The sequence below is a fragment of the Sphingomonas hengshuiensis genome, assembly GCF_000935025.1.
Classification (GTDB): domain Bacteria; phylum Pseudomonadota; class Alphaproteobacteria; order Sphingomonadales; family Sphingomonadaceae; genus Sphingomonas; species Sphingomonas hengshuiensis.
Window position 1 is genome coordinate 2,107,365 of record NZ_CP010836.1, and the last position, 53,932, is coordinate 2,161,296.

Annotated in this window: 59 protein-coding genes, 1 other RNA gene and 2 pseudogenes (2 of these 62 only partly in view); 26 read left to right on the top strand and 36 right to left on the bottom strand. The window is 66.7% G+C overall.

What is annotated here, in order from left to right; genetic code table 11:
* The 3 genes in view from TS85_RS09255 to TS85_RS09265 are tightly spaced (each overlapping or abutting the next) and all read left to right on the top strand, a layout consistent with a single transcriptional unit that may run on beyond the window.
* On the top strand, positions 1 to 493 hold the 3' portion of the coding sequence (locus tag TS85_RS09255) for a nitrite/sulfite reductase (RefSeq protein WP_044331778.1). Its footprint begins 1,139 nt before the window's first position; the window shows 493 of its 1,632 coding nt (coding positions 1,140-1,632); the start codon falls outside the window, past its left edge; it ends in the stop codon at positions 491 to 493.
* Positions 486 to 911, top strand: a complete 426-nt coding sequence (locus TS85_RS09260) for a DUF934 domain-containing protein (protein ID WP_044331779.1) — start codon at positions 486 to 488, stop codon at positions 909 to 911. The genes TS85_RS09255 and TS85_RS09260 overlap by 8 nt, the downstream gene beginning before the upstream one ends.
* Complete coding sequence (locus tag TS85_RS09265) at positions 904 to 1,680, top strand: phosphoadenylyl-sulfate reductase (RefSeq protein ID WP_044331780.1); 777 nt, start codon at positions 904 to 906, stop codon at positions 1,678 to 1,680. The genes TS85_RS09260 and TS85_RS09265 overlap by 8 nt, the downstream gene beginning before the upstream one ends.
* Positions 1,681 to 1,697: 17 nt before the next feature.
* Here the strand turns inward: TS85_RS09265 and TS85_RS24055 are convergent, their stop codons facing one another.
* The 3 genes from TS85_RS24055 to TS85_RS09280 all read right to left on the bottom strand — a co-directional run bounded on the left by TS85_RS24055 (position 1,698) and on the right by TS85_RS09280 (position 7,104).
* Positions 1,698 to 4,052, bottom strand: coding sequence for an IPT/TIG domain-containing protein (locus TS85_RS24055; RefSeq protein ID WP_052507821.1), 2,355 nt, complete (start codon positions 4,050 to 4,052; stop codon positions 1,698 to 1,700).
* 194 nt (positions 4,053 to 4,246) lie between these two features.
* A complete protein-coding gene (locus TS85_RS09275; protein ID WP_044331782.1) occupies positions 4,247 to 5,533 on the bottom strand; it encodes an Hsp70 family protein in 1,287 nt (428 codons plus the stop codon).
* A gap of 74 nt (positions 5,534 to 5,607) precedes the next feature.
* On the bottom strand, positions 5,608 to 7,104 hold the full coding sequence (locus TS85_RS09280) for a replicative DNA helicase (RefSeq protein WP_044331783.1): 1,497 nt from the start codon (positions 7,102 to 7,104) through the stop codon (positions 5,608 to 5,610).
* Positions 7,105 to 7,187: 83 nt separating this feature from the next.
* Between TS85_RS09280 and TS85_RS09285 the strand changes: the two genes are divergently transcribed.
* Positions 7,188 to 7,670: a UPF0262 family protein gene (locus TS85_RS09285; RefSeq protein WP_044331784.1), complete on the top strand. Its 483-nt coding sequence runs from the start codon at positions 7,188 to 7,190 to the stop codon at positions 7,668 to 7,670.
* A gap of 5 nt (positions 7,671 to 7,675) precedes the next feature.
* Positions 7,676 to 8,125: a cytidine deaminase gene (locus tag TS85_RS09290; RefSeq protein ID WP_044336100.1), complete on the top strand. Its 450-nt coding sequence runs from the start codon at positions 7,676 to 7,678 to the stop codon at positions 8,123 to 8,125.
* 119 nt (positions 8,126 to 8,244) lie between these two features.
* Here the strand turns inward: TS85_RS09290 and TS85_RS09295 are convergent, their stop codons facing one another.
* Positions 8,245 to 10,074, bottom strand: a complete 1,830-nt coding sequence (locus TS85_RS09295; protein ID WP_044331785.1) for a M2 family metallopeptidase — start codon at positions 10,072 to 10,074, stop codon at positions 8,245 to 8,247.
* Positions 10,075 to 10,147: 73 nt separating this feature from the next.
* The gene (locus TS85_RS09300) at positions 10,148 to 10,909 is read right to left on the bottom strand and encodes an alpha/beta fold hydrolase (RefSeq protein WP_044331786.1); all 762 of its coding nucleotides are present in this window, start codon (positions 10,907 to 10,909) and stop codon (positions 10,148 to 10,150) included.
* A gap of 227 nt (positions 10,910 to 11,136) precedes the next feature.
* Here TS85_RS09300 and TS85_RS09305 point away from each other — a divergent pair, with 227 nt between their 5' ends.
* The 3 genes from TS85_RS09305 to TS85_RS09315 are packed head-to-tail and all read left to right on the top strand — an operon-like array spanning position 11,137 to position 14,287.
* Positions 11,137 to 11,583 carry a MarR family winged helix-turn-helix transcriptional regulator gene (locus TS85_RS09305; protein WP_044331788.1) on the top strand — a complete coding sequence of 149 codons (447 nt, stop codon included), beginning with the start codon at positions 11,137 to 11,139 and terminating at the stop codon, positions 11,581 to 11,583.
* Positions 11,576 to 12,661 (top strand): HlyD family secretion protein, encoded by a 1,086-nt coding sequence (locus tag TS85_RS09310; protein ID WP_044331789.1) that lies wholly within the window; start codon positions 11,576 to 11,578, stop codon positions 12,659 to 12,661. The genes TS85_RS09305 and TS85_RS09310 overlap by 8 nt, the downstream gene beginning before the upstream one ends.
* A 48-nt stretch (positions 12,662 to 12,709) precedes the next feature.
* Positions 12,710 to 14,287: a DHA2 family efflux MFS transporter permease subunit gene (locus TS85_RS09315; protein ID WP_044331790.1), complete on the top strand. Its 1,578-nt coding sequence runs from the start codon at positions 12,710 to 12,712 to the stop codon at positions 14,285 to 14,287.
* 197 nt (positions 14,288 to 14,484) lie between these two features.
* Here TS85_RS09315 and TS85_RS09320 read toward each other — a convergent pair whose 3' ends face one another.
* The 3 genes from TS85_RS09320 to TS85_RS09330 all read right to left on the bottom strand — a co-directional run bounded on the left by TS85_RS09320 (position 14,485) and on the right by TS85_RS09330 (position 19,983).
* Positions 14,485 to 15,510, bottom strand: coding sequence for an aspartate-semialdehyde dehydrogenase (locus TS85_RS09320; RefSeq protein WP_044331792.1), 1,026 nt, complete (start codon positions 15,508 to 15,510; stop codon positions 14,485 to 14,487).
* Between the two features lie 300 nt (positions 15,511 to 15,810).
* Positions 15,811 to 17,667 (bottom strand): HAMP domain-containing methyl-accepting chemotaxis protein, encoded by a 1,857-nt coding sequence (locus tag TS85_RS09325; RefSeq protein ID WP_044336101.1) that lies wholly within the window; start codon positions 17,665 to 17,667, stop codon positions 15,811 to 15,813.
* Between the two features lie 141 nt (positions 17,668 to 17,808).
* The gene (locus TS85_RS09330; protein ID WP_227698735.1) at positions 17,809 to 19,983 is read right to left on the bottom strand and encodes a S9 family peptidase; all 2,175 of its coding nucleotides are present in this window, start codon (positions 19,981 to 19,983) and stop codon (positions 17,809 to 17,811) included.
* A gap of 207 nt (positions 19,984 to 20,190) precedes the next feature.
* On the opposite strand from TS85_RS09330, the gene TS85_RS09335 reads away from it, so the two are divergent.
* Positions 20,191 to 20,484, top strand: coding sequence for a PA2169 family four-helix-bundle protein (locus TS85_RS09335; protein WP_052507822.1), 294 nt, complete (start codon positions 20,191 to 20,193; stop codon positions 20,482 to 20,484).
* Here the strand turns inward: TS85_RS09335 and TS85_RS24580 are convergent.
* A pseudogene (locus TS85_RS24580) lies at positions 20,475 to 21,116 on the bottom strand (IS30 family transposase); the annotation flags it as partial. The gene TS85_RS09335 and the pseudogene TS85_RS24580 overlap by 10 nt on opposite strands.
* A gap of 58 nt (positions 21,117 to 21,174) precedes the next feature.
* Here TS85_RS24580 and TS85_RS09345 point away from each other — a divergent pair.
* Positions 21,175 to 22,398 carry an IS256 family transposase gene (locus TS85_RS09345; protein ID WP_044329672.1) on the top strand — a complete coding sequence of 408 codons (1,224 nt, stop codon included), beginning with the start codon at positions 21,175 to 21,177 and terminating at the stop codon, positions 22,396 to 22,398.
* Between the two features lie 40 nt (positions 22,399 to 22,438).
* Here the strand turns inward: TS85_RS09345 and TS85_RS24585 are convergent.
* From TS85_RS24585 to TS85_RS09365, 5 genes and pseudogenes are all read right to left on the bottom strand, one after another.
* Positions 22,439 to 22,807: pseudogene (locus TS85_RS24585) on the bottom strand (transposase); the annotation flags it as partial.
* Positions 22,808 to 23,010: 203 nt separating this feature from the next.
* The gene (gene rplS / locus TS85_RS09350) at positions 23,011 to 23,400 is read right to left on the bottom strand and encodes a 50S ribosomal protein L19 (protein ID WP_044331798.1); all 390 of its coding nucleotides are present in this window, start codon (positions 23,398 to 23,400) and stop codon (positions 23,011 to 23,013) included.
* 1 nt (position 23,401) lies between these two features.
* Positions 23,402 to 24,133, bottom strand: a complete 732-nt coding sequence (gene trmD, locus TS85_RS09355) for a tRNA (guanosine(37)-N1)-methyltransferase TrmD (RefSeq protein ID WP_044331799.1) — start codon at positions 24,131 to 24,133, stop codon at positions 23,402 to 23,404.
* Positions 24,130 to 24,513 carry a type II toxin-antitoxin system VapC family toxin gene (locus tag TS85_RS09360; protein WP_044331800.1) on the bottom strand — a complete coding sequence of 128 codons (384 nt, stop codon included), beginning with the start codon at positions 24,511 to 24,513 and terminating at the stop codon, positions 24,130 to 24,132. Before TS85_RS09360 ends, trmD begins: the two co-directional genes overlap by 4 nt.
* Positions 24,506 to 24,778 carry an AbrB/MazE/SpoVT family DNA-binding domain-containing protein gene (locus TS85_RS09365; RefSeq protein ID WP_044331801.1) on the bottom strand — a complete coding sequence of 91 codons (273 nt, stop codon included), beginning with the start codon at positions 24,776 to 24,778 and terminating at the stop codon, positions 24,506 to 24,508. Before TS85_RS09365 ends, TS85_RS09360 begins: the two co-directional genes overlap by 8 nt.
* An 83-nt stretch (positions 24,779 to 24,861) precedes the next feature.
* On the opposite strand from TS85_RS09365, the gene TS85_RS09370 reads away from it, so the two are divergent.
* Complete coding sequence (locus TS85_RS09370) at positions 24,862 to 25,767, top strand: NAD(P)/FAD-dependent oxidoreductase (protein WP_044331802.1); 906 nt, start codon at positions 24,862 to 24,864, stop codon at positions 25,765 to 25,767.
* Here the strand turns inward: TS85_RS09370 and TS85_RS09375 are convergent.
* The 5 genes from TS85_RS09375 to ffh form a co-directional block, all read right to left on the bottom strand.
* A complete protein-coding gene (locus TS85_RS09375; RefSeq protein ID WP_044331803.1) occupies positions 25,764 to 26,264 on the bottom strand; it encodes an SRPBCC family protein in 501 nt (166 codons plus the stop codon). The two genes, TS85_RS09370 and TS85_RS09375, sit on opposite strands and share 4 nt — an antisense overlap.
* Positions 26,257 to 26,592, bottom strand: coding sequence for an ArsR/SmtB family transcription factor (locus TS85_RS09380; RefSeq protein ID WP_044331804.1), 336 nt, complete (start codon positions 26,590 to 26,592; stop codon positions 26,257 to 26,259). Before TS85_RS09380 ends, TS85_RS09375 begins: the two co-directional genes overlap by 8 nt.
* A 40-nt stretch (positions 26,593 to 26,632) precedes the next feature.
* Positions 26,633 to 27,226, bottom strand: a complete 594-nt coding sequence (gene rimM / locus TS85_RS09385; protein WP_077228537.1) for a ribosome maturation factor RimM — start codon at positions 27,224 to 27,226, stop codon at positions 26,633 to 26,635.
* A gap of 96 nt (positions 27,227 to 27,322) precedes the next feature.
* On the bottom strand, positions 27,323 to 27,808 hold the full coding sequence (gene rpsP, locus TS85_RS09390; RefSeq protein ID WP_044331806.1) for a 30S ribosomal protein S16: 486 nt from the start codon (positions 27,806 to 27,808) through the stop codon (positions 27,323 to 27,325).
* 34 nt (positions 27,809 to 27,842) lie between these two features.
* Positions 27,843 to 29,306 carry a signal recognition particle protein gene (gene ffh, locus TS85_RS09395; protein WP_044331807.1) on the bottom strand — a complete coding sequence of 488 codons (1,464 nt, stop codon included), beginning with the start codon at positions 29,304 to 29,306 and terminating at the stop codon, positions 27,843 to 27,845.
* A 263-nt stretch (positions 29,307 to 29,569) separates the two neighbouring features.
* Here ffh and TS85_RS09400 point away from each other — a divergent pair, with 263 nt between their 5' ends.
* Positions 29,570 to 31,201: a putative bifunctional diguanylate cyclase/phosphodiesterase gene (locus tag TS85_RS09400; RefSeq protein WP_044331808.1), complete on the top strand. Its 1,632-nt coding sequence runs from the start codon at positions 29,570 to 29,572 to the stop codon at positions 31,199 to 31,201.
* Here the strand turns inward: TS85_RS09400 and TS85_RS09405 are convergent.
* Complete coding sequence (locus tag TS85_RS09405) at positions 31,176 to 31,760, bottom strand: DUF924 family protein (protein ID WP_044336103.1); 585 nt, start codon at positions 31,758 to 31,760, stop codon at positions 31,176 to 31,178. The genes TS85_RS09400 and TS85_RS09405 overlap by 26 nt on opposite strands.
* Between TS85_RS09405 and mtaB the strand changes: the two genes are divergently transcribed.
* From mtaB to TS85_RS25330, 4 genes are read left to right on the top strand one after another with little or no spacing between them, the layout of a single operon-like run.
* A complete protein-coding gene (gene mtaB, locus TS85_RS09410) occupies positions 31,754 to 32,977 on the top strand; it encodes a tRNA (N(6)-L-threonylcarbamoyladenosine(37)-C(2))-methylthiotransferase MtaB (RefSeq protein WP_044331809.1) in 1,224 nt (407 codons plus the stop codon). The two genes, TS85_RS09405 and mtaB, sit on opposite strands and share 7 nt — an antisense overlap.
* Positions 32,974 to 33,906, top strand: coding sequence for a signal recognition particle-docking protein FtsY (gene ftsY / locus TS85_RS09415; RefSeq protein WP_044331810.1), 933 nt, complete (start codon positions 32,974 to 32,976; stop codon positions 33,904 to 33,906). The genes mtaB and ftsY overlap by 4 nt, the downstream gene beginning before the upstream one ends.
* A complete protein-coding gene (locus TS85_RS09420; protein WP_044331811.1) occupies positions 33,899 to 34,516 on the top strand; it encodes a septation protein A in 618 nt (205 codons plus the stop codon). The genes ftsY and TS85_RS09420 overlap by 8 nt, the downstream gene beginning before the upstream one ends.
* Before the next feature lie 40 nt (positions 34,517 to 34,556).
* Positions 34,557 to 36,251 carry a hypothetical protein gene (locus TS85_RS25330; protein ID WP_227698739.1) on the top strand — a complete coding sequence of 565 codons (1,695 nt, stop codon included), beginning with the start codon at positions 34,557 to 34,559 and terminating at the stop codon, positions 36,249 to 36,251.
* Positions 36,252 to 36,308: 57 nt separating this feature from the next.
* Here the strand turns inward: TS85_RS25330 and TS85_RS09430 are convergent, their stop codons facing one another.
* From TS85_RS09430 to pspF, 5 genes are all read right to left on the bottom strand, one after another.
* Positions 36,309 to 36,929, bottom strand: coding sequence for a superoxide dismutase (locus TS85_RS09430; protein WP_044331812.1), 621 nt, complete (start codon positions 36,927 to 36,929; stop codon positions 36,309 to 36,311).
* Between the two features lie 104 nt (positions 36,930 to 37,033).
* Entirely contained in the window at positions 37,034 to 38,293 is a 1,260-nt protein-coding gene (locus TS85_RS09435) for an adenosylmethionine--8-amino-7-oxononanoate transaminase (RefSeq protein ID WP_044331814.1), read from the bottom strand.
* Positions 38,290 to 38,907 (bottom strand): dethiobiotin synthase, encoded by a 618-nt coding sequence (gene bioD / locus TS85_RS09440; RefSeq protein ID WP_044331816.1) that lies wholly within the window; start codon positions 38,905 to 38,907, stop codon positions 38,290 to 38,292. Before bioD ends, TS85_RS09435 begins: the two co-directional genes overlap by 4 nt.
* Entirely contained in the window at positions 38,904 to 40,058 is a 1,155-nt protein-coding gene (locus TS85_RS09445; RefSeq protein WP_044331818.1) for an 8-amino-7-oxononanoate synthase, read from the bottom strand. Before TS85_RS09445 ends, bioD begins: the two co-directional genes overlap by 4 nt.
* A 61-nt stretch (positions 40,059 to 40,119) precedes the next feature.
* Entirely contained in the window at positions 40,120 to 41,157 is a 1,038-nt protein-coding gene (gene pspF, locus TS85_RS09450) for a phage shock protein operon transcriptional activator (RefSeq protein ID WP_044331821.1), read from the bottom strand.
* A gap of 5 nt (positions 41,158 to 41,162) precedes the next feature.
* Here pspF and TS85_RS25335 point away from each other — a divergent pair, with 5 nt between their 5' ends.
* The 9 genes from TS85_RS25335 to TS85_RS09490 all read left to right on the top strand — a co-directional run bounded on the left by TS85_RS25335 (position 41,163) and on the right by TS85_RS09490 (position 44,797).
* Complete coding sequence (locus TS85_RS25335; RefSeq protein WP_155006354.1) at positions 41,163 to 41,453, top strand: hypothetical protein; 291 nt, start codon at positions 41,163 to 41,165, stop codon at positions 41,451 to 41,453.
* 98 nt (positions 41,454 to 41,551) lie between these two features.
* Positions 41,552 to 42,220, top strand: a complete 669-nt coding sequence (pspA, locus tag TS85_RS09455) for a phage shock protein PspA (RefSeq protein WP_044331825.1) — start codon at positions 41,552 to 41,554, stop codon at positions 42,218 to 42,220.
* Positions 42,221 to 42,223: 3 nt separating this feature from the next.
* Complete coding sequence (gene pspB, locus TS85_RS09460; protein ID WP_044331828.1) at positions 42,224 to 42,490, top strand: envelope stress response membrane protein PspB; 267 nt, start codon at positions 42,224 to 42,226, stop codon at positions 42,488 to 42,490.
* A 1-nt stretch (position 42,491) separates the two neighbouring features.
* Positions 42,492 to 42,872: an envelope stress response membrane protein PspC gene (gene pspC / locus TS85_RS09465; RefSeq protein WP_044331830.1), complete on the top strand. Its 381-nt coding sequence runs from the start codon at positions 42,492 to 42,494 to the stop codon at positions 42,870 to 42,872.
* Positions 42,873 to 42,904: 32 nt separating this feature from the next.
* Complete coding sequence (locus TS85_RS09470; RefSeq protein WP_044331832.1) at positions 42,905 to 43,195, top strand: hypothetical protein; 291 nt, start codon at positions 42,905 to 42,907, stop codon at positions 43,193 to 43,195.
* Between the two features lie 25 nt (positions 43,196 to 43,220).
* On the top strand, positions 43,221 to 43,487 hold the full coding sequence (locus TS85_RS09475) for a hypothetical protein (protein WP_173426222.1): 267 nt from the start codon (positions 43,221 to 43,223) through the stop codon (positions 43,485 to 43,487).
* 165 nt (positions 43,488 to 43,652) lie between these two features.
* Positions 43,653 to 43,934 carry a hypothetical protein gene (locus tag TS85_RS09480; RefSeq protein WP_044331833.1) on the top strand — a complete coding sequence of 94 codons (282 nt, stop codon included), beginning with the start codon at positions 43,653 to 43,655 and terminating at the stop codon, positions 43,932 to 43,934.
* Positions 43,935 to 44,017: 83 nt separating this feature from the next.
* Positions 44,018 to 44,215 (top strand): hypothetical protein, encoded by a 198-nt coding sequence (locus TS85_RS09485; protein WP_044336108.1) that lies wholly within the window; start codon positions 44,018 to 44,020, stop codon positions 44,213 to 44,215.
* Positions 44,216 to 44,386: 171 nt separating this feature from the next.
* A complete protein-coding gene (locus TS85_RS09490) occupies positions 44,387 to 44,797 on the top strand; it encodes a SufE family protein (RefSeq protein WP_044331835.1) in 411 nt (136 codons plus the stop codon).
* 10 nt (positions 44,798 to 44,807) lie between these two features.
* Here the strand turns inward: TS85_RS09490 and TS85_RS24060 are convergent, their stop codons facing one another.
* The 11 genes from TS85_RS24060 to TS85_RS09540 form a co-directional block, all read right to left on the bottom strand.
* Complete coding sequence (locus TS85_RS24060; protein ID WP_052507824.1) at positions 44,808 to 45,230, bottom strand: hypothetical protein; 423 nt, start codon at positions 45,228 to 45,230, stop codon at positions 44,808 to 44,810.
* 80 nt (positions 45,231 to 45,310) lie between these two features.
* Positions 45,311 to 45,619, bottom strand: coding sequence for a (2Fe-2S) ferredoxin domain-containing protein (locus tag TS85_RS09500; protein WP_044331836.1), 309 nt, complete (start codon positions 45,617 to 45,619; stop codon positions 45,311 to 45,313).
* Entirely contained in the window at positions 45,616 to 46,152 is a 537-nt protein-coding gene (locus TS85_RS09505) for a J domain-containing protein (protein ID WP_044336110.1), read from the bottom strand. Before TS85_RS09505 ends, TS85_RS09500 begins: the two co-directional genes overlap by 4 nt.
* Before the next feature lie 67 nt (positions 46,153 to 46,219).
* Positions 46,220 to 46,602, bottom strand: an RNA gene (rnpB, locus tag TS85_RS24355) — RNase P RNA component class A.
* A gap of 39 nt (positions 46,603 to 46,641) precedes the next feature.
* The gene (locus TS85_RS09510; protein ID WP_155006355.1) at positions 46,642 to 46,920 is read right to left on the bottom strand and encodes a hypothetical protein; all 279 of its coding nucleotides are present in this window, start codon (positions 46,918 to 46,920) and stop codon (positions 46,642 to 46,644) included.
* A gap of 190 nt (positions 46,921 to 47,110) precedes the next feature.
* Positions 47,111 to 47,812, bottom strand: a complete 702-nt coding sequence (locus tag TS85_RS09515; RefSeq protein WP_077228539.1) for an N-acetylmuramoyl-L-alanine amidase — start codon at positions 47,810 to 47,812, stop codon at positions 47,111 to 47,113.
* Between the two features lie 42 nt (positions 47,813 to 47,854).
* On the bottom strand, positions 47,855 to 48,679 hold the full coding sequence (locus TS85_RS09520) for a CheR family methyltransferase (RefSeq protein ID WP_044331837.1): 825 nt from the start codon (positions 48,677 to 48,679) through the stop codon (positions 47,855 to 47,857).
* Positions 48,680 to 48,714: 35 nt separating this feature from the next.
* Entirely contained in the window at positions 48,715 to 49,773 is a 1,059-nt protein-coding gene (locus TS85_RS09525) for a chemotaxis protein CheB (RefSeq protein WP_227698740.1), read from the bottom strand.
* Positions 49,774 to 49,795: 22 nt separating this feature from the next.
* Positions 49,796 to 50,161, bottom strand: a complete 366-nt coding sequence (locus tag TS85_RS09530) for a response regulator (protein ID WP_044331838.1) — start codon at positions 50,159 to 50,161, stop codon at positions 49,796 to 49,798.
* 81 nt (positions 50,162 to 50,242) lie between these two features.
* The gene (locus TS85_RS09535) at positions 50,243 to 50,668 is read right to left on the bottom strand and encodes a chemotaxis protein CheW (protein ID WP_044331839.1); all 426 of its coding nucleotides are present in this window, start codon (positions 50,666 to 50,668) and stop codon (positions 50,243 to 50,245) included.
* A complete protein-coding gene (locus TS85_RS09540) occupies positions 50,668 to 52,986 on the bottom strand; it encodes a chemotaxis protein CheA (RefSeq protein WP_044331840.1) in 2,319 nt (772 codons plus the stop codon). The genes TS85_RS09535 and TS85_RS09540 overlap by 1 nt, the downstream gene beginning before the upstream one ends.
* Before the next feature lie 106 nt (positions 52,987 to 53,092).
* On the opposite strand from TS85_RS09540, the gene TS85_RS09545 reads away from it, so the two are divergent.
* Positions 53,093 to 53,932, top strand: partial view of a cobaltochelatase CobT-related protein gene (locus TS85_RS09545; RefSeq protein ID WP_052507826.1) — the 5' portion only. The gene runs 75 nt beyond the window's last position; 840 of the gene's 915 nt are visible here — the first part of the coding sequence; it begins with the start codon at positions 53,093 to 53,095; the stop codon falls past the right edge of the window.

Here is a 53,932-nt window from a genome sequence, read left to right on the forward strand (position 1 = left end):
GGGCGACCTTCGCCACGTTTGGACCGCCTTGGTCGAGGCGGGGCTCGCCGAGCCCAATCTCGACCTGATCAGCGACATCATCGCCTGCCCCGGCCTCGATTATTGCAGCCTCGCCAATGCCCGCTCGATTCCCGTGGCGCAGAAGATCGCGACCCGCTTCGCCGATCTGGGCCGCCAGCGCGAGCTGGGCGAACTGAAGCTCAAGATCAGCGGCTGCATCAACGCCTGCGGCCACCACCATGCCGGCCATATCGGCATATTGGGCGTCGATCGTAAGGGCACCGAGAATTACCAGCTCCTGCTGGGCGGATCGGGTGCCGAGGACGTCAGCCTCGCCAAGATCACCGGCCCCGGCTTTTCGGAGGACGGGATCGTCGACGCGGTCGAAAAGGCCACCAACGTCTATCTGGCGCAGCGCACCGACGGCGAGCGCTTCGTCGACACTTATCGCCGTATCGGCATGGAGCCGTTCAAGGAGGCGCTTTATGGCTGATTCCCTTCGGTATCGCACCGACGACGCGCATGACGAACCGGCGGTGACGCTCGACAGCTTTCTCGGCCAGTCGAACGCGACCGCGGTGCGGATCGAGGCGGGCGAGGACGCTGCCGTGCTCCTGCCGCATCTCGATCGGCTGGCGCTGGTCGAAGTCAGCTTCCCCAAATTCCGCGACGGGCGCGGCTATTCGACCGGGCGCATCCTGCGCGAGGCCGGCTATACCGGCGAGCTGCGCGCGCAGGGGGACGTGCTGGTCGACCAGATCCCGCTGATGCGCCGCTGCGGCTTCGACAGCTTCGCGCCCGAGGCGCCGGTGGACGAAACGGTGCTCGCCGCCGCGCTGGCCCGCTACGACCATGTCTATCAGGCCGCGGCGGACGACGGCGTGCCGGTGTGGAAGCTGCGGCATGGCTGAGGTCGCGCGCAGCATCGACCGGCTGGACCTCGCCCCGCGCTTTACCGAGCATGAGGCGATCCGGCTCAACAACATGTTCCGGGGCACGGGGACGCAGGACATGCTGCGCACCGTGCTGGGCGAGCATATGCTGGGCGATGTTGCGATCGTGTCCTCGTTCGGCGCGGAGTCGGCGGCGTTGCTCCATTTGATCGCCTCGGTCGATCCGTCGGTGCCGGTGCTGTTCCTCGATACCGGGCGGCATTTCCCCGAGACTTTGGCGTATCGCGACCAGATCGGCGCGCTGCTCGGCCTGCGCGACCTGCGCTCGCTCCAGCCCGACGCCGAAGTGATCGCCAAGCGCGATGCCAGCGAATTGCGCTGGTCGTTCGACCCCGATGGCTGCTGCGAAATCCGCAAGGTGGTGCCGCTGGCGAAGGGGATCGCCGGGTTCGACGCGACGATCACCGGGCGCAAGGCGTTCCAGGCGAGCACCCGCAACGCGCTGCCCCGCTTCGAGCTGGACACGTCGGACGCTATGGGGCGGATCAAGTTCAACCCGCTGGCCGACTGGACCAAGGACGACATCGCCGCCTATTTCACCGCGCACGACCTGCCCCACCACCCGCTGGAGGCGCAGGGCTATCTCTCGATCGGCTGCGCGCCCTGCACCAGCATCGTCAAACCAGGCGAAGACCCGCGCGCAGGCCGCTGGCGCGGATGGGACAAGACCGAGTGCGGGATCCATACCCCGGTGGACGACAACGACCCGAATTTGCCGGTGTTCTGACGCGCGCCTCGTCCGGGTCAACTCGGCGCGGCGACCGCATACGCGCCGGGAAGCAGCTTGATCTCGACAAATATCTCGCTGGACTGCTCGAAAAACATGTCCGGGTCGCTCCCGCCCTGCAGCCGGTCGGTGAACGCCATGTTGTAGCAGTTGGTGAGCGCCTGGAAGTCGTTGGAATAGCGATTGTACCAGGTTGGCTGTTCGGGCTGGATCGCCGCGCCATACCATTGCGAAAGGTCCGCCGTGCTCGGCTGGAGCGAGAGCAGGTAGAAGAACTGGCCCGTGCTGAGCTGCCCGATCGGCGTGTTGGCAAGCGCGCCCTCGGTCACGTCAAACACCGTGCCTGCCAGGTTCGCCGCCAGCTTGTTCACGGCAGCCTGCGCCGCCACGGTGGTGTCGCAACCGGCCCAGCCGAAATTGAACCCGGCAAGCAGATCGCCGACGATGCGCCCGGCCAGGTCGTTCTCGATCTGCCCCTCGCTGAACGGCGCGGGTCCGCTCGGGTCGCCCGTCCAGTCGACAATATAGGGTGGGTTGGCGCCATAGATGCCGGTCTGGGCGCCAAGCGCAGCATCGGTGATGTAGATGTCAAACGTGCCGACGATCGCGCCCTGGCCCGACATCTGGATTCCCGGCACGCCCTTTAACGTGGGGATCCGCAGGTTCGCCCCGTTGGGGTTGAGGTCGGCCACCGCCTGCGCGGTAAGCGTATAGCTCTGCGCCTCGCTCCACTGGAGGGCGATATTCGATGTCGTCGTGCTGCCGGCAAAGCCGAACAGCGTGCCGGACGGCACCGTCGCGGTATCGTCCACCGTCGTGTAGCTCGCGATCTGGAGCCCCGTCGGTGCAGTACGCAGTGCGGCGATCAGCGATCCGGGGCCGGTCCAGGCCGGATATGGCTCGCCACCGGTGAACTGCGTCGGATCATAGAGCGAGGGCGACAGGATGCGCGCGGTGCCGGTGATCGTCACCGAATCCGTGCCCGAGCCGGAGACATAGGTGTTGCCCGATGCCGCGACCACGGCGTTGGCGGGCACCTTCGTGTCGCTGGTCAGCGCATCGAAGATCGCGGTGCCCGCGCTGGTCGTCAGCGGATTGTTGGCCGGCGGCTGGACCACCGCGCCGGTTGCGCAGCTGCGCACCGACACCTCGAACGGGATGCCGACGAAATCGACATAGGACGCATCGATATTGCTGTTGCCGGCCGCCACCGTCGGGAAGATCGAGGGTTCGACATAGCCATAGACGGTATTGAAATCGGGATCGCTCGGCAACTGCGCGGCCGGAATCGTAATCGATGCCAGCGACGCGCCCAGGCTGAAGTAGATGCGCCCGCCGGCATAATCGTTGATCGCGAAGGTCGGAACCGACGTTGTCGTCGGCGCCCCTGCGATCGGCGCCAGCATGTCGGCCAGCGTATAGGATTGCGTAGACGTGGCCGCGCCGGTCGCCAGCGCGGTGCCGGCGCCATAGGTCTGCGTCGGGGCGCCGGTAGCCGTCCCGATCTGCGCCCCAAGAAATTTCACGAAGACGAGATCGTCGGGCACCCCGGTCTTGTTGTTCACCACGAACGTCGCGTTGCAGGGCGTGGGCGCGACATAGGTGAAGGTCGCGGCGGGGGTCACGGCGGTGGTGCCGGTCGGCACATCGACGAGCACCGAGACCTGGCCGGCCGTCAGCGCAACGGGAGTAACGACGGTAAGCTCGGTGTCACTCACCACGGTCGGTGTGGCTCCGACCTGGCCGAACTGCACCGCCGTCGCGCCGGTCAGCAGCGTGCCGTTGATGGTCACCGTCGTATTGCCCGTGGTCGGCCCGCTCGCGGGCGATATCGCAGTAACGGCAGGCGCGATGAAGTTCAGCGTACCCGCTTCCACCGACGAACCATCGGCGAAATTCACCGTGACGGAAACACTGCCCGCCTGGGAAGTCACGCCGGTGAGAGCGGTCAACTCCGTATCGCTTGTGGACGCGATGTTGACGGTGCTCGTCCCGAAGGCAATCGTCTTCGCGCTGCTGAGCAACGTGCCCGTGATCGTAACGGTCGTTCCGCCGGTGTTCGGAGCAATGTCCGGCGACATGCTCGTTACCGTCGGCCCGTCGAAGGTGAATGTGGGGCCCGGCACATTGACCCCGGACACGATGAGCGTAACCTGGGTCGTACCGGGCGCGCACGCGGGGGTGGTAACCGTCACGCTCGTATCGGTCACCTTCGTCGGAACGGCGCCCAACTGAATGCCGCCCGCATCCGTGAACAGCACGTTCTGCGTCCCGCTCAAATCGTCGCCCGTAAAGACTATGACGGTTCCGCCCGCGGAGGTGCCGGACGCTGGAGAAACGCCGGTTACGGTCGCCACATCGGTCACGTCCATGACATTCCCTCCTTGCGATGGGTCACGATACGCACCGCGCCCGATCTTACTTTGCAAGAAGCTATATTGTTATCGCCATCGATGGACAAAATTGGCGCCGAAATTGAGATACTGACGCTTCTACGGCACCATTTCCGGAAAAAAGCTGCAATTATAAGCGCCATCGATTGTCCGAAACGGACGCAGTTTCAGCATCAACTCGCCCAGGCGGCGACGTCTTCTTCCTGCGCCACCAGCGCCAGCCCATGCGCAATCGACGTCAGCTCGCCCCCCGTCGCGATGCGGTCCGCGCCGAAGCGGGCGTCGAACAGGCGGCGGACGGCGGGGATCAGCGATGTGCCGCCGGTCAGGAACACGCGGTCGATCGCCTTGCCCTCCACGCCCGATACCGCCAGCGACCGGTCGATCGTCGCTTCGATCCGCTCCAGATCGGGCGCGATCCAACTTTCGAACTCCGCGCGCGTCACGTCCGCCGCGATGTCCACGCCGCCGCCGGTAAAGGCAAACGTCGCGCTGTCCTGCGACGACAGCGCGCGCTTGAGCCGGCCCACCGCGTCATAGAGCGGGAAGCCCAGCTCATTCTCGATGATCGCGATCATCCGCCCGATCGCCTCCGGCTCGACGGCATTGTGCTGGAGCTTGTGCAGCGCCTCCAGCGTGCGGCGGTTGCGCATCAGCGCGAGCCGCGACCAGTCGCCGAAGTCCGCGAAATAGCCGCGCGGAATCTCCAGCAGCTTGTCGAACGAGCGATACTGCGTCCCCTGCCCCAGCATCGGCAGCACCAGCTTGTCGATGATCCGGTAATCGAAGCGGTCGCCCGCAATCCCGATGCCGGCATGGCCCAGCGGCACGCAACGCCGCGCATCGCCCGGCGCGCCGATGCGGACCACCGAGAAATCGCTGGTGCCGCCGCCGAAATCGGCGACCAGGATCGTCGCGGGTTCGCTCAGCCGCCGCGCATAGCTGAACGCCGCGCCGATCGGTTCATAGACATAATGGACCTCGGCGCCGAACCCCGCGAACATCGCGTCGTAGCGCGCCCGCGCCACCGCCTCGTCGGGGCGGCTACCGGCATATTCGATCGGACGGCCGACGACGATCCGGCGCGGGCGATCCTTCAGCACCCCGCCCGAATGCGCGACCATCTTGTCGAGGAACGCCTTGCCCAGCTCCTCGAACCGCAGCCGCTTGGTGAAGATCGATGCGTGCTCGAACGAGGCGCTCGCCGCGACCGACTTGAACGACTGGATGAAGCGGCTGCCCTGCGGATATTCGAGATACTCGGCGATCGCCCAGGGCCCCGCCTCGACATTCACGCCGCCGCGAACCTCGTCATCCTCCCAGAAGCAGAGCGCAGAACGGAACACCGCGCTCGCCCCGCCGGGGGCTGCGAATTCGAGCATCTCGGCGCCGCCATCGCCGCCCAGCGCGACGACGCTGTTGGTCGTGCCGAAATCGAGCCCGAGGGCATGGGTCGTCACGGTATCTGCCGCCTGTCGTGCTGAGGAATCGGGCTGGCGCCTATGGCCCGATGCGACCGCCGCCGCAACCGGGATCAATAGGCCTCCGGCGCCAGGTCGCTGAACTTGGTGAACTGGCGGTCGAACCGCATATGCACCGAGCCCGTCGCGCCGTGGCGCTGCTTGGCGATGATCACCGTTGCCTTGTTCGCGACTTCGAGCTGTTTCGCCTGCCAGTTTTCATAGGCGACGCGCTCCTCCATCGTCTCGGTGCCGTCGGGGACCTTGGTCGGCGCCTTGAAATCATGGTAATATTCGTCGCGATACACGAACAGCACGATATCGGCGTCCTGCTCGATCGATCCCGATTCGCGAAGGTCCGATAGCTGCGGGCGCTTGTCCTCGCGGCTTTCCACCGCGCGGCTGAGCTGGGAGAGCGCGAGCACAGGCACGTTCAGTTCCTTGGCCAGCGTCTTCAATCCGCGCGAAATCTCCGAGATTTCCTGCACGCGCCCGTCGCCCGACGCCTTGGCGCTGCCCGACAGGAGCTGGAGGTAATCGACGATGACCATGCCGATCTTGTGCTGGCGCTTCATCCGCCGCGCGCGGGTGCGCAGCGCCGCGATGGTCAGGCCGGGGGTGTCGTCGATGAACAGCGGCAATCGCTCCAGATCGCCCGCCGCGCGCGCGAATTTCTGGAACTCGGCGGTGCTGATCTGGCCGGTGCGCAGTTTCTCGGAAACCACCTCCGCCTGCTCGGACAGGATACGCATCGCAAGCTGGTCGGCGGACATTTCGAGGCTGAAGAACGCGACCGGCGATCCGATCGACTTTTCCTCGGGGATGCCCGCTTCAAGGTCGTCGGCCCAGCGCTTCGCCGCGTTGAACGCGATGTTGGTCGCGAGCGAGGTCTTGCCCATGCCCGGTCGCCCGGCGAGGATCAGCAGGTCGGATCGGTTGAACCCGCCGGTCGAGGCATTGAGATCGGTCAGCCCGGTGGTGACCCCCGAAATGCCGCCGCCCGAATTCATTGCCTTTTCGGCCTGGCGCACCGCCATCGTCGCGGCGCGGGTGAAGGATTTGAGGCCCGCTTCGGTATCGCCCTTCTCGGCGACTTCGTAGAGCTTCATTTCGGCCTGCTCGATCTGCTTGGCCGGGTTGATGTCCTGGCTGGTGTCGAGCGCACCGTCGACCAGATCGCGGCCCACCGTCACCAGCGCGCGCAGCATCGCCAGGTCGTAAATCTGGTCGGCGAACGAGCGCGCCCCGATCAGGCTGGCCGGGTTGCCGGTGAGCTGTGCCAGATAGGCGGGGCCGCCCAGTTCCTTCATCGCCGGATCGGCGGCGAATAGCGGGCGCAGCGTCACCGGAGTCGCGAGCTGGTTGTTGCCGACCATCGTCGCGATCGCATCATAGATGCGCCCGTGCAGCGGCTCGAAGAAATGCTCGGGACGCAGCTTTTGCAGCACATCCTCCGCGACTCGGTTGTCGATCATCATCGCGCCGAGCAGCGCGGCTTCCGCCTCGATATTGGCGGGCAGGCTGATGCCTTCGGGAATCTCGGGGGCGGGAAAGGGAATTGGTTGGGCCATCGGCGCCTTGTCGCGGATCGCAGCGGCGGCTTCAACCTCGATGGGTTGTGGAAAGCGGTGATTGGCCGCAAAGCATCGCCGCTATGGCCGATCCGCGGATCATCGATGTTACCCTGGACGAGCGCACCATCCTGTGGCGCTCGGCCGATGTCGAGCAGGAACGGCGAATCGCGATCTTCGACTTGCTCGAGGATAATCATTTCGCGCCCCAGCGGCAGCATGCGGACGGCTATGCCGGGCCGTACAAGCTGCACTTGCGCGTCGAGGAAGGGCGGCTCGCGCTGGAAATCCGCCGCGCCGACGGGGCGCCGCTGGAGACGCTGGTGCTGAGCCTGGCGCGCTTCCGCCGCCCGATCCGCGACTATTTCGCGATCTGCGACAGCTATTACCAGGCGATCCGCAACGCGACTCCGCAACAGATCGAGACGGTCGACATGGCCCGGCGCGGCATCCACAACGACGCCGCGACGCTGCTGCGCGAACGGCTGGAGGGCAAGATCGACGTGGATTTCGACACCGCACGGCGGCTGTTCACGCTGATCTGCGTGCTGCACATCAAGGGTTGAAGACGATGAGCGACGACACCGCAAAGGCACTGGTAGCCGCAGCCCGCCGCGCAGCGCGCAACGCCCATGCGCCCTATTCGAACTTCGGCGTGGGCGCCGCGGTGCTGCTGACCGATGGCAGCATCGTCACCGGCGCCAATTTCGAGAATGCGAGCTACGGCCTGTCGCTCTGCGCCGAGACGGTCGCGCTGGCGACGGTGAGCGCGCAGGGCCGTCTGCGCGACGTGGCGGCGATCGGCGTGATCGGCGGCCCGATCGGGCCGGACGGCCCCACCGGCACCGATCCGGTCAGCCCGTGCGGCCGCTGTCGCCAAGTCATCAACGAGGCGGCGCAGATGGGCGGGCGCGACCTGCCGGTGCATTGCGGCGCGGCGGAGGGCGAGGCGATCGCGACCTATCGCCTGTCCGAGCTTCTGCCGCACGCCTTTGGGCCTGCGGATTTGGGGATTGGGTGAAGGGCTCCTCACCCTCACGCTTCCCACCGCCGTTGGCGGCGGGCCCCTTCCCTCTCCCAATGGGAGAGGGAGGGAGGCGCGAAGCGCCGGAAGGGTGAGGGCGACGAAACGTCTGGGTCTCACCACCCCTGCGGCTGGCCCTTGTTCTGCGCGTCGAGCCACTTCTTGAGCGGCGCGAAATACTCCACCATCGCCTTGCCCGAAATCTCGCGGGTGCCGGTGAACGCCTCCAGCGCATCGGGCCAGGGCTTGGATGCGCCCATCTCCAGCATCGCGTTCAGCTTCGCGCCGACCTTCTTGTCGCCGAAGAACGAGCAGCGATGGAGCGGCCCCTTCCACCCCGCCTGGTCGCACGCCGCCTTGTAGAATTGGAACTGAAGCAGCCGCGCGAGGAAATAGCGGGTGTAGGGTACGCTGCCCGGGATATGGTATTTCGCGCCCGGATCGAAGCGCGTCTCGTCGCGCGCTACGGGAGCGACGATGCCCTGATATTGCCGCCGCAGCCGGTCCCATCCGGCCTGATAGCCGCTCGCGGGAATCGTGCCGTCGAACACCTGCCAGCGATATTTGTCGACCAGCAGCCCGAACGGCAGGAACGCGACCTTGTCCATCGCCTGGCGCAGCAACAGCCCGATATCCTTGTCGGCGCTGGGCACCTTCGCCGAGTCGAGCAGGCCGATCTGGACCAGATATTCGGGCGTGATCGACAGCGCGACGAAATCGCCGATTGCCTCGTGGAAGCCGTCATTGGCGCCGTTGCGGTACAGCGCGGGCTTGGCCTGATAGGCGCGCTGGTAGTAATTATGGCCCAGCTCATGGTGGATCGTGACGAAATCGTCGGCGTTGACCTTGATGCACATCTTGATCCGCACATCGTCCTTCTCGTCGAGGTCCCAGGCCGAGGCGTGGCACAGGACTTCGCGATCGGCGGGCTTCACGAACAGCGAGCGCTCCCAGAAGGTCTGCGGCAGCGGCGTGAAGCCGAGCGAGGAGTAGAAGCCCTCGCCGGTCTGGACCATCTTCTTCCAGTCATAGGATTTGGCGGTGAGCAATTGGGTCACGTCATAGCCCACGTCGCCGGCGCCTGCGGGAGCGACCACGTCATAGATGTTGCCCCATTCCTGCGCCCACATATTGCCGAGCAGGTCGGCGCGGATCGGCCCGGTCTTGGCCTGCACCGCATCGCCATATTTCTGGTTCAGCTTGGCCCGGACATAGGTGTGGAGCGCGACGTAGAGCGGCTTCACCTCGTCCCACAATTTGTCGGTCATCGCGGCGAACTCGGCCGGGGGCATGTCATAGCCCGATCGCCACATCGTGCCGACATCGAGAAAGCCCAGCTCCGCTGCGCCCTGGTTCGCGATGCCGTTCATCTTCGCATAATCGGTCCGCATCGGTGCGCCGACATTGTCGTGCCAGCTTACCCACATTTCCTTCAGCGCGGCGGGATCGCGGCTCTCGCCCATCGCCGCCTCGATATCGCTGCCGTTGATCGGCTTGCCGTTCAGCGTGCCCTTGCCCTTGGCATAAAGCGAGCCGAGCCGCGTCGAGATGTCGCTGAGCGTCGTCGCGGCGCCCGGCGTGGTCGGCGCGGGAAGCGTGATCGCGCTGCGCAGCATGGTGAGCTGGCGCTGCTGTTCCGCCGACAGCCCCTTCGCCTTCTGGAACCGCGCCGCATCGATCGCGAAGCGCACCGCCATCTCGGTCCCGCGCGCGCCATAGTCGGAGGCGAGCGCGTCGGTGTCGTCGGTGATGTAGGTGGCGTTGATCCAGGCGACACGCGACGCGACGAGGTTGAACGCGGTATATTCCTGCTGGACGCGGTCGAGAAACGCCTGCGCGTCCGCCGCCGTCGGGGCAGCCTCGGCAGGGGTCGGGGCGGTCTGGGCATGCGCAGCGACGGGCAGCATCGCCGCCAGGGCGAGCATCGAAATTCCGGTGCGGATCATGGGGGAAGTCCTTGGGGAAGCTATGGATGGCGCGACACTCGCCCGCCACCCCGCCCCCGTCAACCCGCCCACGTCAACCCGCCAGGAAGGCCGCCATCGCGTCGCCCAGCTCGGGCTTGGTCACAGCGCTCATATGGGTGCCCGGCACTTCGCGGAAAATTCCGTGCGGGAGCAGCGCCGCGACGTCCTGCGCCGATCCATTGTCATAATCCTCGTCCCCGGCGATCACCACCGTCGGCTGCGCGATCGCTGCAATCGCCTCGCGCGGGGTGTCGACAAAGGTCTGGAGGATGAGCAGCAGCGCCTCCGGATCGCCCTTGGTCGTCTTCAGGAACGCCTCGGTCAGCCATTCCGAACTGCCGCGCTCGAAGCTGCCCAGATTGGTCAGCACGCGCCGGAAATATTCGCCGCGCCCCTCGGTCTCCATCAAACCCGTAAGGCCCATCCCCGACAGGATCACCCGCCCCGGCGCAGCGCCATTGGCGAGCATCCGCACCACCGTCCGCGCCCCGAGCGAATAGCCGCCCAGCGCATAATCGGTCAGCCCCAGATGCGCGACCAGCGCCAGCCCGTCGTGCATCAGCACGTCGCGCGGATAGGCGGCGGGATCGTGCGGCTTGGCGCTGAGCCCATGCGCGCGCAGATCGGGCATGATCACGCGACACCCCTGCGCCGCCACTTTCGCGGCATGGCCGAACTTGATCCAATTGACCTCGGCGGTCGAGAAATAGCCGTGGATCAGCACCACGGGCCGCCCCTCGCCCATCTCGGTCCAGGCGAGCTCGGTGCCGTCGAAACTGGCGAAGCGATGCGTCTCAATCGGGAAGTCGGCCACGTTTTTTCCATCCAGCGTTTGACGACGTTCGGGTTATCCTCCGTCCGGTATCGGGGCAGCGCAGTCGTGTCGAGCCACTGTTCGTGGGTGCACCGGCGCATAATGATGGATCGGCGGGGCGCGTCGAGGCTCCCCATCGTCCGGTTCACGCGCCCGGTCGTGCTGCACGGCAACATTAGGTAACATTCCGTGTTGAATTTACTAAGCCTGCTTATTATCTGCGCGCTATGACCGACAGTCTTGGCTTTCTCATCTCCGATGTCGCGCGCCTGATGCGCCGTCGCTTCGACGAACGGGCCCGCAATAGCGGGTCGAGCGTGACGCAGTGGCGCACGCTCAAGGTCGTGGCGCGCAACGAAGGCATAAACCAGGGAAAGCTCGCCGAGTTGCTCGAAATCGAACCGATCACGGCCTGCCGGATGATCGATCGGCTGGAGGAAGGCGGCTTTGTCGAGCGCCGCCGCGACCCCGCCGATCGCCGGGCGTGGCGCATTCACCTCACCGACAAGGCCGGGCCGGTGCTCGACGCGTTCCACCTGCTCGCCGCCGACATGTTCGAAGAAGCGCTGCAGGGGCTCAACCAGCAGCAGCGCGAGGAACTGTCCGCATCGCTGAGCGTGGTGCGATCCAACCTGTCTACCGCGAATGAGAGCAAAGAGGCCGCCAATGGCTGATGCCGACCCCAAGGTCCCGACCGCCGGGGCGGAAGCGATCACGATGACCCCGGTCGAGCCGGAGATCGAGCCGCGCCGCAAGCGCCGGCTGCTCCGCCCGCTGCTGATGTTCGGGGTGCCCGCGCTCCTGCTCGCCATCGTCGCCATTTTCTGGCTGACTTCGGGACGCACCGTGTCGACCGACAACGCCTATGTCCAGCAGGACAAGGTATCGGTGTCCGCCGATGTCGCCGGGCGCATCGTCACTGTCGCCGTGCGCGAGAACCAGCGCGTCAAGAAGGGCGACCTGTTGTTCGAGATCGATCCCGATCCCTATCGCATCGCGCTCGCCTCCGCCGACGCCGCGATCGCCGGCGCGCAGGTCCAGTATCAGACGCTCCAGACCAGCTATGCCGGCACCGGTGCCGATATCGAGGCCGCGCGCGACACGATCCAGGCCGCGCAGGAGGATTATGCCCGCCAGGCCGAGCTGATGCGGCGCGGCTTCACCACGCGCGCCCGGCTGGAACAGTCGCAGCATGCGCTGGAGCAGGCGCGCGCGACGATGGCCAGCGCCCAGGCCGACGCCGCCGAGGCGCGGTCGAAACTCGCCACGGGATCGGCGGGCGAGAACCCCCAGCTCGCGGCGGCGCGCGTCCAGCGCGAAAAGGCGCTGCTCGATCTCAACCGCACCAAAGTCTATGCCCCCGCCGACGGCGTCGTCAGCCAGGCCAGCCGGCTCCAGGTCGGGCAGATGATGATGACCGGGCTTCCCGCCGTGACGATCGTGACCAGCGATCGTTCGTGGATCGAGGCGAATTTCAAGGAAACCGATCTCAACCAGATGCGCGTCGGCCAATGCGCAGAGGTCAGCTTCGATGCGTATAAGGGGCTCAAGCTCAAGGCGCATGTCGCGTCGATCGGCGCAGGCACCGGCTCCGAATTCGCCGTGCTTCCGGCGCAGAACGCCAATGGCAATTGGGTCAAGGTGACGCAGCGCGTGCCGGTGCGGCTGTTCATCGACGAGCCCAGCCCGCGCCCGCTGATCGCCGGGCTGTCGTCCGACGTGAGCGTCGATCTCAACGCGAAGTGCAAGTGACCCTCGCCCCTGTCCGCCGCGCGACGGGCGGCGCTTAGAAAGCCCCTAATGGCAACCGCCGCCCGCCCCTCCGCGCCCGTTGCCCCGCCGCCGGGAGTCGCGTCGCTGCCCGTGTCGCATCGCGGGCTGCTCACGCTGGGCGTGATGCTGGCGACGATCATGCAGATCCTCGACACCACGATCGCCAACGTCGCGCTGCCGCACATGCAGACAGCGCTGGGCGCGACCGCGGATACCGTGACCTGGGTGCTGACCAGCTATATCGTCGCATCGGCGATCGCGATTCCGATCACCGGATGGCTGTCCGACCGGATCGGGTCGCGCAACCTGTTCCTGGTCTCGACGATCGGCTTCATCCTCGCATCGGCATTGTGCGGCATGGCGCAGAGCCTGCCGCAAATGGTGGCGTTCCGTATCCTCCAGGGCATATCGGCGGCGTTCATGAACCCGCTGAGCCAGACGGTGCTGCTCGACATCAACCCGCCCGAACGCCAGGCCAAGGCCATGTCGATCTGGGGCATGGGGATCATGGTCGGGCCGATCATGGGCCCGGTGATCGGCGGCTGGCTGACCGATAATTTCGACTGGCGCTGGGTATTCTACGTCAATCTGCCGCTGGGCGTGATCTGCGTCGCGATCCTGTGGTGGCTCCTGCCCTCGCGCCCGATCCGCAAGCGACCGTTCGACCTTTTCGGCTTCGCGCTGCTGTCGCTCGGCATCTCCGCGCTCCAGCTCATGCTCGATCGCGGCCAGGGCGAGGATTGGCTGGGGTCGACCGAAATCTGGGTCGAGATGCTGCTCGCGGTCATCGCGCTGTGGATGTTCGCGGTGCACATGGCGACGGCGAAGAACCCGATGTTCGAGCGCGACCTGTGGCGCAATCGCAACCTCGTCACCGCGATCTTCTTCATGCTCGTCATCGGCGTGGTGATGATGGCGACGATGGCGCTGCTCCCGCCGATGCTCCAGTCGCTCTATGGCCATTCGGTGTTCGATACCGGCGTGCTGCTGATGCCGCGCGGGCTGGGCGTGGTGCTGACCATGGCGATTTCGGCGCAACTGACCCAGCGCGGCGTCGATCCGCGCTGGCTGGTCGGGCTGGGGATGACGCTGGCGGCCTATTCGCTGTGGCAGATGATGCACTGGTCGCTGGAAATGGGCAGCACGCCGATCATCATATCGGGCTTCCTCCAGGGGCTCGGCATGGGGCTGGTGTTCATGCCGCTCAACGGCATCGCCTTCGCCACGCTCCCGCCGCAGCAGCGCACCGAGGGATCGTCGCTGATGAACCTGTCGCGCAGCATCGGCGCGTCGGTGGGCATCTCGATCGTCACGACGCTGCTCGCGCGCTCGATCCAGGTGAGCCACGCCGCGCTGGTGCCCAACATCACCGCCGACAGACTGGCGACGCTGGACCCCAATCTGCTCCAGATCCTGGGCGGATCGGGCGAGGCGGTGCTGGCGATGGCGGATGCCGAGATCAATCGCCAGGCGATGATGATCGGCTATCTCAACGACTTCTGGGCGATGGCGGTCATCACCGCAGCGTCGGTGCCGCTGGTGCTGTTCCTGCGCCGCCCCAAGGGGCCGGTCGCCAAGCCCGATCCGGCGGCGGCGGGGCACTGAACCCCGCCGGCCGGTCGGTAGGAAATCGCCTTTGGATTCGGGCAACCCATAGACACCGTCATCCCAGCGCAGTCTGGGATCCATTCAGCCGCTGCGCTGGTTGAAAAAGCGCAGACGGAGCCCCGAATGGATCCTGACTTTCGTCAGGATGACGAGGTGTTGTCTGATATGCGATTCCCTTCCGCCGGGCGGCACCCTTACCCCTTCTTCAAATGCCGGCGCCCCAGCAGCTCGGCGATCTGCACGGCGTTCAGCGCCGCGCCCTTGCGCAGATTGTCGCTGACGCACCACAGGTTCAGCCCGTTCTCCAGCGTCGAATCCTCGCGGACGCGGCTGATGAAGGTCGCGAACTCGCCGACGCACTCGATCGGCGTGATATAGCCGCCATCCTCGCGCTTATCGATCAGCATGACCCCCGGCGCCTCGCGCAGAATGTCCTGCGCTTCCTCGGCGGAAATCTCGTTCTCGAACTCGATGTTGATCGATTCCGAATGGCCGACGAACACGGGGACGCGGACACAGGTCGCGGTCACCTTGATCTTGGGATCGAGGATCTTCTTGGTCTCGACCACCATCTTCCACTCTTCCTTGGTCGAGCCGTCGTCGAGGAAGCTGTCGATGTGCGGGATCACGTTGAACGCGATCTGCTTGGTGAACTTGCTCGCCACCGCCGGATCGCCGACGAAGATGTTGCGGCTCTGCTCGAACAGCTCGTCCATCCCCGCCTTGCCCGCGCCGGACACCGACTGATAGGTCGACACGACGACGCGCTTGATCTTCGCGGCGTCGTGCAGCGGCTTGAGCGCGACCACCATCTGCGCGGTCGAGCAATTGGGGTTCGCGATGATGTTGCGCTTCTTATAGCCATCGATCGCGTCGGGGTTCACTTCGGGGACGATCAGCGGAATGTCCGGGTCCATCCGGTAGAGCGAGGCATTGTCGATCACGACACAGCCCGCCGCCGCGAATTTGGGCGCATAGGTCGCCGAACCGTCCGAACCGATCGCGAACAGCGCGATGTCCCATCCGGCGGGGTCGAAATGCTCGATATTCTGGACCTTATATTGTTTCCCGGTCTCGCCGAAATCGACCATATCGCCGACCGAGCGCGACGAGGCGAGGACCGCCAGTTCGTCGATCGGGAATTCCCGCTCGGCCAGGATGTTCAGCATTTCACGCCCGACATTGCCGGTCGCGCCAGCGACCACGACACGGTAGCCCATAAGTACCTCTTTCAACCCGCCCGCCCGGAACGGGCGGCAAGGGTGCCTTTAGTTGGAGTTTGGGGTGGAATGCGAGTGCATTCCCCTGCTTCGCGCCAAAGCGCGGCTTTCGCGCCCGTCAGGGGCGCGGGCTAATTCGCGTAGCGGAGAGCCGTTTTCGAAGCATGGCGCGCCGCTAGCAGAAACAATCCTGCGTTGCGAGCCCGTTTCGCGAAAAAAATGCAAAGTATCCGGACGCGACGATGCCCCCCGCCGGGTGCGGCGGGGGGCACGTCGTTCACGAGGGAAGCGGAGCGTCGGTTAGAAGCTCGCCCATTCGTCGCTATGCTGGCCCAGCTTGACCGCGGCGACGGTGCCGGCGGACGACGCCTTGGGCATCACGCTGACCGGCGCGGCGACGCGGCGGACGGGTGCCGGGGCATCGTGGCCGGTGCGGAAGCGCCCGGCGCGTTCGGAGAGCGCGGCGACTTCGGTGTTGAGGTTGCGCGCCGCCGCCGAGGTTTCCTCGACCATCGCCGCATTCTGCTGCGTCGTCTGGTCGATCGCGCCGACCGCAGTCGAAACCTCGGTCACCGCCGCCGACTGGACCTGGTTGTCGCGCGCCATCGTCTCGAGCAGCGCATGGACTTCGTTGACGTCGCCGACGATGTCGCCCAGCGCGGTATCGACCCGGCGGACCATGTCGACTGCCGCGACGATGTCGGTCTGCGTCGCGGTAAGCTGGTCACGCGCGCGGCCCGCCTCTTCCTCGGCGCGCATTGCCAGCGCAGAGACCAGGTCGGCGACGACCGCAAACCCGCGGCCCGCCTCACCCGCGCGGCCCGCTTCGACCGCGGCGTTCATCGCGAGGACGCGAGTCTGGAACGCGATCTTGTCGAGACCCTCGATCACGCTGTCGATGCCCTTGGCGCTGTCCGACACGCGGCCCATCGCCTGCACCGCTTCGTCGGCGATCGAGCGGCCCGAATCGACCACCGCGATCGCCCCGTTGGCGCGCTCGACCGTCTGGGTCGATGCCTGCGCCGTGCTCTTCAGCCGCGTTGCCATCTGGGTCACCGCAGCGGAGGTTTCCTCCAGGCTGGCGGCGCTGCCCTCGGTCCGGCGGGCGAGATCCTCCGATGCCGATGCGATTTCGCGGGCGCCGGTGGAGATCGCCTCCGCGCTGTCCTTGACCGCGCCGATCAGGTCGCGGAGCGCAGCCACGGCCGAATTGAAGTTGGTCTTCAGCCCCGCATATTCGGGCGCCAGGTTGATGCTGATCGACGCCGAGAGATCGCCATCAGCGAGTTGCGAGAGCTGCGCCTCGAGCGTGTCGAGCGCCAGTTTCTGTTCGCCATCGGCGACGGCTTTGGCTGCCTCGACGCGCTTCAGCTCGCGCGCCGCGTCGCGGAACACCAGCACCGAATGCGCCATGCCGCCGATTTCGTCGCCGCGGTCAGTACCCGGAATGTCGAGGTCGCTATTGCCGTCGGCAAGCGTGCGCATCGAATCCTGCAGCCGGGCGATCGGCTTCGAAATCTGCGCCTGGGCGACCCACGCCGCCACGCCCATTGCCGCCGCGAGCGCGGCCAGGCTGACGCCGATCATCATCATCCCGGCCTGCGCCGACGCCGCGGAAAGCTCGCCGGACAGCTTCTTGCCTGCCGCGATCCGCTCGTCAGCATAAGCGACGCCCGCCTTGCTGAATTCCTTCATCGCCACGTCGGCTTTGGCTAGGTCCGCGCGCGCTTCGTCGTTGCGGTTCTGGCTCCCCAGCTTGACCGCCTCGCCCGTCAGCTTGTGCAGCGCATCGATCCGGGCGCGCAGGTCGTCGATCCGCGTCGCCTCCTCGGGCTCGGCCTTCCGAAGGTCAGACAGGATCGTTACTGCAGCATCATAGGCCTTGGCCTCATTCTCGACCGCTTCCTGCCCCTCGCGCGAGGCGCCGTCATAGACAAGCGCCTGATAGCCCGAATAAACCATCTCGACGGTCTTGCGATTCGCGCGGGCGATCTGGATCGTGTCGGGCAGTTTAACGTCGGTGAGCGTCGAGTAATTGTTGTCGATGCCCCCGATCGTCTTCATGCCGTAAATGCCGACACCGATCATCGCGATGCCCAGCATCGCCAGGAGCAACAATATCTTCACGGAAATCTTGAGATTCGACAGGATTTGCATCGTCAGGACGCCCTTTCGTGCGCCGCGCCAACGGAAGTCGGGCAGCAATGGGTTTCCCGTCATTTTAGGACGAACCGGGCGCCGCCTGACTTTTGCGCCCGATAATTTGGTTCGGGCTCCGTATCGTTACGGACCCCGCGCCTATTTCGCGCCTCCGTTGCGCGCGAGGAACGTCAGGATGGTGTTCCACAGATGCTGGCTCACCCCCGGCCCGCCGACGCGGTGGGTGTGGCCCGGATACAGCATCATCTCGAACGGCACCGCGCCCTGCTGGAGCGTGGCGGCCATCGCCGTCGTGTTCTCCAGCACGACATTGTCGTCGGCCATGCCGTGGACGATCAGCAGCGGATCGGCGATCTTCGCGGCATCGGCGATCGTGCCCGATGCCTTATACGCCTCCGGCACCTTGGTCGGATCGCCCATATAGCGCTCGGTATAATGGGTGTCGTACAGGTCCCATTTCGTCACCGGCGCGCCCGCCACGCCCGCCGCGAACACGCCGGGTGCCGCCTCCAGCATCTTCAGCGTCATATAGCCGCCATAGGACCAGCCATAAGTGACGATCCCCTTCGGATCGACGAAGTCCAGCGTCTTGAGATAGTTCGCACCGGCCAGCTGGTCCGCGACCTCGACCGATCCCATCGCCTGCCAGATCGCGCTTTCGAACTTCACGCCGCGATTGGCCGACCCCCGATTGTCGAGCTGGAACCAGATATAGCCGCGATCGACGAGATACTGTTGGAGCGACCCGCCCCAGGCGCGGCTGACCGTCTGCGAATGCGGGCCGCCATAATGCTGGAAGAACACCGGGTAGCGCTTGCCCGGCTCCAGCTTGGGCGTGATCATCTCCCAGTGGAGAATCGTCCCGTCCTCGGCCTTGACCGTGCCGAAGCTGCGGGTGCGATGGCTGGCGAGATAGGGGTTATAGGGGTGGTCGGCGGCGGTCACTGCATTCTCGTTGACCCAGGCGAGCCGCTTGCCCGATGCGTCGGCCAGATAGACCTGCGCCGGCTGGTCGGGGTTCGACCGCGACACGATCATCCGCCGGGCCGACGCATCCATCGTCGCGCTGTTCCACCACCCCGCCTCGGTCAGCCGCGTCACCGCGCCGGGCTTGCGATAATCGACTGCATAGACGTGGCGCTCCAGCACATCGTCCTTGTTCGCCAGGAAGAAGACGCGGCCCGTCGCCTCGTCCACGCCCGCCACGTCGGGAGTCACTTCCCAGTCGCCCTTGGTCAGCTGGGTCCATTTGCCCGCCTTGAAGCGATACAGATGCCCGTGCCCGTCGCGTTCGGACCACCAGATCAGGCTACCGTCCGCCAGCGGCGTCAGCGCCTTCGACAAATTGATCCAGCTCTTCGCCGCTGCTTTCTCGGTGAAGACGACGCTGGACTTGCCGGTCGCCGGATCGACCGCGAGCAGGTCGAGCACCGTCTGCGCACGGTTCTGGCGCTGGACATACAGCGTCTTGCCGTCCTGCGACCAATCGACGCGCGCGAGATAGATGTCGGTGTCGGTACCCAGATCGACCTTCACCCGGCCCTGCCCCGCCGCGTCCATCACATAGAGTTCGACCAGCGCATTGGGCGTCCCCGCCTTGGGATAGCGCTGCTGGAAGATGTCGGTCCGCTCGGCGCCGATCGCGGCGCGCGTGACGATCCCCACCCGCGCCTCGTCGAAGCGCTCGACGGCGACATAGCGGTCGCCGGGGGACCACCAATAGCCGGAGAAGCGATCCATTTCCTCCTGCGCGACGAATTCGGCCTCGCCCCAATGGACCGTGCCTTTGCCATCGTCGGTGATCCGCTTCGGCGCGCCGGTGCTCAGGTCCATCACGATCAGGTTCTGGTCCTGGACATAGCTGGCGAAGCGGCCTGCGGGGCTGACCGCCGCGTTGAGCTTCGGCCCCGCCCCGGCGGGGAGCTTGCGAACCGTTCCGTCCAGCGAGGCGAGGTACAACTCGCCCTCCAGCGGCACCAGGATCGTCTTGCCGTCGGGCGACCAGTCATAGGCGACGATGCCCTTGCTCCCGCCGATCCGCGCGCGCTCGCGCTGCATCTTCTCGGCTTCGGACAGTTCTGCGCCGCTGCCGACCTTCTTGGAATCGACCAGCATCCGCCATTCGCCGGTGGTCGTATCCATCGCCCACAGGTCAAACCGCTCCTTCTCGTCGGGGCGGTTGCGCAGCAGCGTGAGGTATTTGCCGTCGGGCGAGAGGCGCGCCGCGCGGGGCTGCGGGCCGTTCAGGTCGGGGCTGGCGAACACGCGCTCGAGCGGAAGGTCGCGGGTCTGGGCGATCGCGTTATCGGCCATCAACGGCGTCCCTACCATAGCCAGGCCCAGCAACCATCCGCGCATTCCAATCCTCCGACACGCCGGGGTGCCCGGCGCGTGCGTTATTGCGGCGGACGCGGCGCGGGTAAAGGGGCGCGTTAAGCCGCTAACCCTCATTCGCCCGCTACGCGCCGCAACCTTTGCACCCGGCCCCGGTTCTGGATCGCAAAGCCACGGGAGAGCGCCATGTCCACCAACACCGATATATCGAAGCTCGACGACCTGATCGTCACCACGATCGACAGCATTCGCGGCTATGAACAGGCCGCCGAGCACGCCGACGCCGCGCGCTTCGCCGAATTCTTCGCCGACATGGCCGCCGAACGCCGCCGTGTCGTCGACGCGCTCTCGGAAAAAAGCCGCGAGCTAGGCGGCACCCCCGCCGATTACGGCTCGGCAGCCGCGACGATCCACCGCCGCTGGGAGGATTTGCGCCGCGTGCTGGGCGGCGGCGACAAGGCGATGTGGACTCACGGTTGAAGTGCACCGGTTGAGATTTTGGAGAATGCCTCGGCGGGTGTGAGGAAGCCAAGGCATTTTCTGGGGATGTTGTTGAGCCGGTCGGCACAGGCACGGAGTTGTCTGTGGCTGACGGTGTCGAGGTCGGTTTTGCGAGGCAGGCTTCGGCGCAGTCGGCCGATGGTGTTTTCGACACCGCCCTTTTGCCATGGGGCTCGGACATCGCAGAAGAAGGTCTGGATGCCGAGGCTGTCGTGAAGGCGGTGATGTTCGGCGAACTCGGTGCCGTTGTCGAAGCTGATGGTCCTGCGCAGATCCTGGGGGATATGGCGCAGTCTGCGTGTGATCCGGCGTGCGGTCAGCTCGGCTCTGCGGTGGGGTGGCTTGTCGAGGATGGTGTAGCGTGTGTGGCGCTCGTGCAGGACGAGGACATTGTGCCCATATCGGGCGAACAGCATATAGTCGGCTTCCCAATGGCCCGGCTGTGCGCGATCCCGGGCTTCGAGGGGGCGTTCGCCGATCGGCCTGCGCTGTTTGATGAAGCTGGCCGGGCTTCCGCCCTGGCGGCCATAGCGGCCGCGCCTTGCCTTGCAGCGGGGCAGAAGGCGGTGCCAGTAGTCCTTCTGGGCCGAGCGATGATAGACGTATCGATAGGGCAGTGTCAGGAATTTCGTGTGCGGGCGGGCATAGTGGGTAAGAAGGAGACCCGATATGGCCCGACGCAAAGAACCAACGATACCAGATGAAGTGCTGGACCAATTGCTGGCCGGCGGGGATGCGGCAGCGGCGCTGCAACACGGCGGCTTGCTGGATGCGCTGAAGAAGGCGCTGGCCGAGCGCGCGTTGAACGCGGAGATGGATCACCACCTCGCCGGCGAGGACGGTGCCGGCAACACGCGCAACGGCTATGGCCGCAAGACCGTGATAACCGACACCGGCAGCCTTTCGATTGCGGTGCCGCGCGACCGTCAGTCGAGCTTCGATCCGCAGTTGATCGCCAAGTACCAGCGCCGGTTTCCCGGCTTCGATGAGAAGATCGTGTCGATGTATGCGCGGGGCATGAGCACGCGGGAAATCGCCGGCCATCTCCAGGAGTTGTACGGCATCGACGCTTCGCCGGACCTGATCAGCACGGTGACCGACGCGGTGCTCGACGAGGTCGCCAGCTGGCAGCAGCGGCCGCTGGATCCGGTCTATCCGCTTGTCTTTTTCGACGCGATCCGGGTGAAGATCCGCGATGAAGGCATGGTGCGCAACAAGGCGATCCACATCGCGCTGGGCGTCCGCGCCGATGGCGCGAAGGAAGTGCTCGGCCTGTGGCTGGAGCAGAATGAAGGTGCCAAATTCTGGCTGCGGGTGATGAACGAGCTCAGGAACCGCGGCACCGAAGATATCCTGCTGGCCGTGGTCGATGGGCTGAAAGGCTTTCCCGAGGCGATCACCGCCGTATTCCCCGACGCGGTCGTGCAGACGTGCATCGTCCATCTGCTGCGAAACTCGATGGATTTCGTCTCCTGGAAGGACCGCAAGGGCCTGGCGACGGCGCTCAAGGAAATCTACCGCGCCCCCAGCGCCGAGGCCGCCGAACAGGCGCTGACGGCGTTCGAGGCAGGGCCTTGGGGCACCCGCTATCCCGCCATCGGCCAAAGCTGGCGGCGCGCATGGGCCGAGGTGATCCCATTCTTCGCCTTCCCCGACGAGGTCCGCCGGATCGTCTATACGACCAATGCGATCGAGGCCTTGAACTCGAAGCTGAGACGGGCCGTCCGCGCCAGGGGGCACTTCCCCAGCGACGAGGCCGCCACCAAGCTGCTCTACCTGATCTTGAACCGGTCGGAAAAAGAGTGGAAAATGCCACCACGGGAATGGTCCATGGCCAAGGCACAGTTCGCCGTTATCTTCGGTGAGCGGTTCATCAGAGCCATGGCGGCATAATGTTCAATCCGCCCACCCGCACACGAAATTCCTGACACTGCCATCGATAGATTGACTCGTGGCTGACCATGGTGCGACCGTGCTCAAGCGCCAGTCGGCCGGCGATCTGTTCGGGAGAGCATCCCATCGCAAGGCCGTTCTTCACGATATCTCGCAGGTCCGGCTGGCGCGCCAGCTTGAAACGGCAGTCCCATCGTCGTCGTCTGATCGCGAGCCTATGGGCACGCCCGGGCGCATAGCCGCCGGGCCAGACCTTGGTCGGCTTGCTATTGCGCCTGAGTTCCCGACCGACCGTCGTGTGATCACGCCCGATCGCGGTGGCAATCTGTCGGCAAGATATACCGCCTTCATGAAGGCGGCATATCTCGATCCGCTCGTCGAGGCTGAGCTGCCTGTAATGTCGTCCCATCGCGCAATCACCTTAGCAGGTGGTGCACTTGTTCCGTGAGTCCGGGGGACCCATTCGCCCCTCCGCTCAAGGCAAACCCCCTTCCGTTGCCCCGAATGGATCCTGACCTCCGTCAGGATGACGAACGCCCGGGAAACCCCAAACGAAACGGGGCGCGGTAGCTATCGCCACCGCGCCCCGCGCTACCTCGAAAAGCGAACCGCTTACTCGGCGGCGTCAGCCTTGGCCGGACGATTGTCGCGGCGCTCGGCGATACGCGCCGACTTGCCGGTGCGGCCACGCAGATAATAGAGCTTCGCGCGACGCACGACGCCGCGGCGCACGACTTCGATCGAATCGATGTTCGGCGAATAAAGCGGGAAGACGCGCTCGACGCCTTCGCCGAACGAAATCTTGCGAACTGTGAAGTTCGAACCCATGCCCTTGTTCGAACGCGCGATGCACACGCCTTCGAAATTCTGGACGCGGGTGCGCTCGCCTTCGACGACCTTCACGCCGACCTTCAGCGTATCGCCGGGGCGGAAAACGGGGATGGTCTTGGTGCCAAGAAACTTGGCGATCTGCTCTGCTTCGAGCGTCTGGATGACGTTCATGTCATTCGTCCCTAGTTCGTCGCTGCGCGCCAGAGGGAGACTGAACCCGAGCGCCCTCATGGCGCTCCCAAAGGTCCGGCCTCCTTAGCCGTGTATCGGTCTCCGCCTGGCGTCGCCGCCATGCCTCGATCCGCGCATGATCCCCCGATCGCAGCACTTCGGGGATCGTGCGCCCCTCCCATTCGACAGGTCGGGTATATTGCGGATATTCGAGCAGCCCCGTTTCGAAGCTCTCGTCCATGCCGCTGGAAGGCGCGCCCATTACGCCGGGAACGAGCCGAATGCAAGCGTCGAGCAGCACCAGCGCGCCCATCTCGCCGCCAGACAGGATATAGTCGCCGATCGACACCTCCTCGATCTCGCGCGCCTCGAAGATGCGCTCGTCAAATCCCTCGAACCGGCCGCACAGCACCACCGCCCCCGGCCCCGCCGCCAGTGCGCGCACCCGCGCCTGGGTCAGCGGCGCCCCGCGCGGCGTCATCGCCAGCACCGGACGGCCCGGCCCCACGCTATCCAGCGCCGCCGCCAGCACATCGGCGCGCAGCACCATCCCCGCACCGCCGCCTGCGGGCGTGTCGTCGACGGTACGGTGCCTGTCGATCGCGAAGTCGCGGATCTGGACGGTATCGAGGCTCCACCGCCCCTCGCGCAGCGCGCGGCCCGCCAGCGATATGCCAAGCGGGCCGGGAAACATCTCCGGATAGAGCGTAACGATGGTGGCGGCGAAAGTCACAGCGTCCAGTTCTCGACGCGAAGGCCGGGAATGTCGGCGAAATCGCGTTCGTTGTTGGTGATGAGGGTAAGGCCCAGCGAAAGCGCGTGCGCGGCGATCAGGCTATCGTAGCGCGCGCGGCGGAACGGCACGCTTGCATAGCGCGCGCCGGCCGCTGCATCGAAAGGAAGGACGGGCACCGACTTGAACATCGCCGCAGCCGCGGCCTGCGCAGATGCGTCCGTCTGCGGCAATCCCCGCTGCACTTCCGCAAAGACGATCGCAGACGTCACCACTGTCCCTTCGGACTGTGCCGCGAGCCGTTGCGCCGCAGCGCCCGCGGAATCTGCAAGAACATAGATACAGATGTTCGAATCGAGCAGGTACAGCGGATCAGTCACGCTTCAGGCGCTTTCCATCCCAGTCAAGTTCACGCTCCTCGATCAGGCGATCTTCGGGCGGTATAGGCTTGAGCCACGGAATCTTGCCCGCGAAACCGCTGACGTCGATTTTCTTTGGCAGGGCCGGCACCACCTCGACCTTGAACCCCTGCGCTTCCTCGCGGAGCACCACGTCCTCGCCTTCCTTCACGCCCAGCCCCTTGGGCAGCCGGAGCGCCACCGAGTTGCCCGATTTGAATGTCCTGGCGCGATATTCCTTCGTCATGGTCGCCTCCGTATATACGCGATGTATATACGGCCCCTGACGCCGTCAAGGAACCTCCCCCGCCCCCGCGCGTCCCGCAACCCATGGACGATTGCATCATCATCGGCGCAGGTCCGGCGGGGCTGACCGCCGCGATCTATCTCGCGCGCTTCCATCTCTCGATCCGGCTGTTCGATTGCGGGTCGAGCCGCGCGGCGCTGATCCCCTGCACCCACAACCATGCCGGCTATCCCGAGGGGATTTCCGGCAAGGACCTGCTCGCGCGCATGCTCGAACAGGCCGAGAAATATGGCGCCGTCCGCGAACAGGCCGAAGTGACAGGCCTACGCGCCACCGACACCGGCTTTGCCGTGCTGATCGGAGAGCGCGAGCTGGAGGCGCGATCGGTGCTGCTCGCCACGGGCGTCGTCAACCACCGCCCGAACATGCCCGACGCGCTCCACGACGAGGCACTCGCACGCGGGCTGCTGCGCTATTGCCCGATCTGCGACGGCTATGAAGTCACCGACAAGCGTGTCGGCGTGATCGGCACCGGCGATCACGGGATGCGCGAGGCACTGTTCCTGCGCGGCTTCACCGCCGATGTGACGCTGATCGCACCCGATGCCGAACATGACCTCGACGATAGCTGCGCGCGGGCGCTCGACGACGCAGGGATTGCGCGAGTCGATGGCCCGTGCGACGGCTATGCGATCGAGCGCGAGACGTTGGCGCTCGACACCGCGCAGGGGCGGATGGCGTTCGACAGCATCTATCCTGCACTAGGCTCGCGCATCCGCTCGCACCTCGCGGTACAGGCGGGCGCTCGGGCCAGCGAGGACGGGTGCCTGGAGGTCGACGACCACCAGCGCACCTCGATCCCCGGGCTGTTCGCGGCGGGCGACGTCGCCAAGGGGCTCGACCAGATCAGCCACGCCATGGGCGAAGCCGGGGTGGCCGCCACCACGATCCGCAACATGCTGGCCGGGCAGCGCCCGATCCGGCGCTAACCCGCCAGGAACGCGTCGAGCTTGTCGAAGCTGCCGCTCCAGCCGCCGGTCATCGACTCCATCACGCTCGCGAACATCGCTTCCTCGTCGGGCGTGGCGTCGACCGGGGTCCAGCGCAGCGTGAGGCGCGTGCCGCCCTCGTCCTCGGCAAGATCGACCTCGGTGCGCATCACGCGCGGCCAGACGTCGAAGAACGGCGCCTTGACGATAGCGCCCTCGGCGTCGGCGAAGCTCTGGTCATAGACCAGCCGATCCGGGCGGCTGACCTCGTGATAGCGGACCAGCGTGTGCATCTCCTGCCCCTCGGCGCTGACCGAGCGCGCGTGCAGCGTCTCGCCCGCCGCGATGCCGCCGCGCAAGACGGTGACCTGCGAGCCCGTAGGGCCCGACCATTTCTCCATCTGGACGGGGTCCGCCCATGCATCGAACACGCGCTCGATCGGCGCGGCGAACCGGCGCTGGATCATGAAAACGGGCACAGTACGGGCGTCAGTCATGCGTCTCTCCCTCATTCAACGTCGAAAGATAGGCGTTGAGGCGATCAAACTTCGCGTCCCAATCGCCCCCCAGCATCTCCAGCCATTTGGCGGGGGCGGCGATCGCCTCGCGCTTCAACCGGCGCGGGCGCGACTTGGCCGCCTGCCCGGCCTCGATCAGCCCCGCGGTTTCGAGAACCTTGAGATGTTTTGAGATGGCCGGCTGGCTCATCGCAAAGGGCGCGGCCAAATCGGCAACCGACGCCTCGCCCTGCGCCAGCCGCGCCAGGATCGCGCGACGGGTGGGATCGGCCAGGGCAGCAAATTTTCGGTCGAGCGACTCATCCATAACCCGACGGTTATGATAACCATCCGGTTATGTCAAACGCCTATTCGACGAACTCGACGGAAATCACCAGCCGATCGGCATCCCATTCGGGCACCGCCTCGGGGCGCATCGGCACCATGAAGCGCTTGCCCGCCTTGCCGTCGTCGCCGCCCGGGCGTTCGATCTCCAGCACGTCCCCCGCGCCGAAATTGTCGATCGCCACGACCACCCCCAGCGCCTCGCCCTCGGACGAGACTGCGGGGAGCCCCAGCAAGTCGACATGATAATATTCGCCGTCGCCCAGCGGCGGCAGCGACGCGCGCGGCACCGTCAGCGCGGTGCCGCGCATCGCCTCTGCGGCGTTGCGGTCGGCGATCTCCGCGAACCGCGCGATCGCCCCGTTCGATCCGGGGCGCAGCGACTTGAGCGTCAACGCGCCGTCGTTGAACGACGCATAGCTCGACAGATCGTCGGCGAAGACCTTCAACCGGACTTCGCCGCCAATCCCGTGCGCGCCGATCACCGCGGCGAGCGTGACCGCGCGATCAGCCTTGCGGCGATCCGGGCTGCTCGCCGGGGGTGTCGTCGGCGCCTTCCGCGGGGGCGTCGGTGCTGACGCCGCCGGGGTTGGTGCTGGTGCTTCCCGGTTCTTCACGATCCTGGGTGTCCGGTCCGGTTTCGGGTTTGCTGGCCATCGTGCAGTCCTTTCATGGGGTTACCCCCTCGAAACGCACGATGGCCCGCAAATGGCTCAACCTTCGGTCGGCGGAGTCTGCTCGGCAGTCGCCTCGGCGACCTGCTCGGCTTCCGGGGTCGACGTCTCGGTCGCGGCTTCGACTTCGGCGGCAACCACGGCTTCGGCTTCGGCCTGCGATGCAGCGGCAGCGGCTTCCTCGGCGGCCTTCAGCTTCTCGGCGCGCTCTTCGGCACGCTCGACGGCCTTCTCGCCCGGCTTGCCCTTGTTCGGGTTGGCGCGTGCAGCACGCTCCTTCAGCCCGGCGGCATCGAGGAAGCGGGCGACGCGGTCGGTCGGCTGCGCACCGACGCTCAGCCAATGCGTGGCGCGCTCGCCGTCGAGCACGATGCGCTTCTCGTCGTCCTTGGCGAGCAGCGGGTTATAGGTGCCGATCTTTTCGATGAACTTGCCGTCGCGGGGGCTGCGGGCATCGGCGATCACGATCCGGTAATAGGGACGCTTCTTCGAACCACCGCGCGAGAGACGCATAGAGAGAGCCATTAATCTTCCTTCTGAACTATTGGTTTTTAAGAGGTTATTTCTTTTTCTTCACAAAGTTTTCGAAGCCGGGGGGCAGGTTCGGCCCGCCCAGCTTGCCCATCATGTCGCCCATGTCGGCGCCGCCCAGCGCATTGCCGAGCCCCGCCATGCCGCCCGCGGGACCGCCCTTGCCGAGCATCCCCAGCACGCCCTTCAATCCGCCCATCTTCTTCAGCCGCTTCATCGCGGTCTGCATTTCCTGGTGCATCTTGAGCAGCTTGTTGACGTCCTGCACGGTCGTTCCGCTGCCCTTGGCGACGCGGATCTTGCGCTTGGCGTTGATCAGCTCGGGCTTGGCGCGCTCCTTGGGCGTCATCGACGTGATCATCGCGTCCATGCGCAGCAGGATCTTTTCGTCCACCGCGCCGCCCGCCATCGCGGCCTGTGCCTTCTTCATGCCGGGGATCATCCCGGCCAGCGCGCCCAGCCCGCCCATGCGGCGCATCTGCTGCAACTGGCTGCGCAGGTCGTTCATGTCGAACTGGCCCTTGGCGAGCCGGCTCGCCATGCGCTCGGCGTCTTCCTCCTGGATCGCCTCGGCGGCGCGCTCGACCAGGCTGACGACGTCGCCCATGCCCAGGATGCGGCTGGCGACGCGCTTCGGGTGGAACGGCTCAATCTGGTCGAGCTTCTCGCCCATGCCCGCAAACTTGATCGGCTTGCCGGTGACCGCGCGCATCGACAGCGCAGCGCCGCCGCGTGCATCGCCGTCCATCCGCGTCAGGATCACGCCGGTCAGCGGCACCTGTTCGGAGAAGTTCGACGCGACGTTGACCGCGTCCTGGCCGGTGAGCGAGTCGACGACGAGCAGGATTTCGGCCGGGTTGGCGATGTCCGCCACCGCCTTCATCTCGTCCATCAGCGCCTGATCGACGTGCAGACGGCCCGCCGTATCGAGCATCAGCACGTCGAAACCCTGGAGCTTCGCCGATTGCATCGCGCGGCGGGCGATATCGACCGGGGTCTGGCCGGCCACGATCGGCAGCGTTATGACTTCGGTCTGGGTGCCCAGCACCGCAAGCTGTTCCTGCGCGGCGGGACGATTGACGTCGAGCGACGCCATCATCACCTTCTTGCCCTGCTTCTTCAGCAATTTGGCAAGCTTCGCGGTCGTCGTGGTCTTGCCCGAGCCCTGAAGCCCGACCAGCATGATCACCGCGGGCGGCGTGACCGCAATCTCAAGCTCGGCGGTGTCCGAGCCGAGCATCTCGACCAGCGCGTCGCTGACGATCTTGACGACCTGCTGCCCCGGCGTGATCGAGCGCAGCACCTGGTGGCCGACCGCCAGCTCGGTGACCTTCTCGACGAAATCGCGCGCCACCGGCAAGGCGACATCCGCCTCCAGCAGCGCGATCCGCACTTCGCGCATCGCGGTGCGGACATCCGCCTCGGTCAGCGCGCCACGGCCGCGCAGGCGATCGAAAACGCCGCCTAACCGATCGCTCAGACTTTCGAACATGACGTCCTGATCACTCCACTTCGCAACGCACCTCCGAAACGCAAAACGCGCCGGCGGACGAAACCTCGTCGGCCGGCGTCACCACGCGGGGCGTCGCTTTACGTCCCTTTCGGAACGGTTGGAGGCGCGCATAGCGAGATGCGGCGCAGAATGCAACCGGGCGCGCGCGCTGCGAATGTTGCCGAAATGCTTCCGCACTTAACCCGATCTACACTCTCCGGGCGCAAAAGCAGGACATGATTTCGCGGGGAGCGCTGCCGGCAATGCTGCTGGAACGGGACGAGGACGGGGACACGCACGCCATCTCGCCACGCGCGAACCTGTTGACCGGGGCGATCAGCGTCGCCGCGATCCTGCTGTTCATCGGCACGGGCAGCTCGGTGCTGTCGACGACGCTCCAGCATTATCTGCAGGGCGGTGCGCCCGCGGATCGCACGCTGGTCATCGCGCTGCTGCTCAACGTCGCGCTGATCCTGTTCGGCTGGCGTCGCCATGCCGCGCTGAGCGAGGAAATCAACATCCGCGCCGCCGCCGAGGAACGCGCGCACCAGCTCGCGTCGCGCGATCCGCTGACCGGCTTCCTCAATCGCCGCAGCCTGGCGGAGGAAGGCGCCGCGATGTTCGTCCGCGCGAACCGGCGCCGCAAGGCGATGGCGCTGTTCATGCTCGACCTCGATCATTTCAAGACGATCAACGACATGCACGGCCACGCCATCGGCGACGCGCTGCTGCGCGCGGTGGCGAGCGAGATCGCGTCGATGATGCCGCCGGTCGCGCTCACCGCGCGGCTGGGCGGGGACGAATTCTCGTGCGGCTTCCTGTTCGACGCCGCCGAGCCGGGCACCGTCGAGCGGATCGCCGAGAAGCTGGTGAACCGCATGGCACAGCCGTTCGAGGCGGAGGGGCTGCGGCTGCACATTTCCTGCTCGCTCGGCATTGCGCGCTCGGATTTCGATTGCTCGAGCATCGACGCGCTGATCCGCTCCGCCGACATCGCGATGTACGCCGCGAAGAAATCGGGGCGCAATCGCTTCGCCTGGTTCGATCACTCGATGGAGCGCGAGCTTCAGGTCCGCAACGAACTGGAAAGCGGGTTGCGGCTGGCGATCCCGCGGCACGAGATCGTGCCCTATTTCGAACAGCAGATCGATTTGTCGACCGGGCGGCTGCACGGGTTCGAAGTGCTGGCGCGGTGGGAACATCCGACGCGCGGGCTGATCAGCCCCGAATTGTTTATCCCGATCGCCGAGGAAACCGGGATGATCGCCGAGCTGTCGCTGTCGATCATGCGCCAGTCGTTCGTGGCGGCGCGCGACTGGGACCCGTCGCTGACGCTGTCGATCAACATCTCGCCCTGGCAGTTACGCGACGCATGGCTGGCGCAGAAGATCATCAAGGTGCTGACCGAAACGGGCTTTCCCCCGAACAGGCTCGAAGTCGAAATCACCGAAAGCGCGCTGTTCGACAATCTGGCGCTGGCGCAATCGATCGTCGGCAGCCTGAAGAACCAGGGCGTCCGGCTGGCGCTCGACGATTTCGGCACCGGCTATTCGAGCCTTGCGCATCTGCGCGCGCTGCCGTTCGACCGGATCAAGATCGACAAGAGCTTCATCCTGTCGCTCAACCACAGCGCCGATTCGGCGGCGATCGTCCATGCGATCATCAGCCTGGGCGAAAGCCTGAAGCTGCCGATCACCGCCGAGGGGGTCGAGGATGCCGCGATCGAGGAACGGCTGCGCGCGCTCGGTTGTGCCAAGGCGCAGGGCTGGCATTATGGCCGCCCGCTATCCGCCAACGGCGCGCGTCGGCTGCTCGCCGAACGCCGCCTGCTGCTTCAGCCCAGCCGCAGCGAAGCCGGACCGGCGACGCCTACCAGTCAACGTCTGGCCGGCTGAGATATTCCCGCTCGGCAGGTGTCGATTCGCGGCCCAGCGCGGCGTTGCGCCCGGGGAACCGGCCATGATCGGCGATCACCTCCGCATGCTGCCGGGCAAACTCGAGCGGTGAGTCGAGCCCCAGCGCCGTAAAGCACCGCACGCTCTCGGCCTGCACCGCCGGGTCCTCGGCGTGCATCAACGGCATATAGAGGAACATGCGCTGCTCCGGCGGCAGCGCCGCATCCCAATCGCGATCGATCGCGCCCTCGGCCAACTCCAGCGCCAGCGGATCGGCGGCAAACGCCTCCGCATCGTCGCGGAACAGGTTGCGTGAGAATTGGTCGAGCACGATCACCGCGGCCAACAGGCTCTGGGGATCGTCGCGCCACCCCTCCGCGCGCGTCGCGAGCAGCTCTTCGCGCAGCGCGCCGAAATGCTCGCGAATGGCCGTATCGACCGAATCCGACCGAGTGAAATGCTGTTCGGGGCTCAGCGCCTCGAACCAGAAGGACAGCACGGTGCGCGCCTTCGGTTGGACTTCCGGGCTCCCGGTCCCTAGATCGCTCGCCAATGCCATCCTTCGCTCCGCATATTGTGAATCTGGGCTGTCGCCTCAACCTCGCAGAGGGGGAGTCGATCCGCGCGCTGCTGGCCGGACGCGATACAGTGGTGGTAAATAGCTGTGCAGTGACCAACGAAGCCGTCAAGCAGACGCGCCAGGCGATCCGCCGCGCGCGCCGCGAGCGCCCCGGCGCCGAGCTGGTCGTCACCGGATGCGCCGCCCAGATCGATCCCGCCGCCTTTGCCGCGATGCCCGAAGTCGATCGCGTGATCGGCAATGCCGAAAAGCTGCTCCCCGCCGCCTGGGCCAGCGATGCGGCGGTGCTGGTGCAGGATATCGCCGCCGTCCGCGACACCGCGCCGCACCTCGCCGCCAGCTTCTCGACGCATGCCCGCGCGTTCGTCGAGGTCCAGAATGGCTGCGACCATCGCTGCACCTTCTGCGCGATTCCGTTCGGGCGCGGCAACAGCCGCTCGGTCCCCACGGGCGCCGCGATCGACCGCATCGCCGCGCTGGCCGAGCAGCATGGCGAGGTGGTGCTGACCGGGGTGGACCTGACCAGCTATGGCCCCGATTTGCCCGGCGCGCCCAGCCTGGGGCAATTGGTCGAGCGCATCCTGACGCACGTCCCGCATCTGCGCCGCCTGCGGCTGTCGTCGCTCGACGGCGTCGAGATCGACGACCGGCTGTTCGCGCTGCTGACGCAGGAGCCGCGCGTGATGCCGCATGTCCACCTCTCGCTCCAGGCGGGCGACGACCTGGTGCTCAAGCGGATGAAGCGCCGCCACGCCCGCGCCGATGCCGTGGCGCTGGTCCAGCGGCTCAAGGCGGCACGTCCCGAAATCGCGATCGGCGCAGACCTGATCGCGGGCTTCCCGACCGAGGATGAGGCGATGTTCGCCAACACGCTGGCGCTGATCGACGATTGCGACATCGTCCACGCGCACATCTTCCCCTATAGCCCCCGCACCGGCACCCCCGCCGCACGGATGCCGCAGGTCGCGCCCGACATCGTCCGCGCCCGCGCCGCCCGGCTGCGCGAGGCCGGGGCACGGCGCCGCGAACGCTGGTTGCAAAGCCTTGTCGGGACTGCGCAAACCCTGTTGGTCGAGCGACCCGGCGACCGTGGCCATGCCGCGAACTTCGCCGAGATCCGCCTCGCGCCCGTCCGAATCGGAGACATAGTGACCGTGACCATCGCCGCCGTACACGACGGAAAGCTGATCGCATGACCACCACCTGGCACGAAAAGCTGCTCGGCGGCTTTCGCAAGACCTCGGACCGGCTGCTCGGCAACCTAGCCGGGCTGTCGGGCGCGCGTCTGGATGAGGCGACGCTCGACGAGATCGAGGAGGCGCTGATCGCGTCGGACCTCGGCCCCGCCACCGCCGCGCGCATCCGCGCCCGGCTGGCCGAGGGGCAGTTCGAGCGTAATCTCGAGGAACTGGGCATCCGCCTGATCGTGGCGGAGGAGATCGAGAAGGTCCTCGCCCCCGTCGCGCGCAAGCTGGAGGTCGAGGCGTTTCCGCGGCCACAGGTGATGCTGGTGATTGGCGTCAACGGATCGGGCAAGACCACGACGATTGCCAAGCTGGCCAACCTGTTGAAAGAACAGGATTATAGCGTGATGGTCGCGGCCGGCGACACCTTCCGCGCCGCCGCCATCGGCCAGCTTCGCACCTGGGCCGAGCGGATCGGCGTGCCGATCGTGTCGGGCGCCGAGGGTGGCGACGCGGCGGGGATCGTGTTCGAGGCGGTCAAGCAGGCGACGGCGACCGGGATCGACGTGCTGATCGTCGACACCGCCGGGCGGCTCCAGAACAAGCGCGAACTGATGGACGAACTCGCCAAGATTCACCGCGTGCTGGGCCGGATCAACCCGGCGGCGCCGCACGACGTGGTGCTCGTGCTCGACGCAACAACGGGCCAGAACGCCTTGAACCAGATCGAGGTTTTCAAGGAAGTCGCCGGCGTCACGGGCCTTGTGATGACCAAGCTCGACGGCACCGCGCGCGGCGGCGTGCTGGTCGCCGCGGCGGAGAAATATGGGCTGCCGATCCACGCGATCGGCGTGGGCGAAAAGGTCGACGACCTGCGCCCGTTCGACGCAAACGAAGTGGCCCGGATCATCGCGGGCGTAGAGGAATTGACGCATGGCTAGGCAACGTTCGCCACTTTCGCCCGGTCTGCGGATGCTGATCGACTTCGGCCCGCTCGCGGTGTTCTTTCTCGTCAACAGCTATGCGCCGGGCCTCCAGATCCAGCGGATCATCACCGCCACCGCCGCCTTCATGGTCGCGATGGTCGCCGCCATGCTGCTGTCCTGGTGGAAGGCGAAGCATGTCTCGCCGATGCTGTGGATCACCGCCGCGCTGGTCCTGCCCTTCGGCGCGCTGACCATCTATTTCCACGATCAGAGCTTCATCCAGATGAAGCCGACGATTGTCTATACGATGTTCGCGGTGATCCTCGGCTATGGCCTCGCGACCGACAAGCCGCTGCTCCAGTCGCTGCTGGAGACCGCCTATCCGGGGCTGTCGGCGAGCGGCTGGCGGCTGCTGACGATCAACTGGACGCTGTTCTTCGTCGCGATGGCAGTGCTCAACGAAGCGATGCGCCACGTCCTTACCTGGGACCAGTGGGTGACGTTCAAGACCTGGGGCGTGATCCCGCTGACCCTGGTGTTCGCGATGCTCAACATCCCGATGCTGCTCAAACACGGCCTCCAGCTCGAAAAGCCCGAGGATACGCCGCTCCCGCCCGAAGGCTGAGCGGAACGCCCGCGGCACCAATTCCCATGGGGGGGACAGAATGACATCTGGCGGCGCATCTGCGCCCAGCACGGCATTGCGCGGCATCCTCGGTGCCGCGCTGGTGCTTGCCGGCTATCTCTTCGCGATGCTGGTGGTGTTTCGCGACACCCTCGCGAGCGGGTTCGACCTAGGCTTCGGCGACCGGATGGACGCGATGATCGAGATGACGATTCTCGAACATTGGCGCTCGGTATTCCTCGGCGCAGCGACGTGGAACCAGCCGCTCTATTTCCATCCCTATGCCGACACGCTCGGCTATAATGACGGCTATTTCCTGTCAGGCCTGATCTATTCGGCATGGCGTCTGGGGTTCGAGCCCTTCCTTTCCGACACGCTGACGGCCTTCACGTTCAGGACGCTGGGCTATGTCGCAACGCTGTGGCTGGTGCGCGGCGTGCTGCGCTGGAGCTGGGGGCTGACGGTCCTGATCGCGACGCTGGCGACGATTTCGAACGGCATGTTCCTCCACGCGGGGCACGCGCAGATCAACACGCTGGCATTGCTCCCGCTCGTCGCGGGCCTCGCGACCCTGACCGTGCGCGCGGAGATCGCCGGACGGCCCCGCGCCCGCCTGCTGGCGGTGGCGACGGCGGCGGTGATCGGGGTGTGGCTGGTCAGCGCCTTTTATTTCGCGTGGTTCACGCTCTATTTCAGCTTGGTGTTGCTGCTGTGCTGGCTGGGAGTGACGGGACGCTGGCGCCCCGCCGCGATCGCCGCTTTGGTCCGCGCGCATGGCCGCACGCTGGCGACCTTCGCCCTCGCCTTCACCGTCGCCGTGATCCCCTTCCTGTTCGTCTACGTTGCCAAGCGCGTCGAGAGCGGCGGGCATGGCTTCATGATCTCCTACCTCGTCCAGCCGACCGATCTGGTGAATGTGGGCGAAGCCAATTTGCTCTGGGGCTGGCTGGTGCAGGGATTGCGGATCGCAGTCCACGCCGTCGCGCCGCCCGACGGACGGCTTGCCCGCGCATTGCTCGGCGGCGAGCATGAGTCGGGCTTCCCGCTGCTGCTGTTCGCGCTCGCCTGCGCCGCGCTGGTCCGGCTGGTCGCGCGGCGGGGCGACACCGGCTTCGCCCGCGTCTTCGCGCTCGCGATCCTGATAAGCTGGGCGCTGACGCTGCGGATCTGGCAGGTCTCGCCCTGGCTGCTGGTGCATTTCCTCGTCCCCGGCGCCAGCGGGCTGCGAGTCGTGCTGCGCTATCAGCTTTTCCTGGTGCTGCCCGTGCTGCTGCTCATCGGCATCGCGTGGCGCGCGCAGCTTGCGCAATTGTGGCAGCGCCGCCCCTGGATCGCCGGCGCGATCGTCGCGCTGCTGCTGGCCGAGCAAGTCAATCTCGCGCAGCCCGCGCGGCTCAGCCGCAGCGCACAGCACGCCGCGCTCGACACGATCCCCGCGCCGCCCCCCGGCTGCTCCGCCTTCTACATCGTCTCGACCCGCCCCGGAGCCCCGCTGTACCGCGACGCCCGGCTGGATGCGCTGTATCCGCACAATGTCGATGCGATGTTCCTGGCGGAACGCTGGCGGGTGCCGACGATCAACGGCTTCTCCACCTTCACCCCGCCCGACTGGAACTTCGCCGCCCCGCTCGCCCCCGATTACGATGCGCGGGTGCGCGCCTATGCCCAGCGCCACGGGCTGACCGGCCTGTGCCGTCTCGACATGCGCGCCGCGCAGCCCTGGTCGCGGGGCTGAACGCAAAAGGGGCGCCGAGCCTGCGCCCGACGCCCCTTTTCCGCAAATCCGAGTGGATCAGCCCTGGTCGGCCCGGCTTGCGCCTTCGCCGTCGAGGTTCTGGGCGACGAATTCCCAGTTCACCAGATTGTTGAGCACCGCATCCGCGAACGCCGGACGGGCATTGCGATAATCGATGTAATAAGCGTGCTCCCACACATCGAGCGTCAGCAGCGGGGTGATGCCGTGCGCGACGGGCGAATCGCCGTCATGGAGCGAGGTCACCTTGAGCGCGCCGTCCTCCAACACAAGCCAGCCCCAGCCGCTCGCGAAATGCCCGACCGACTCGGCCTTGAGCTTCTCGATCAGCGCCTCGGTGCTGCCGAAACCTTCGGTGATCAGCTCGGCCAGCTTGCCCGACGGGGCCTGCTTCTCGGGCGACAGGCACTGCCAGAAAAAGCTGTGGTTCCAAACCTGCGAGCTGTTGTTGAACAGCCCCTTATTGCCCTTTTCCTTGGCGTATTTGATCACGTCGGTCAGCTTCGCGCCGGCCAGTTCGGGGATGTCGGCAACCATCTTGTTGGTGTTGTCGACATAGGCCTTGTGATGCTTGCCGTGGTGGAATTCCAGCGTCTCGGCCGACATCGTCGGGGCCAGTGCGTCCTTGCTGTACGGAAGCTCGGGAAGTTCGAAAGCCATGCCATCCTCCTGGTTGGGGGGTTAATCCTTGCTTGCCCCCGCCTAACGCATGGGAGCGCGGGATGCCGCAACATTTTTTCTTGGCCAGCGATCGAGTGTTGCGATCACTCCGCCCCGCCAAAGCGCGCCGCCGCCTGGCCGATCGCGGCATAGACGGCATCGAGCTGGTCCTCGTCGATGCAGTAAGGCGGCATGACATAGACGGTGTTGCCCAGCGGGCGAAGCAACAGGTCCCGCTCGCGGAAAAAGCCCAGCAGCCGCGGCCCGATGTCGGAGAGATAGGCCCCCGCCGGGTCGCCGATCTCCAGCGCCGCGATCGTCCCCAGCGCGCGCGGGTTATGCACCCCCGGCAGCCGCGCCACCGCATCCAGCCGCACCCGCTGCCGCGCCGCCAGCGTAGCGACTCGCTCCAGCACCGGCTCGTCGCGCCAGATCGCCAGATTGGCGGCAGCGGCGGCGCAGGCGATCGGATTGGCGGTGTAGCTCGACGAGTGGAAAAACATCCGCGACCGGTCGCTCGACCAATGCGCGTCGAAGATCGCCTCGGTCGCCAGCGTCACCGCCAGCGGCACTGCCCCCCCGGTCAGCCCCTTGGACAGGCATAGCAGGTCGGGCACCACCCCCGCCTGTTCGCACGCCAGCAGCGTGCCGGTGCGGCCCCATCCGGTCATCACTTCGTCGGCGATGAACAAAGTGCCGTGCGCCGCGCACACCGCGCGCATCTCCGCGAGCACCCCGGCGGAGTAGACCAGCATCCCGCCCGCCCCCAGCACCAGCGGCTCGACGATCAGCGCGGCGGCATCGGCGCACGCCGCCGCCAGCGCGTCCAGCGTCGCCTGTTCGCGCCCCGGCGCCGGAAAGGGGATGGTGGTCACATCGAACAGCAACGGTTCGTACGCGCGGTTGAACACGCCGCGCGCGCCGACCGACATCGCCCCGATCGTGTCGCCATGATAGCTGTGCTCCATCACGATCACGCGCTGCCGCGCCTCGCCGCGGTTGCGCCAATAGCCCAGCGCCATCTTCAGCGCGACTTCGACACAGGTCGATCCCGAGTCCGAGAAGAACACGCGGCTCAGCGCCGGCGGGGTGACCCGCACCAGTTCGCGCGCGACGGTCTCGGCGGGTTCGTGCGTCCAGCCCGCGAAGATGATCTGGTCGAGCCGCCCCGCCTGCTCGGCGATGGCGGCCATGATGCGCGGGTGGCTATGGCCATGCGTCGTCACCCACCAGGAGGAGATGGCGTCAATGATCCGCCGTCCGTCCTGCGTGGTCAGCACCGCGCCCTCGGCCCGCGTCACCAGCGGGATCGGCTCGCCCAGCCCGTGCTGGGTAAAGGGATGCCAGATCGGCGAGCCGCTCATGCCCCGAAGTCCGCAAGATCGAACTGCGCCGCGAAAGCAGCACGCAAAGCCTCCGGCGTCAGCGGATCGAGCCGGGGCAGCCGCCCCAGCCGCCGCACGCCCCCGATCGCCGCGATTATCGCCTCGCTGTCCTCCTGCGCCTCGCCGATAAAGGCGATGCCCACTATCGCCACGCCGCGCGCGCGCAGTGCCTCGATCGACAACAGGCTGTGGTTGATCGTCCCCAGCCCCGTGCGCGCCACCAGCACCACGGGAAGCCCCCATCGCGCCATCATATCGGCATAGAGCAGCTCGCGCGTGATCGGCACCAGCACCCCGCCCGCGCCCTCGACCACCAACGGCCCGGCGACATCGGGCAGCGCCAGCCGCGCCGGGTCGATCGTCACGCCGTCGATCTCGGCGGCGCGGTGCGGCGAACAGGGCGTGGTCAAGCGATAGGCCTCGGGCAACACCGGCACTCCGGCCAGAGCGCCTACCCGCGCACTGTCGCTGCCATCGTCCAGCCCGGCCTGCACCGGCTTCCAATAGCTCGCGCCCAGCGCGTCGGTCAGCGCGGCGGCGAAGACCGTCTTGCCGATATCGGTATCGGTGCCGGTGACGACGAAGCGCGTCATGCCGCGACGCTCCCGAGCGCGTCGGCCAGCGCGTCGACCTGCGCTTCGGTGACGTTGAGCGTCAGCGAGATGCGCAGCCGCGCGCTTCCCTGCGGCACGGTCGGCGGGCGGATGCCGCGCACGTCGAACCCGCGTGCCTGAAGCACCGCCGCGCGCGCCATGGTGGGCGCGTCCTCGCCGATCACCAGCGGCAAGATCTGGCTGCCCGTCGCCGCCACCCCATGCGGCGCCAGCACCCGCTCGGCATGCGCGACCAGCGCCGCGAGCGCCTCGCGCCGTTCAGGCTCGTCGGCCAGGATACACAGCGCCTCGCGCACCGCCGCGGCCATCAGCGGCGAAGGCGCGGTGGAGAAGATGAACGCCCGCCCGCGATTGATCAGGCTGTCGCGCACCAGCGCAGGTCCGCACACCAGCGCGCCCTCGCACCCCATCGCCTTGCCACAGGTGCGCAGCGTGATCACCGTCTCGCGCCCCTCCAGATGCGCCGCCAGCCCGCGCCCCTGCGGCCCGAACACGCCGGTCGCATGCGCCTCGTCGATCAGCAGCATCGCGTCGTGCCGTGCCGCCACCGCGACGAGATCGTCGAGCGGCGCGCGGTCGCCGTCCATGCTGTACAGGCTCTCCACCGCGATCCACGGCGTGCCGGTGCCCCCGCCGCGCCGCCATCCGCCGATCGCCTCCTCGACCGCCTGCGGGTCATTATGCCCCGCCGCCACGAAGGGCGCGCGCGCCAGCCGCATCCCCTCATGCGCGCTGGCGTGGATCAGCACGTCATGAACGATCAGGTCGCCGCGTTGCGGCAGCGTCGAGAGCAGCGCCGCATTGGCGGCATAGCCGGTGGACAGATACAGCGCCGCCGCGCACCCGAAAAACGCCGCCGCCTCAGCCTCCAGCGCTTCATGCTCGGGGTCGTTGCCGCGCAACAGTCGCGACCCGCCCGAGCCGACCGGCACCCCGCGCGCCACCGCATCCCGCACCGCCCGGCCCAGCCGCGCCGATCCGGCAAGCCCGAGATAGTCGTTCGAGGCGAAGTCGGCCCCGGCCTTGGGCTGAAGGCGCCGCAGCCGGTTCGCCTGCTCCAGCCCCAACAGGTCCTGCGCCTGCGCCGCCAGCGGAACAATGTGCGTCCGCTCGATTATGTCTGTATCCATGCGACCCCGTACCCGGTTTGCCGCAGCCTTGAGCAGATCACGGGCCAGCGATCAATGCACGCTATCCCCCCGCCCCCAGCAGCTCATGCCGCTTCAGCGCATGGCGCAACTGGTCATAGGTCAGCCCCAGCGCCTCGGCGGTCGATCGCTGGTTGTAGCGGTGCTCGGCCAGCGCCCGCGACAGCAGCTCGCGCTCGAACCGTGCCACGCGCGTCTTGAAGTCGCCCGCGCCTTCAAACACCGCCGCCGGTACTGCGTCGGGCACCACCGGCGCCGGAGCCGCTCCCTGCGGCTCGGTCGCGGCGCGGCTGGCAATAGGCCGCGGGCGATAGGGCGACTGGAACGGATCGATCTCGATCCGGTCGACCGGCCCGGCCTGTTCCCAGCGATACACCGCGCGCTCGACGACGTTGCGCAGCTCGCGGACATTGCCCGGCCAGTCATAATGGAGCAGCACATCGATTGCGTTCGGCCCCCAGCCCGGCCAGTCCGACCAGCCGATCTCCGACGCCATCCGCCGCCCGTAAAATTCGGCCAGCACTTCAACATCGCCGTCGCGATGCCGCAGCGGCGGCAGCGTCACGACTTCGAACGACAGCCGGTCGAGAAGGTCGGCGCGGAACGTGCCGCGATCGACTCGCTCGGGCAGATGCTCGTTGGTCGCCGCGACGATACGCACATCGACGCGCAGCGGGCGCGACGACCCGATCCGGGTAATCTCGCCATATTCCACTGCGCGCAGCAGCCGTTCCTGCGCGCCCATCGACAGCGTGCCGAGCTCGTCGAGGAACAGCGTGCCGCCATGCGCCTCTTCGAACCGGCCCACGCGCGCCTTGGTCGCGCCGGTGAAGGCGCCCGCCTCGTGCCCGAACAGCTCGGCCTCGATCAACGTCTCGGGCAGCGCGGCGCAGTTCATCACCACCAGCGGCTGGTCCCAGCGCGGGCTCAGCCGGTGGAGGCGTTCGGCGACCAGCTCCTTGCCCGTCCCGCGCTCGCCGATGACCAGCACCGGGCGATCGAGTGCCGCCGCGCGGCTCGCGCGCTCCAGTGCGTCGAGAAAGGCGGCCGACTGGCCGATGACATGCGTTGCGCGCTCCATGCCAAATGCTTGGCGAATTTTCCCAAACATTGGCAAGGAATTTTTTGGGAGCCGACACCGGCCAACGGCACAATAAGGCGAAAACCGCGGAAATCTGCGCCTTTCAGAAACTGGCACGCATCCTGCTATTGTATTGGCAAGCTCGACAACGAGCGAACGCAACCATCAAGGTTCAGGACACGACAATGACCTACCAAGCCGCAAATTTCCGCAACGCCTTTATCGGCATCACCTTCGCCCTTCTCGCCAGCGCCGTCTTCGTGGCAGGCGCGGTCGGGCCGGCAGTGATCGCCTGACGAGGTCTCCCCGCTCGCCTCCCTCGGCGAGCGGGAACCCGGCGGGAGGGTCTTTCCCTAGCTCCTCCCGCCGGTCCCCAATTCGAAGGAGTATCACTATGGGTATCTTTTCTCGGACCCGCGACATCATCGCCGCCAATGTCACCGATCTGCTCGACAAGGCCGAAGACCCGGCCAAGATGGTCCGCATGATCATCCTCGAAATGGAGGAGACGTTGGTCGAGGTCCGGGCTTCCGCCGCGCGCACCATCGCCGACCAGAAGGAAATGCGCCGCCACATCGGCAAGCTGGAAAAGCTCCAGGAGAGCTGGACCGAAAAGGCCGAGCTGGCGCTGTCCAAGGGCCGCGAGGACCTGGCCAAGGCTGCGCTGGTCGAGCGCCAGAAGGCTGCCGATATGTGCGAGCATCTGGGCGAGGAAATCGCGGTTCTCGACGAGGCACTCAAGGCCTCCGAGGAGGACATCAACAAGCTCCAGAACAAGCTGCGCGAGGCGCGCACCCGCCAGAATTCAATCGTCGCCCGGCTGGAAAGCGCGAACAACCGCGTCCGCCTGCGCGAAATGACCAACGGCCCGAAGATGCAGGATGCGTTCTCGCGCTTCGACATGCTCGAACGCCGGGTCGATTTCGCCGAGGGCCGCGCCGATGCCGCCGGGCTGGGCGCCGCGCCCAAGACGCTCGAGGAGGAAATCGCCGAGCTGCGTTCGTCCGAGAAGGTCGATGCCGAGCTGGAGGCCCTGAAGGCCCGCCTGAACCGGGGAGCCTGATCCATGGACGAGATCATCATTCCGATCCTGGCGATCGGGATCCTCTTCCTCGGGCTGCCGTGGCTGGTCTTCCACTATGTCACCAAGTGGAAGCAGGCCGCCACGATCACCGGCGAAGACGAAAAGCTCCTCGACGAGCTGCACTACACCGCCCGCCGCCTGGAAGAGCGGCTCATGACGATCGAGCGGATCATCGCGGCCGACAATCCGGACTTCCGTCCGAGCCAGCCGCAGAGCCCCTCGCCCTATGACATCAGCAGGAGGAACTGAAATGTCCGCCAGCCGCACCAAATTCTATCTCGACAAGCAGAATGCCAAATGGTCGGGCGTGTGCGCCGGGATCGCCGACTATACCGGGATCGACACCACCTGGGTTCGCGTCGGCGCCATCCTGCTCACGCTGGTCGGGGGCTTCCCCTGGACGCTGGTCGCGTACTTCCTCGTCGCCTGGATGGCGAACGCCAAGCCGGTCGGCCTGTACGAGACCGCCGAGGAGGAGAAGTTCTGGCAGGGCGTGCGGAGCAATCCCAAGCGCTCGACCGCCGAGGTCCGCTCGACCTTCCGCGACATCGACCGCCGGCTCGCCGACATCGAGATGTACTATACGAGCCGCAACACGCGCCTCGCCGACGAAATCGACAGCCTGCGCTGAGGCGCAGGCAGTCAACAGGGAGGGACTAAGCCATGAACGAGGACACCATGATCTTCGTGTTGATGATCGTAGCGATCTCGACCGCAGGCTGGCTCATCAACAACTGGATCCGCGCGAAGCACGGCTATGCGCTGGAGAATGAGTGGAAGGGCATGACGCCGAAGGGCAATCCCGAGGCCGATCGCAAGATCGAGTTGCTCTCAGCCGAGAATGAGCGCCTGACCGGGCAGATCTCTCGGCTGGAGGAGCGGATCGCGGTGCTCGAACGCATCGCCACCGATCCCGCCGAACGCACCGCCCGCGCGATCGACGCGCTCCGCTGAACCGCACCAACGAGGGAGTTGGACCATGATTTCTCCGCTTCTCATCCCCATCCTCGGCATCTCCTGCGGCCTGCTGGCGATCTTCGGCGGCGTAGTGGTCCGGCCGCTGCTCCGGCTCTGGGAGCGCAAGATGGAGATCGAGGCAGGGCTGGCCGCCGAAAAGGCCGCGCAATATGCGGCGCAGACCGAGCGGCTCGAACAGCGGGTCCGGGTCCTCGAAAGAATAGTAACCGATCGCGGTATCGCGGTTGCCGATGAAATCGAAAAGCTGCGCGACGCGCCGCTCAACTAAAGGATTACTTCGATGATTGTCTTTTTCGCAGTGCTGACGGCACTGTGCGGGGGAGCTGTTGCGCTCTCCGAGTCCCGCGACCGACCCCGCCGCCGCGCGGCGAAGCTGGTCCAGGCGCACGCGAACAACTGATCTCCCTGCGGGGGGACAAAGGGAGACAAGGTAATGGACCCAAGGGAAATGCTAGTCGCGATCGTCATTGTCGTGACCATCGGGAGCATCTTGCGCGCGCGCTATGGCCGCTATGATCGCCGAAGCCGCCGGGACCGGACGGAACTCCCGCAGCAGGGTAGCTCGGCTGCCGACCTGGCCGAAAATGCCCGGCTCCGCGACGAACTCCGCGCCCTGCGCGAGCGTGTCCAGGTGCTCGAGCGCGTCGTGACCGACAGCGAAACCAGCAGCGTCCGCCTCGATCGCGAGATCGAATCGCTGCGCGACCTGAAATAACCGTCTGACCAGGGAGGAATGACGTGACCTACGATCCCAACCTCTATGTCACTCTCGCCGTCGCCGGGCTTGCCGGACTCGGCATGGTCACCGCCGCGGGCCTCTCCGGCTGGCGGGGCTGGCTGGCGCTCAAGCAGCAGGAACTGCAGGGCCGCAGCACCGGCGCCACCGCCGATCCGGTGCCGAACGGCATCCCGTCCGCCGCATCGCGGATCGAAGTCGCCGACCTCAAGGAACGCATCCGCAAGCTGGAAGCGATCGCCGCCGGGGTGGACCTGTAAGGCTTCCCTTTATCCCCCTTCCGCTTGCGGGAGGGGTCAGGGGAGGGGTCAGGGGAGGGGAAATTTGGAGGGGGCCGGGTCCATGCCCTCCCCCGCCCCCTCCCGCAAGCGGAAGGGGAGCGCCTGAGGCCACGGTTGGCAATAGTCGCCGACACGCTATAGCCTGACCCCATGACCAGCCTCGCCGAACTCCAGGACGAATATGGCTTCCTCGAAGCCGATGATCGCTACCGCCTGCTGATCGATCTGGGCCGCGCGCTGGAGCCGATGCCCGATCCGCTCAAGACCGATGCGACGCTGGTGCGGGGGTGTTCGGCGTCGGTGTGGGTCTATCCGACCCGCCGCGACGACGGATCGCTCCACTTCCTCGCCGACTCCAACGCCGCGATCACCAAGGGGATCATCGCGCTCGTCCTGCTGACGGTGCAGGATCGCAGCCCCGCCGATATATTGGCGACCGACATCGACGCAGCCCTCGCGCCGTTCGACCTGAAGAACCAGCTCAGCTCGAACCGGACGCAGGGCATCCCCAACATGATCGCGCTGATCCGGGCGACCGCGGCGCGCTACGCCGCGGGCTGATCGCCGATCGTTATTTCCGGTAGGCCTTGACCCCGAACGCACAGGGCGACGCCGAGCACGAGACCATCGCGACCCGGGCAGTATAGGTGCCGCTTGCCGGGGCTTCGACGATCGGGAAATCATCCTCCTCCTCGTCCCTCGCGACTTCGGCGCCGCTCACGTCGAGCAACTGGATGTCCATGTCCTTGCAGTCGCTATCGCACACGCCGACGATGGTATAGCCGCTGCCCCCGGTCAGCTTCACCGTCAGCCGCTGTTCTGCGCCCTGCTTCAATTCGCCGGTCTGCTCCCACCCGGTCGGCGCAAAGCCCTTGCCGGCGAAGACCTCGGTCGCCTTGTTGAACAGCACGCTGATCATCGAATCCTGCGCGAGGACCGCCACCGGCGCGATCGTCAGCGTGGCCGCTACCGCGACCGAAATCTTTCTGTGCATGATACCCCCTGCGGATGCCCCGCAGCACGGTCGCGGCGAAACCCCCGCAAGTCAATCGCGCGAGCCTGATGGCGTTAACGCTATTCGGGCGTGGGGAGACCCAGTTCGGCGGCCAGTTCCGCGACATCCGCCCCCTCGGGCACGATCAGCCACTCGCGCGCCTGCGCACCGTTGACCACCGTCACCGCGCCGCGTGGGCACACGCCGAGGCACTTGACCTCGACCACGCCCGCCGCGCCCTTGCGCCCCTTTTTCAGCCCCAGCTCCTTGCGCAGCGCCTTGGCGAGCGGCGCCTTGCCCTTGGGACCGAACCCGCCGTCGAGCTTCTTCGAGCATTTGGCGCACACCAGCACGGCATTCGCCCAATTGGAGCGGACATGCTGCGTCAATCGGGCTTCCAGGTCCGGCGTTCCTCGGCGGCCTTGAGCACGTCATACGCCGCCTGGATCGCCTGAAATCGCTTCGCAGCATCGGCATCGCCGGGGCGGACATCGGGATGGTGCGACTTGGCGAGGCGGCGCCATGCGAGCCGTACCGCGTCGAAATCGGCGTCGGTCTCCAGCTCCAGCACTTCGAGCGCGCGCATCTCGTCGCGCGAACGGCTGCCGTCGCCCGGCCCTGCCCAGCCATTATACTTCGCCTCGGTATAGCCCGACGCGTCGCGCCGCTCCTCGGCCTCGCGCTGCGCGGCCTCCTCGGCAGTCAGTCCTTCGAAGTAATTCCAGTTGCGGTTATATTCGCCCGCGTGCGTCTCGCAGAAATACCAGCGTTCGGGGCTGTTGGGCGATTTGGGCGCGGGGCGGTCGCCCGGCTCCTCGCAGCCATGGCGGTCGCACAGCCGCACCTTCACCGCTTCGCGCTCGGCGCCATAAGCGCGCCAGCGTGGAAAGCCCCAGTCGGTTGATCGTGTCGAACGCGCCATGATTCCCCGCAGATAGGGTGCCCCGCGCGCAAACGCCACCCGCATGGGCGCCGCGCGCGGCGGGAAAATTGCCAGAGGGTCTGTAAGCCGGGTTCTGTCCTCGCCTTGCGGCGATGTGCGGCCATTCCTCTAGGAGACGGATTACTCCGCCCCTCAAGCAACCAACCCGGACGACGAGGCGGAACACCCCATGTGCCGTCCCTATTCGGTCTTGCTCCCGGTGGGGTTTACCATGCCGCTTCCGTTACCGGTCGCGCGGTGCGCTCTTGCCGCACCCTTTCACCCTTACCCTTAGCCCCGCCGTCCAAAAACAGCGGGTCCAGTGGGCGGTCTGCTCTCTGTGGCACTTTCCCTGGGGTCGCCCCCGCCGGGCGTTACCCGGCACCGTATTTCCGTGGAGCCCGGACTTTCCTCGCGTGCTTGCGCACCCGCGGCCGCCCGACCCTCTGGCCGGGCCGCTCTAGCGCAGCGCGCGGCGACTGCAAGCGCTCAATCGGTGCGGTGTCTGGGTTCCGGATCGGGCGCGCCGAAAATGCTGGGCTCCTGACCCTCGCCCTGGGCTGCGTCGGCCTCCGGCGCGGCGCTCTCCGCCGGCCCGACCGCGGTGCCCGATGCCTCGACATCGATCTGCCACCGCGTCTGGAGCGGGCCCGATGCGAGCGCGGCGCGCCGGTAATCGGACGAAACGTTGATCAGCCGCTCGGCGCCCTTCACTTGCGCGGCCCGGTGAAGCGCGGCGATTGCCTCGCTGTTCGTGGGCGTCGTCACCGACGGCACCTCATGGCCCTTGGCGTCAGAGGGCACGGTCGCGCTCAGTCGAACACGGACGGGGCCGAGGATCGCAGGCAGAGAAGGACGAATTCCACTGATGTTCACAGATCAGACCTCTGCTTCTCCTATATTAGTCCTTTACTTGCAGAATTGCGAAGCGACGTGGTGAACGCCGCGCGCACCATGATCATTCGTCGCCCAAGGGCTTGGGGAGCAGCAGCGCGAGGAGCAGGCACCGGCATTCGCCATCGACTTCGCCGTCGATCATCTCGGGGCGAAAGCGCCGCTGGAACGCGCGCACCGCCGCTTCGCGATCCTCGACATCATAGCCGAAGCGCTCCAGCGCGAGCATGAATCCCGCATCGGGCCAGCCGGGATCGACCAGGTTGCGCGTCGGCCGCGGCAATGCCAGCCGCAGCCGGGCGAGCGCGTGCCAGTGAAACAGCTCGCCCGGGTCCTGCTTGCGCGCCGGGGCGATATCCGAATGGCCGACGACATTGCCGCGGGTGATGCCGTGCCGCGCCTTGATCGCCGCGACGAGCGGGATCAGCGCGCCCATCTGCGCATCGGGAAAGGTCCGGTACCCGAACTCATGCCCCGGATTGACCAGCTCGATCCCCACCGAGGCGCTGTTGACATCGGTGATCCCCCGCCAGTGCGAGCGCCCGGCATGCCATGCGCGCTTTTCCTCGTCGACGAGCTTCAGGATCGTCCCGTCCTCCTCGACGACATAATGCGCGGACACCTTCGCCTCGGGATCGCGCAGCCGGGCGATCGCCGCCTCGCCGCTCTCCATGCCCGTATAGTGGAGCACGATCATGCTGATCGGCAGCGCGCGCGCGTCGAAATTGGGCGACGGCGCATCGGTCATCATGAGCCCATAATCCATCGCCGGACGGTAGAAGCACCGCCCCCCTCGCGGCAAGCGCGATCATCCCGCGGCGGCGGCGGGCGTCTCGATCCGGGGCGCGACTGCGCGATAAAAGCCGCGATACCCCTGGCTCGGCCGGAAATGCTCGGTCAGCCCGATCACCGTCTCCCCCGCGCCGAGCACCAGCAGCCCGCCGGGGCGCGCCGCCGCGGCCAGCGTATCGAACACCCGGCTCCGCGCCGGAAGCGCGAAATACAGGAGGACGTTGCGGCATAATATGATGTCGAACCGCCCCGGCGGCGGCGCGTCGGCAGTCAGGTTCTGCTGGCGAAACTGGATGCGCCGTACCAGGGCCGGGCGGGCGACCCAGTCGCCACCGACGCTGTCGAACCATTCGACCATCCGCCGCACGGCGAGTCCGCGCTGGATCTCGAACTGCGAATAGCGACCGGCGCGGGCGCGGGCGAGCGCGGTTGGCGAGATGTCGCTCGCGACGATCTCCGGCTCGCGCCCGGGCACCGCCATGCCGCGTTCGGCGAACAATATCGCCAGCGACAGCGGCTCCTGCCCCGTCGAACACCCCGCCGACCAGATGCGGATGCGCCGCTCCGGGTTCGCCTCCTGCATCGCCTGCGCCGCATCGGCGATCTGGTCGAGCACCGCGGCGTCGCGAAAGAAGCTCGTCTCCTGGTTGAGCAGCGCATCGACGACGCGATCGGCCAGCGTGCCGTCACGCGCCGAAACAAGCTGATGGACCAGGACATCGAGCGAGGCGAAGCCGCATTCGCGCAGCACCGGCTTGAGCGCGGTTTCGATCCGCCATGCGCGGTTGGCGGCGATCTGCTGCCCGGTGCGCTGTTCCAGCAGCGCCGCGATCAGGTTCATCGCCGCCGGCGACGCCGTGGGAGACGGGCGCGGTGTCACGCGCGCGCCTCGGCGATCAGCCGCCCGATCTGGTCGGGGGGCAGCACCGCCGTCGCGCGCCCCGCATTCGCCACCGCCCCCGGCATTCCCCACACGACCGAGCTTTCGCGGTCCTGAACGAAGATGCGCGCGCCGGCATCGACGAGATTCCGCGCCCCCTCACACCCGTCGCGCCCCATCCCGCTGAGCACGATGCCCAGCGCGCGCGCGCCGAACACCTCGGCCACCGATTCGAACATGGGATCGACCGACGGCATGCACCCCGACGGCGCGCGCTCGACGCTCAGCCGGATCGCGGCGCCCTCCGACGTCCGCACGACGCGGATATGCGCGTGGCCGGGTGCGACGATGATCCGGCCCGGGCGGACTCGCATGCAATCGGTGGCGACGTCGCAGGGCCGCCCGCCGAGTACCGCCAGCTGCGCTGCGAAATAGGACATGAACGACGCCGGCAGGTGCTGCGTCACCAGGATCGGCGCCTGGAACCGCGCGGGTATCGCCCGCAGCAACTGGCTGAGCGCGTGAATGCCGCCGGTCGAGGCGCCGATCGCCACGACGTCGAACGCGGCAGCCGCCGGCCCTGCGGGGAAATAGCGGCCGGGCAGCCCGCTCGTCGCCTCGGGCGCGTCGATCAGCCGCGACAGCCGCTCCTCGAGCACACAGGCAAAGCGCCCCCCGAAGGCACCAACCCCCGGCTTGACCAGCGTGTCCGCGGCGCCGAGCGCCAGCGCCTGCACGCTCACCGCCGCGCCTTCGTCGGCGGAGGAGGATACGACCAGCACCTTGGCGCCCTTCCCCGCCGCCAGGACTTGCGGCAGCGCCGTCAGGCCGTCGATCCCGGGCATCTCGACATCGAGCAGGATGACGTCGACCGGGTGGGTATCGAGGAACTGGAGCGCGCCGCGGACGTCGCCGAACGCAGCCGACACGCGAAACCGCTGCGTCCCCTCCACCATGCGGCTGAGGATCGAGCGTGCGACGATCGAATCGTCCACGATCAGGACCTGCGCGGGGCTTCGGTGCAGCCGTGCGCCCATGGGCTCGATCGGTATCATCCCCGGCGCCACCGCGCGTGCGTCAGGCGAGGCCGACGATCTGGAGCTTGCTTTGCAGCGTTTCGCGATCGAACGGCTTCATCACATATTCGTCGGCACCTGCCTCGATCGCGGCGCGGATATAGGCCATGCCGTTCTCGGTGGTGCAGAAGACCACCTTGGGTCGCTCGGGCAATTCCGATCCCTTGAGCGCGCGCAGGAAATCCAGCCCGCTCATCACCGGCATGTTCCAGTCGAGCAGGATCACGTCGGGCGGCGACGCAAGGCAGGAATCGAGCGCCTCGCGACCGTCCCCGGCCTCGCGCACGACAAAATCGAGCGTTTCCAAAATGTGCCGGGCAACCTTTCGGATCACCTTCGAATCGTCGACGACGAGACACGACTTCATTGCTGTTCCCCGGTTACCTTTTTCACGCGCCCGTGCGGACATTGTGGCGCAAAAATGTAAGCGCCGTATTAACCCGCCTTCTCAATCTGCTGCGGCGTGGTGCGGCACCAGCGTGGACAGGTCGATCGCCAGCAACGGCTCGCCGTCGCGCTCGACGATACCCCGTGCCGCGCCCTGCCACGCCCCCTCCAGCGTGATGGCGCATCCCAACGGCAACAGGTCGAACGGCGCGACATCGTCCAACGCATCGACCAGCATCGCATAATGATGCCCGTCGACATGGGTGATGACCGCGCGCCGCGCCGTGCTCGCCGCGTCCAGCCCCAGCGCCGACTGGGTATCGATCACGGTCACGACGCGGCTGCGCAGCGCGGCGAGCCCCCGGACGTGCCGCGATGCACGCGGAACCGCGGTCACTTCGCCGATATCGACGACCGACTCGACCTGGTCCGAATCGATCGCGACGGTGCGCCCGGCGACCTGTGCGATCAGATAGAGATGCGCCATCAGCGCGCCTTTCCGGCCATGCGGGCCTTGAGCGCGGAGAGCAGCCCCGCGCGATCGTAGCGATAGACGCTGTCGTCGCCTTCGCCGGCAGCGGCCCGGCGACGCCGCAGCCGCACGATGGGCGCCGCGTCGATCGTCGCCGCCGGAGCTTCGTCGGCGGACAGCACGACTGCCGCGGTCTCACCGGGGGAAAGCTGTGCCGCGACGCGATACCCCGCCGATTCGAGCAGCGGGCGGATGAACGACGCCATCCATCCGTCGCTATCCCCCGCGATCAGGCACAGCGGCGCATCCTCCTCGGCCTCGCGATCGGCATGTTCGCCGAATACCCAGAGCATATCGAGCAATTCGATCTGCTCGTCGCCGACCAGCACCACCCCGGCAACCCGTCCCGGATCGCGCGCGGGGGCGAGGGCGTCGGGCAATTCGATAATGTCGATCGCCTCCCGGATCGCGTAGCAGACTTCGGCAGAGCCATCCTTGAGCCGCAACAGGTTGAGCCGCCCCTGCGCCGGGATATCGCCATGGACCGCCAGCGACAGGATGCGCCCCTCGATCGGAACGCGGAAGCGCCCCGCCGCGAAGCGGACGCTGGCGGCGTCGACATATTCCACGCGGTCCACCGCCACGAGCGGCACGGCGCGCCGCACCCCGTCCAGGTCGCAGAACAGCAGCGCGGGAATCCCGCTGGGCACCGGCGCCGGCGCATCCTCGTCGGCGCCCTGGCCGTCAGCGGCGGCGAAGCGCAGCCCGGCCACGGTCGCCATCCCGGCGCAATCGAGCATCAGCATCGGCAGCCCCGAATCGGGCAGCGTCTGCCCCGCATATACGCCGGTCGCCATCACCGCGGGCGATGCGGGCTTGATCACCAGTTCCTCATTGTCGAGCACGGTATCGACGGCGAGCGCATAGCATCCCTCGCTCACCCCCAGGATCGCCAGCATCCGCGGCCCGGCCTGTTCGGGGCGCGGCAGCCCCAGCAGTTCGGCGAGGTCGATCAGCGGCATCCGCCGCTCGCGCACCGTCGCCACCTTTGCCCCGCCCAGCACGTCGATCCGGATCGCGGCGCTGCGATCGGTAACGATCTCCTCGATCGCCTGGCGCGGGATCGCGAACCGCTGGTCGCCCGCGCCGACGATGATCGCGGAGATGATCGACAGCGTCAGCGGGACATGGATCGCCAGCCGCAGCCCCTTGCCCGGCGCATTGTCCAGTTCGACGCGCCCGCCAATCTGCTCGATCGCGGCACGGACCACGTCCATGCCCACGCCGCGCCCCGAAACCTCGGTCGCCTCGTCCTTCGTCGACAGCCCCGGCTCGAACGCGAGCGCCAGCCGGGCCCGCTCGGGCAGCGCCCGCAACGCGCGCTCGTCGCGCCCGGCGGCGGCAAGCTTGCGGATCAGCTGCTCGGTATCGATCCCGCGGCCGTCATCGGCGATCTCGATGACGATCTGGTTGCCCGATTGCCGCGCCGATACGACCAGCCGGCCGTTTTCGCGCTTGCCCGCCAGCCGGCGCTCGCCCGGCGCCTCGATGCCGTGATCGATCGCGTTGCGCACGATATGGACCAGCGGATCGCGCATCACTTCGATCATCTCGCGGTCCAGCTCGACATCGGCGCCCTCGATCTGGAGCGTCACCGACTTGCCCAGCCCCGCCGCGGTATCGCGCACCATCCGGGGCAGCGCGGAGAACAGCGCGTCGATCCGCTGCATCCGGGTGCGCGTGACGGTGTCGCGCATCTCTCCCACGGTGAGCGACAGCCGCTCCAGCGCGGCTTCGATCCCGGGATCGACATCGCCGCCGCGCAGCCGCCGCGCCAGTTCGTTGCGCGCGAGCACCATGTCGGACATGCCGCTCATCATCCGGTCGAGCAGATCGACGTTCAGCCGCACGCTGCGCGCAGGCGCGCGCGGGCGATGCGGCGCCGCCGCCTGCGAGATTTCCTGCGCGCCCTCGGCAAGCGCGGCGATCAACAGGTCGTCGCAGCCATCCTCGAGGCTCATCCCCGAATCGATCGCCTCGACCAGTTCGCCGATCCGGTCGACCACCGCGAGCACGGCATTGACCAGCGCGCGATCGGGCGTGCGGGTGCCCGAGCGCACCTCGGCAAGCACCCCTTCCGCCGCATGGCTGAGCCGCCCGAGCCGGGGAAGGTCGAGAAAGCCGCAGCTCCCCTTTACAGTATGGACGAAGCGGAAGATCGCATCGAGCCGCGCGCCATCGTCCGGCTGCGCTTCCCACGCGACGATCTCCCCCGAAAGCGCCTCCAGCGTCTCGCGCGTCTCGGCGATGAATTCTGGCAGCAGGTCGTCCATGGGGCCCCGGGTGCATTTGACAGCGCACCTGACTATGCCGCTAGTGGTGTTAAGAGGGCGTTAGCCTTGGTACAATGAGACGGGCTGCCTCTGTGAGAGGGCTGCAATGTTCGATTGGCGTAAATTGTTGGCCGGTGTTCCGGGTGCAAATGCGGGCGTTGCGGCACCTTACCGTGTCTTCACGCGCGAGTTCGACGTGGAAGTCGGAGCGGGCAACCTTCCCGAAGCCCTCGCAAGCGCGAGCCCGGACAAGCCAAAGTGGCGCGACACCGACGGTTCGGGTTGGGGGGAAGCCCAATCTCTCACCGATCGCTTCGCCGAAAAGCAGGAGGCACCGGACGCCACCCTGCGCGCGGTCCTGGGCAGCCACGGATCAGATTTCGCCGTGACTTTGCTGGTTGACCAGTCCGGGTCAATGAAGGGCGAACCCATCGCCGCGATCGTGGCGGCGTTGGCAGCGTTCGAAGCCGCGCTTTCTGCCGCCGAGGTCCAGACGGAGGTTCTGGGTTTCTCAACGGCAGGATGGCACGGCGGGTTCGCGCGCGCGAAATGGCTGAAAGCCGGCCGCCCGCGCAGGCCCGGTCGACTCTGCGCATTGATGCATATCGTCTACAAGTCGGCCTCCGAAAACCTCTGGAGCACGTCTTCCCAGCGCGCGATGCTTCATCCGGACATTTTACGAGAGAATGTCGATGGCGAGGCTTTGGCGTGGGCCGCTGCGCGCATGACCAAAGGTGATCGCCGCTACAAACTGTTGGTCGTCCTGTCCGACGGCGCGCCGGTCGATGACTCGACGCTCCGGGAGAACAGCAACGACTACCTCGAGAGAGACGTCCGCCGGGTCATTCGCGAAATCGAGGAGGCAGGCGTGATCCAGCTCGGCGCACTCGGCATCGGGCATGAGGTTGACCGATATTACTCCTTGGCGCGAGGCGCGGAGATAGCA

Excerpts from the sequence above, each read along its gene's own strand:
- TS85_RS09260 (WP_044331779.1), top strand. The coding sequence starts at position 486 with ATGGCTGATTCCCTTCGGTATCGCACCGACGACGCGCATGACGAACCG.
- TS85_RS09265 (WP_044331780.1), top strand. The coding sequence starts at position 904 with ATGGCTGAGGTCGCGCGCAGCATCGACCGGCTGGACCTCGCCCCGCGC.
- TS85_RS24055 (WP_052507821.1), bottom strand. The coding sequence starts at position 4,052 with ATGGACGTGACCGATGTGGCGACCGTAACCGGCGTTTCTCCAGCGTCC.
- TS85_RS09280 (WP_044331783.1), bottom strand. The coding sequence starts at position 7,104 with ATGGCCCAACCAATTCCCTTTCCCGCCCCCGAGATTCCCGAAGGCATC.
- TS85_RS09285 (WP_044331784.1), top strand. The coding sequence starts at position 7,188 with ATGGCCGATCCGCGGATCATCGATGTTACCCTGGACGAGCGCACCATC.
- TS85_RS09290 (WP_044336100.1), top strand. The coding sequence starts at position 7,676 with ATGAGCGACGACACCGCAAAGGCACTGGTAGCCGCAGCCCGCCGCGCA.
- TS85_RS09295 (WP_044331785.1), bottom strand. The coding sequence starts at position 10,074 with ATGATCCGCACCGGAATTTCGATGCTCGCCCTGGCGGCGATGCTGCCC.
- TS85_RS09305 (WP_044331788.1), top strand. The coding sequence starts at position 11,137 with ATGACCGACAGTCTTGGCTTTCTCATCTCCGATGTCGCGCGCCTGATG.
- TS85_RS09310 (WP_044331789.1), top strand. The coding sequence starts at position 11,576 with ATGGCTGATGCCGACCCCAAGGTCCCGACCGCCGGGGCGGAAGCGATC.
- TS85_RS09315 (WP_044331790.1), top strand. The coding sequence starts at position 12,710 with ATGGCAACCGCCGCCCGCCCCTCCGCGCCCGTTGCCCCGCCGCCGGGA.
- TS85_RS09320 (WP_044331792.1), bottom strand. The coding sequence starts at position 15,510 with ATGGGCTACCGTGTCGTGGTCGCTGGCGCGACCGGCAATGTCGGGCGT.
- TS85_RS09325 (WP_044336101.1), bottom strand. The coding sequence starts at position 17,667 with ATGCAAATCCTGTCGAATCTCAAGATTTCCGTGAAGATATTGTTGCTC.
- TS85_RS09330 (WP_227698735.1), bottom strand. The coding sequence starts at position 19,983 with ATGGCCGATAACGCGATCGCCCAGACCCGCGACCTTCCGCTCGAGCGC.
- TS85_RS09335 (WP_052507822.1), top strand. The coding sequence starts at position 20,191 with ATGTCCACCAACACCGATATATCGAAGCTCGACGACCTGATCGTCACC.
- TS85_RS09345 (WP_044329672.1), top strand. The coding sequence starts at position 21,175 with ATGGCCCGACGCAAAGAACCAACGATACCAGATGAAGTGCTGGACCAA.
- rplS (WP_044331798.1), bottom strand. The coding sequence starts at position 23,400 with ATGAACGTCATCCAGACGCTCGAAGCAGAGCAGATCGCCAAGTTTCTT.
- TS85_RS09365 (WP_044331801.1), bottom strand. The coding sequence starts at position 24,778 with ATGACGAAGGAATATCGCGCCAGGACATTCAAATCGGGCAACTCGGTG.
- TS85_RS09370 (WP_044331802.1), top strand. The coding sequence starts at position 24,862 with ATGGACGATTGCATCATCATCGGCGCAGGTCCGGCGGGGCTGACCGCC.
- TS85_RS09375 (WP_044331803.1), bottom strand. The coding sequence starts at position 26,264 with ATGACTGACGCCCGTACTGTGCCCGTTTTCATGATCCAGCGCCGGTTC.
- TS85_RS09380 (WP_044331804.1), bottom strand. The coding sequence starts at position 26,592 with ATGGATGAGTCGCTCGACCGAAAATTTGCTGCCCTGGCCGATCCCACC.
- rpsP (WP_044331806.1), bottom strand. The coding sequence starts at position 27,808 with ATGGCTCTCTCTATGCGTCTCTCGCGCGGTGGTTCGAAGAAGCGTCCC.
- ffh (WP_044331807.1), bottom strand. The coding sequence starts at position 29,306 with ATGTTCGAAAGTCTGAGCGATCGGTTAGGCGGCGTTTTCGATCGCCTG.
- TS85_RS09400 (WP_044331808.1), top strand. The coding sequence starts at position 29,570 with ATGCTGCTGGAACGGGACGAGGACGGGGACACGCACGCCATCTCGCCA.
- mtaB (WP_044331809.1), top strand. The coding sequence starts at position 31,754 with ATGCCATCCTTCGCTCCGCATATTGTGAATCTGGGCTGTCGCCTCAAC.
- TS85_RS09405 (WP_044336103.1), bottom strand. The coding sequence starts at position 31,760 with ATGGCATTGGCGAGCGATCTAGGGACCGGGAGCCCGGAAGTCCAACCG.
- ftsY (WP_044331810.1), top strand. The coding sequence starts at position 32,974 with ATGACCACCACCTGGCACGAAAAGCTGCTCGGCGGCTTTCGCAAGACC.
- TS85_RS09420 (WP_044331811.1), top strand. The coding sequence starts at position 33,899 with ATGGCTAGGCAACGTTCGCCACTTTCGCCCGGTCTGCGGATGCTGATC.
- TS85_RS25330 (WP_227698739.1), top strand. The coding sequence starts at position 34,557 with ATGACATCTGGCGGCGCATCTGCGCCCAGCACGGCATTGCGCGGCATC.
- TS85_RS09430 (WP_044331812.1), bottom strand. The coding sequence starts at position 36,929 with ATGGCTTTCGAACTTCCCGAGCTTCCGTACAGCAAGGACGCACTGGCC.
- TS85_RS09435 (WP_044331814.1), bottom strand. The coding sequence starts at position 38,293 with ATGAGCGGCTCGCCGATCTGGCATCCCTTTACCCAGCACGGGCTGGGC.
- bioD (WP_044331816.1), bottom strand. The coding sequence starts at position 38,907 with ATGACGCGCTTCGTCGTCACCGGCACCGATACCGATATCGGCAAGACG.
- TS85_RS09445 (WP_044331818.1), bottom strand. The coding sequence starts at position 40,058 with ATGGATACAGACATAATCGAGCGGACGCACATTGTTCCGCTGGCGGCG.
- pspF (WP_044331821.1), bottom strand. The coding sequence starts at position 41,157 with ATGGAGCGCGCAACGCATGTCATCGGCCAGTCGGCCGCCTTTCTCGAC.
- TS85_RS25335 (WP_155006354.1), top strand. The coding sequence starts at position 41,163 with ATGCTTGGCGAATTTTCCCAAACATTGGCAAGGAATTTTTTGGGAGCC.
- pspA (WP_044331825.1), top strand. The coding sequence starts at position 41,552 with ATGGGTATCTTTTCTCGGACCCGCGACATCATCGCCGCCAATGTCACC.
- pspB (WP_044331828.1), top strand. The coding sequence starts at position 42,224 with ATGGACGAGATCATCATTCCGATCCTGGCGATCGGGATCCTCTTCCTC.
- pspC (WP_044331830.1), top strand. The coding sequence starts at position 42,492 with ATGTCCGCCAGCCGCACCAAATTCTATCTCGACAAGCAGAATGCCAAA.
- TS85_RS09470 (WP_044331832.1), top strand. The coding sequence starts at position 42,905 with ATGAACGAGGACACCATGATCTTCGTGTTGATGATCGTAGCGATCTCG.
- TS85_RS09475 (WP_173426222.1), top strand. The coding sequence starts at position 43,221 with ATGATTTCTCCGCTTCTCATCCCCATCCTCGGCATCTCCTGCGGCCTG.
- TS85_RS09480 (WP_044331833.1), top strand. The coding sequence starts at position 43,653 with ATGGACCCAAGGGAAATGCTAGTCGCGATCGTCATTGTCGTGACCATC.
- TS85_RS09485 (WP_044336108.1), top strand. The coding sequence starts at position 44,018 with ATGGTCACCGCCGCGGGCCTCTCCGGCTGGCGGGGCTGGCTGGCGCTC.
- TS85_RS09490 (WP_044331835.1), top strand. The coding sequence starts at position 44,387 with ATGACCAGCCTCGCCGAACTCCAGGACGAATATGGCTTCCTCGAAGCC.
- TS85_RS24060 (WP_052507824.1), bottom strand. The coding sequence starts at position 45,230 with ATGCACAGAAAGATTTCGGTCGCGGTAGCGGCCACGCTGACGATCGCG.
- TS85_RS09505 (WP_044336110.1), bottom strand. The coding sequence starts at position 46,152 with ATGGCGCGTTCGACACGATCAACCGACTGGGGCTTTCCACGCTGGCGC.
- TS85_RS09515 (WP_077228539.1), bottom strand. The coding sequence starts at position 47,812 with ATGGATTATGGGCTCATGATGACCGATGCGCCGTCGCCCAATTTCGAC.
- TS85_RS09520 (WP_044331837.1), bottom strand. The coding sequence starts at position 48,679 with ATGAACCTGATCGCGGCGCTGCTGGAACAGCGCACCGGGCAGCAGATC.
- TS85_RS09525 (WP_227698740.1), bottom strand. The coding sequence starts at position 49,773 with ATGATACCGATCGAGCCCATGGGCGCACGGCTGCACCGAAGCCCCGCG.
- TS85_RS09530 (WP_044331838.1), bottom strand. The coding sequence starts at position 50,161 with ATGAAGTCGTGTCTCGTCGTCGACGATTCGAAGGTGATCCGAAAGGTT.
- TS85_RS09535 (WP_044331839.1), bottom strand. The coding sequence starts at position 50,668 with ATGGCGCATCTCTATCTGATCGCACAGGTCGCCGGGCGCACCGTCGCG.
- TS85_RS09540 (WP_044331840.1), bottom strand. The coding sequence starts at position 52,986 with ATGGACGACCTGCTGCCAGAATTCATCGCCGAGACGCGCGAGACGCTG.